This window comes from Paraburkholderia xenovorans, from assembly GCF_046030735.1.
GTDB lineage: Bacteria > Pseudomonadota > Gammaproteobacteria > Burkholderiales > Burkholderiaceae > Paraburkholderia > Paraburkholderia xenovorans_A.
In genome coordinates this window covers 226,448-282,012 of sequence record NZ_JAQQBV010000004.1, presented here as the reverse complement: position 1 = coordinate 282,012, position 55,565 = coordinate 226,448, and the positions used below count along the sequence as shown (strand labels likewise).

Annotated in this window: 58 protein-coding genes and 5 tRNA genes (1 of these 63 cut by a window edge); 25 read left to right on the top strand and 38 right to left on the bottom strand. The window is 62.6% G+C overall.

Annotated features, from left to right (window positions below; translation table 11 throughout):
- The 7 genes in view from PQQ51_RS06040 to PQQ51_RS06010 are tightly spaced (at most 8 nt apart) and all read left to right on the top strand, a layout consistent with a single transcriptional unit that may run on beyond the window.
- Window positions 1-1,101, top strand: the 3' portion of a protein-coding gene (locus PQQ51_RS06040; protein WP_408495619.1) for a ParB/RepB/Spo0J family partition protein. The gene continues 168 nt to the left of window position 1, outside the view; only the last 1,101 of its 1,269 coding nucleotides appear in the window; its start codon lies off the left edge, out of view; it ends in the stop codon at window positions 1,099-1,101.
- Complete coding sequence (locus PQQ51_RS06035) at window positions 1,098-1,553, top strand: hypothetical protein (RefSeq protein WP_408495617.1); 456 nt, start codon at window positions 1,098-1,100, stop codon at window positions 1,551-1,553. Before PQQ51_RS06040 ends, PQQ51_RS06035 begins: the two co-directional genes overlap by 4 nt.
- 8 nt (window positions 1,554-1,561) lie before the next feature.
- Window positions 1,562-2,056: a hypothetical protein gene (locus tag PQQ51_RS06030; protein ID WP_408495615.1), complete on the top strand. Its 495-nt coding sequence runs from the start codon at window positions 1,562-1,564 to the stop codon at window positions 2,054-2,056.
- Window positions 2,049-2,381, top strand: a complete 333-nt coding sequence (locus tag PQQ51_RS06025; RefSeq protein WP_408495613.1) for a Lar family restriction alleviation protein — start codon at window positions 2,049-2,051, stop codon at window positions 2,379-2,381. Before PQQ51_RS06030 ends, PQQ51_RS06025 begins: the two co-directional genes overlap by 8 nt.
- Window positions 2,378-2,830, top strand: coding sequence for a hypothetical protein (locus tag PQQ51_RS06020; protein WP_408495611.1), 453 nt, complete (start codon window positions 2,378-2,380; stop codon window positions 2,828-2,830). Before PQQ51_RS06025 ends, PQQ51_RS06020 begins: the two co-directional genes overlap by 4 nt.
- Window positions 2,827-3,201 carry a hypothetical protein gene (locus tag PQQ51_RS06015; RefSeq protein ID WP_408495609.1) on the top strand — a complete coding sequence of 125 codons (375 nt, stop codon included), beginning with the start codon at window positions 2,827-2,829 and terminating at the stop codon, window positions 3,199-3,201. The genes PQQ51_RS06020 and PQQ51_RS06015 overlap by 4 nt, the downstream gene beginning before the upstream one ends.
- The gene (locus tag PQQ51_RS06010; protein WP_408495607.1) at window positions 3,198-3,527 is read left to right on the top strand and encodes a helix-turn-helix domain-containing protein; all 330 of its coding nucleotides are present in this window, start codon (window positions 3,198-3,200) and stop codon (window positions 3,525-3,527) included. Before PQQ51_RS06015 ends, PQQ51_RS06010 begins: the two co-directional genes overlap by 4 nt.
- A 75-nt stretch (window positions 3,528-3,602) precedes the next feature.
- On the opposite strand, the gene PQQ51_RS06005 is transcribed toward PQQ51_RS06010, so the two are convergent.
- Complete coding sequence (locus PQQ51_RS06005; protein ID WP_408495605.1) at window positions 3,603-3,845, bottom strand: hypothetical protein; 243 nt, start codon at window positions 3,843-3,845, stop codon at window positions 3,603-3,605.
- A gap of 159 nt (window positions 3,846-4,004) precedes the next feature.
- Between PQQ51_RS06005 and PQQ51_RS06000 the strand changes: the two genes are divergently transcribed.
- Window positions 4,005-4,655 (top strand): GNAT family N-acetyltransferase, encoded by a 651-nt coding sequence (locus tag PQQ51_RS06000; RefSeq protein WP_408495603.1) that lies wholly within the window; start codon window positions 4,005-4,007, stop codon window positions 4,653-4,655.
- Between the two features lie 58 nt (window positions 4,656-4,713).
- Window positions 4,714-4,935, top strand: coding sequence for a hypothetical protein (locus tag PQQ51_RS05995; protein ID WP_408495601.1), 222 nt, complete (start codon window positions 4,714-4,716; stop codon window positions 4,933-4,935).
- A 34-nt stretch (window positions 4,936-4,969) separates the two neighbouring features.
- On the opposite strand, the gene PQQ51_RS05990 is transcribed toward PQQ51_RS05995, so the two are convergent.
- The 6 genes from PQQ51_RS05990 to uvrC form a co-directional block, all read right to left on the bottom strand.
- Window positions 4,970-6,130, bottom strand: a complete 1,161-nt coding sequence (locus tag PQQ51_RS05990) for a site-specific integrase (protein WP_408495599.1) — start codon at window positions 6,128-6,130, stop codon at window positions 4,970-4,972.
- A 189-nt stretch (window positions 6,131-6,319) separates the two neighbouring features.
- A tRNA-Cys gene (locus PQQ51_RS05985) sits at window positions 6,320-6,393 on the bottom strand.
- Window positions 6,394-6,498: 105 nt separating this feature from the next.
- Window positions 6,499-6,574, bottom strand: a tRNA-Gly gene (locus PQQ51_RS05980).
- 77 nt (window positions 6,575-6,651) lie between these two features.
- A tRNA-Gly gene (locus PQQ51_RS05975) sits at window positions 6,652-6,727 on the bottom strand.
- Between the two features lie 224 nt (window positions 6,728-6,951).
- Window positions 6,952-7,545, bottom strand: coding sequence for a CDP-diacylglycerol--glycerol-3-phosphate 3-phosphatidyltransferase (gene pgsA, locus PQQ51_RS05970; protein WP_408495597.1), 594 nt, complete (start codon window positions 7,543-7,545; stop codon window positions 6,952-6,954).
- 145 nt (window positions 7,546-7,690) lie between these two features.
- Window positions 7,691-9,943: an excinuclease ABC subunit UvrC gene (uvrC, locus tag PQQ51_RS05965; protein ID WP_408495595.1), complete on the bottom strand. Its 2,253-nt coding sequence runs from the start codon at window positions 9,941-9,943 to the stop codon at window positions 7,691-7,693.
- A 417-nt stretch (window positions 9,944-10,360) separates the two neighbouring features.
- On the opposite strand from uvrC, the gene earP reads away from it, so the two are divergent.
- From earP to PQQ51_RS05945, 4 genes are all read left to right on the top strand, one after another.
- On the top strand, window positions 10,361-11,554 hold the full coding sequence (gene earP / locus PQQ51_RS05960) for an elongation factor P maturation arginine rhamnosyltransferase EarP (protein WP_408495593.1): 1,194 nt from the start codon (window positions 10,361-10,363) through the stop codon (window positions 11,552-11,554).
- Between the two features lie 430 nt (window positions 11,555-11,984).
- On the top strand, window positions 11,985-12,542 hold the full coding sequence (gene efp / locus PQQ51_RS05955; protein WP_408443560.1) for an elongation factor P: 558 nt from the start codon (window positions 11,985-11,987) through the stop codon (window positions 12,540-12,542).
- 281 nt (window positions 12,543-12,823) lie between these two features.
- A complete protein-coding gene (locus tag PQQ51_RS05950) occupies window positions 12,824-13,030 on the top strand; it encodes a CsbD family protein (RefSeq protein ID WP_408495592.1) in 207 nt (68 codons plus the stop codon).
- Window positions 13,031-13,117: 87 nt separating this feature from the next.
- Window positions 13,118-14,500 (top strand): sigma-54-dependent transcriptional regulator, encoded by a 1,383-nt coding sequence (locus tag PQQ51_RS05945; RefSeq protein WP_408495591.1) that lies wholly within the window; start codon window positions 13,118-13,120, stop codon window positions 14,498-14,500.
- A gap of 133 nt (window positions 14,501-14,633) precedes the next feature.
- Here PQQ51_RS05945 and nagZ read toward each other — a convergent pair whose 3' ends face one another.
- The 22 genes from nagZ to PQQ51_RS05835 all read right to left on the bottom strand — a co-directional run bounded on the left by nagZ (window position 14,634) and on the right by PQQ51_RS05835 (window position 35,039).
- Window positions 14,634-15,662 (bottom strand): beta-N-acetylhexosaminidase, encoded by a 1,029-nt coding sequence (nagZ, locus tag PQQ51_RS05940; protein WP_408495589.1) that lies wholly within the window; start codon window positions 15,660-15,662, stop codon window positions 14,634-14,636.
- A 65-nt stretch (window positions 15,663-15,727) separates the two neighbouring features.
- Window positions 15,728-16,180, bottom strand: coding sequence for a holo-ACP synthase (gene acpS, locus PQQ51_RS05935; RefSeq protein WP_408495587.1), 453 nt, complete (start codon window positions 16,178-16,180; stop codon window positions 15,728-15,730).
- Window positions 16,181-16,196: 16 nt separating this feature from the next.
- Window positions 16,197-16,961 carry a pyridoxine 5'-phosphate synthase gene (gene pdxJ, locus PQQ51_RS05930; protein ID WP_408495586.1) on the bottom strand — a complete coding sequence of 255 codons (765 nt, stop codon included), beginning with the start codon at window positions 16,959-16,961 and terminating at the stop codon, window positions 16,197-16,199.
- The gene (gene recO, locus PQQ51_RS05925; RefSeq protein ID WP_408495585.1) at window positions 16,958-17,884 is read right to left on the bottom strand and encodes a DNA repair protein RecO; all 927 of its coding nucleotides are present in this window, start codon (window positions 17,882-17,884) and stop codon (window positions 16,958-16,960) included. The genes pdxJ and recO overlap by 4 nt, the downstream gene beginning before the upstream one ends.
- Entirely contained in the window at window positions 17,871-18,770 is a 900-nt protein-coding gene (era, locus tag PQQ51_RS05920) for a GTPase Era (RefSeq protein ID WP_408495584.1), read from the bottom strand. The genes recO and era overlap by 14 nt, the downstream gene beginning before the upstream one ends.
- A gap of 53 nt (window positions 18,771-18,823) precedes the next feature.
- Window positions 18,824-20,137: a ribonuclease III gene (gene rnc / locus PQQ51_RS05915; RefSeq protein WP_408495583.1), complete on the bottom strand. Its 1,314-nt coding sequence runs from the start codon at window positions 20,135-20,137 to the stop codon at window positions 18,824-18,826.
- A 173-nt stretch (window positions 20,138-20,310) separates the two neighbouring features.
- A complete protein-coding gene (gene lepB, locus PQQ51_RS05910; protein WP_408495582.1) occupies window positions 20,311-21,204 on the bottom strand; it encodes a signal peptidase I in 894 nt (297 codons plus the stop codon).
- An 18-nt stretch (window positions 21,205-21,222) separates the two neighbouring features.
- Complete coding sequence (lepA, locus tag PQQ51_RS05905; RefSeq protein WP_408495581.1) at window positions 21,223-23,016, bottom strand: translation elongation factor 4; 1,794 nt, start codon at window positions 23,014-23,016, stop codon at window positions 21,223-21,225.
- 194 nt (window positions 23,017-23,210) lie between these two features.
- Window positions 23,211-23,468: a glutaredoxin family protein gene (locus tag PQQ51_RS05900; protein ID WP_408495580.1), complete on the bottom strand. Its 258-nt coding sequence runs from the start codon at window positions 23,466-23,468 to the stop codon at window positions 23,211-23,213.
- Window position 23,469: 1 nt separating this feature from the next.
- A complete protein-coding gene (locus tag PQQ51_RS05895; RefSeq protein WP_408495579.1) occupies window positions 23,470-24,996 on the bottom strand; it encodes a DegQ family serine endoprotease in 1,527 nt (508 codons plus the stop codon).
- 35 nt (window positions 24,997-25,031) lie between these two features.
- Window positions 25,032-26,075, bottom strand: coding sequence for a MucB/RseB family sigma factor regulatory protein (locus tag PQQ51_RS05890; RefSeq protein WP_408495577.1), 1,044 nt, complete (start codon window positions 26,073-26,075; stop codon window positions 25,032-25,034).
- 4 nt (window positions 26,076-26,079) lie between these two features.
- The gene (locus PQQ51_RS05885) at window positions 26,080-26,697 is read right to left on the bottom strand and encodes a sigma-E factor negative regulatory protein (protein WP_408495576.1); all 618 of its coding nucleotides are present in this window, start codon (window positions 26,695-26,697) and stop codon (window positions 26,080-26,082) included.
- Between the two features lie 83 nt (window positions 26,698-26,780).
- Window positions 26,781-27,380, bottom strand: a complete 600-nt coding sequence (gene rpoE, locus PQQ51_RS05880; RefSeq protein ID WP_006051939.1) for an RNA polymerase sigma factor RpoE — start codon at window positions 27,378-27,380, stop codon at window positions 26,781-26,783.
- 101 nt (window positions 27,381-27,481) lie between these two features.
- Window positions 27,482-27,913, bottom strand: a complete 432-nt coding sequence (locus PQQ51_RS05875) for a hypothetical protein (RefSeq protein ID WP_408495575.1) — start codon at window positions 27,911-27,913, stop codon at window positions 27,482-27,484.
- Window positions 27,914-27,982: 69 nt separating this feature from the next.
- Window positions 27,983-29,221: a beta-ketoacyl-ACP synthase II gene (gene fabF, locus PQQ51_RS05870; RefSeq protein WP_408495574.1), complete on the bottom strand. Its 1,239-nt coding sequence runs from the start codon at window positions 29,219-29,221 to the stop codon at window positions 27,983-27,985.
- Window positions 29,222-29,534: 313 nt separating this feature from the next.
- Entirely contained in the window at window positions 29,535-29,774 is a 240-nt protein-coding gene (gene acpP / locus PQQ51_RS05865; protein WP_004197638.1) for an acyl carrier protein, read from the bottom strand.
- Between the two features lie 151 nt (window positions 29,775-29,925).
- On the bottom strand, window positions 29,926-30,675 hold the full coding sequence (fabG, locus tag PQQ51_RS05860; RefSeq protein WP_408495573.1) for a 3-oxoacyl-ACP reductase FabG: 750 nt from the start codon (window positions 30,673-30,675) through the stop codon (window positions 29,926-29,928).
- 84 nt (window positions 30,676-30,759) lie between these two features.
- Window positions 30,760-31,695, bottom strand: coding sequence for an ACP S-malonyltransferase (fabD, locus tag PQQ51_RS05855; protein WP_408495572.1), 936 nt, complete (start codon window positions 31,693-31,695; stop codon window positions 30,760-30,762).
- Between the two features lie 150 nt (window positions 31,696-31,845).
- Window positions 31,846-32,835 carry a beta-ketoacyl-ACP synthase III gene (locus PQQ51_RS05850; RefSeq protein ID WP_408495570.1) on the bottom strand — a complete coding sequence of 330 codons (990 nt, stop codon included), beginning with the start codon at window positions 32,833-32,835 and terminating at the stop codon, window positions 31,846-31,848.
- Window positions 32,835-33,941: a phosphate acyltransferase PlsX gene (gene plsX, locus PQQ51_RS05845; RefSeq protein ID WP_408495568.1), complete on the bottom strand. Its 1,107-nt coding sequence runs from the start codon at window positions 33,939-33,941 to the stop codon at window positions 32,835-32,837. The genes PQQ51_RS05850 and plsX overlap by 1 nt, the downstream gene beginning before the upstream one ends.
- 172 nt (window positions 33,942-34,113) lie before the next feature.
- Window positions 34,114-34,293, bottom strand: a complete 180-nt coding sequence (rpmF, locus tag PQQ51_RS05840; protein WP_006051932.1) for a 50S ribosomal protein L32 — start codon at window positions 34,291-34,293, stop codon at window positions 34,114-34,116.
- Between the two features lie 101 nt (window positions 34,294-34,394).
- Window positions 34,395-35,039, bottom strand: coding sequence for a DUF177 domain-containing protein (locus tag PQQ51_RS05835; protein ID WP_408495567.1), 645 nt, complete (start codon window positions 35,037-35,039; stop codon window positions 34,395-34,397).
- Window positions 35,040-35,272: 233 nt separating this feature from the next.
- On the opposite strand from PQQ51_RS05835, the gene PQQ51_RS05830 reads away from it, so the two are divergent.
- Window positions 35,273-35,890 (top strand): Maf-like protein, encoded by a 618-nt coding sequence (locus PQQ51_RS05830; protein WP_408495565.1) that lies wholly within the window; start codon window positions 35,273-35,275, stop codon window positions 35,888-35,890.
- Window positions 35,887-36,606 carry an SAM-dependent methyltransferase gene (locus PQQ51_RS05825; protein WP_408495563.1) on the top strand — a complete coding sequence of 240 codons (720 nt, stop codon included), beginning with the start codon at window positions 35,887-35,889 and terminating at the stop codon, window positions 36,604-36,606. Before PQQ51_RS05830 ends, PQQ51_RS05825 begins: the two co-directional genes overlap by 4 nt.
- Before the next feature lie 97 nt (window positions 36,607-36,703).
- Here PQQ51_RS05825 and PQQ51_RS05820 read toward each other — a convergent pair whose 3' ends face one another.
- Genes PQQ51_RS05820 through PQQ51_RS05805 form a run of 4 tightly spaced genes read right to left on the bottom strand, consistent with a single transcriptional unit; the run spans window position 36,704 to window position 39,820 of the window.
- Window positions 36,704-37,708: a S49 family peptidase gene (locus PQQ51_RS05820; protein WP_408495561.1), complete on the bottom strand. Its 1,005-nt coding sequence runs from the start codon at window positions 37,706-37,708 to the stop codon at window positions 36,704-36,706.
- 33 nt (window positions 37,709-37,741) lie between these two features.
- Window positions 37,742-38,146: a Rieske (2Fe-2S) protein gene (locus PQQ51_RS05815; RefSeq protein WP_408495559.1), complete on the bottom strand. Its 405-nt coding sequence runs from the start codon at window positions 38,144-38,146 to the stop codon at window positions 37,742-37,744.
- Window positions 38,143-38,802, bottom strand: coding sequence for an HAD-IA family hydrolase (locus PQQ51_RS05810; RefSeq protein WP_408495557.1), 660 nt, complete (start codon window positions 38,800-38,802; stop codon window positions 38,143-38,145). Before PQQ51_RS05810 ends, PQQ51_RS05815 begins: the two co-directional genes overlap by 4 nt.
- A complete protein-coding gene (locus tag PQQ51_RS05805; protein WP_408495556.1) occupies window positions 38,795-39,820 on the bottom strand; it encodes an RluA family pseudouridine synthase in 1,026 nt (341 codons plus the stop codon). The genes PQQ51_RS05810 and PQQ51_RS05805 overlap by 8 nt, the downstream gene beginning before the upstream one ends.
- A 733-nt stretch (window positions 39,821-40,553) precedes the next feature.
- On the opposite strand from PQQ51_RS05805, the gene PQQ51_RS05800 reads away from it, so the two are divergent.
- The 6 genes from PQQ51_RS05800 (at window position 40,554) to PQQ51_RS05775 (ending at window position 47,853) form a co-directional block, all read left to right on the top strand.
- Entirely contained in the window at window positions 40,554-43,892 is a 3,339-nt protein-coding gene (locus PQQ51_RS05800) for an Rne/Rng family ribonuclease (RefSeq protein WP_408495554.1), read from the top strand.
- A gap of 194 nt (window positions 43,893-44,086) precedes the next feature.
- Window positions 44,087-45,196, top strand: coding sequence for a GTP 3',8-cyclase MoaA (moaA, locus tag PQQ51_RS05795; protein ID WP_408495552.1), 1,110 nt, complete (start codon window positions 44,087-44,089; stop codon window positions 45,194-45,196).
- 10 nt (window positions 45,197-45,206) lie between these two features.
- Entirely contained in the window at window positions 45,207-45,821 is a 615-nt protein-coding gene (gene mobA, locus PQQ51_RS05790) for a molybdenum cofactor guanylyltransferase MobA (protein ID WP_408495550.1), read from the top strand.
- 93 nt (window positions 45,822-45,914) lie between these two features.
- Window positions 45,915-47,234, top strand: a complete 1,320-nt coding sequence (moeA, locus tag PQQ51_RS05785) for a molybdopterin molybdotransferase MoeA (RefSeq protein WP_408495548.1) — start codon at window positions 45,915-45,917, stop codon at window positions 47,232-47,234.
- Window positions 47,235-47,329: 95 nt separating this feature from the next.
- Complete coding sequence (locus PQQ51_RS05780) at window positions 47,330-47,605, top strand: hypothetical protein (protein WP_408495546.1); 276 nt, start codon at window positions 47,330-47,332, stop codon at window positions 47,603-47,605.
- Entirely contained in the window at window positions 47,605-47,853 is a 249-nt protein-coding gene (locus tag PQQ51_RS05775) for a hypothetical protein (protein ID WP_408495544.1), read from the top strand. The genes PQQ51_RS05780 and PQQ51_RS05775 overlap by 1 nt, the downstream gene beginning before the upstream one ends.
- Before the next feature lie 7 nt (window positions 47,854-47,860).
- On the opposite strand, the gene PQQ51_RS05770 is transcribed toward PQQ51_RS05775, so the two are convergent.
- The 5 genes from PQQ51_RS05770 to pncB all read right to left on the bottom strand — a co-directional run bounded on the left by PQQ51_RS05770 (window position 47,861) and on the right by pncB (window position 53,868).
- Window positions 47,861-49,309 carry a DNA recombination protein RmuC gene (locus PQQ51_RS05770; RefSeq protein WP_408495542.1) on the bottom strand — a complete coding sequence of 483 codons (1,449 nt, stop codon included), beginning with the start codon at window positions 49,307-49,309 and terminating at the stop codon, window positions 47,861-47,863.
- Window positions 49,306-50,295, bottom strand: a complete 990-nt coding sequence (locus PQQ51_RS05765) for a 2-hydroxyacid dehydrogenase (protein ID WP_408495540.1) — start codon at window positions 50,293-50,295, stop codon at window positions 49,306-49,308. The genes PQQ51_RS05770 and PQQ51_RS05765 overlap by 4 nt, the downstream gene beginning before the upstream one ends.
- Window positions 50,296-50,350: 55 nt before the next feature.
- A complete protein-coding gene (locus tag PQQ51_RS05760) occupies window positions 50,351-51,799 on the bottom strand; it encodes a sodium:proton antiporter (protein WP_408495539.1) in 1,449 nt (482 codons plus the stop codon).
- Between the two features lie 71 nt (window positions 51,800-51,870).
- The gene (locus tag PQQ51_RS05755; protein WP_408495538.1) at window positions 51,871-52,533 is read right to left on the bottom strand and encodes a LutC/YkgG family protein; all 663 of its coding nucleotides are present in this window, start codon (window positions 52,531-52,533) and stop codon (window positions 51,871-51,873) included.
- Between the two features lie 138 nt (window positions 52,534-52,671).
- Window positions 52,672-53,868: a nicotinate phosphoribosyltransferase gene (gene pncB, locus PQQ51_RS05750; RefSeq protein ID WP_408495536.1), complete on the bottom strand. Its 1,197-nt coding sequence runs from the start codon at window positions 53,866-53,868 to the stop codon at window positions 52,672-52,674.
- Window positions 53,869-54,160: 292 nt separating this feature from the next.
- Between pncB and fdxA the strand changes: the two genes are divergently transcribed.
- The 4 genes from fdxA to PQQ51_RS05730 all read left to right on the top strand — a co-directional run bounded on the left by fdxA (window position 54,161) and on the right by PQQ51_RS05730 (window position 55,522).
- Window positions 54,161-54,484, top strand: a complete 324-nt coding sequence (fdxA, locus tag PQQ51_RS05745; RefSeq protein ID WP_408495534.1) for a ferredoxin FdxA — start codon at window positions 54,161-54,163, stop codon at window positions 54,482-54,484.
- Between the two features lie 139 nt (window positions 54,485-54,623).
- Window positions 54,624-54,699: transfer RNA gene (locus tag PQQ51_RS05740), tRNA-Asn, on the top strand.
- 62 nt (window positions 54,700-54,761) lie between these two features.
- Window positions 54,762-54,837: transfer RNA gene (locus PQQ51_RS05735), tRNA-Asn, on the top strand.
- A gap of 205 nt (window positions 54,838-55,042) precedes the next feature.
- Window positions 55,043-55,522 carry a CreA family protein gene (locus tag PQQ51_RS05730; RefSeq protein ID WP_408495531.1) on the top strand — a complete coding sequence of 160 codons (480 nt, stop codon included), beginning with the start codon at window positions 55,043-55,045 and terminating at the stop codon, window positions 55,520-55,522.
- Window positions 55,523-55,565: the final 43 nt, after the last annotated feature.

The window sequence follows — 55,565 nt, the reverse complement described above, 5'->3', positions numbered from 1 at the left end:
CGACATATGGCGAACCTCATCAAGGTGAACGGTTACGACCGCAAGCAACCGCTCGGGTGCTTCGTGCGTAAAGTTGGTGGCGAAAACCGAATCTACGTCTATGCCGGGCAGCACCGCTTCCATGGCGCACTGCTCGCTATATCAGAAGGCGCGCAGATCGATCGCCTTCCGATCGTTATCGACGAAGCCAAGTCCGTCAACCGCGCAAACCTGATTTACGCCGGCATCACGACAAACGATGGCGAGAAGCTCACGCCGCTGCAACTCGCCGAGAAGGTTGTCGAACTCCAGGAGCTTGGCGAACCGAATACGACCATTTGCCAACGACTGAACATCACGGATCAGACGATCCGCGACGTGCTGCTGCTCGCGAAGGCGCCAGCGGCACTTCACAAGCTGGTTCGTGACAAGGTTGTTTCGTCAACGCTCGCTATCGACGAGATCCGCGCACACGGGGGCGAGAAGGCATTTGAGCGACTCCAAATCGCCGCTGCGCAAGTTAAGGCAGGTGGAAAGGCGAAGGTCACCAAGAAGGCGCTCGCAAAACCCGCGACCCACAAGGTCACCGACGCGCATGCAAAGCAACTTTTGCAGGCATTGCAGTCCGTCTTGCACGATCCGACTTTCGGCAAACTCTCGCCAGGCACGATCGCAGGCGTCCACGCGGCACTCACGCCTCATGCTGACCTGCTCGATGCGGTTCCAGCAAGGCGTGCGAAATATCGCATCCACAAGCCGAATGAACACGGCGTCTATACGGACTGCGAGACGCTCAAAGCCCCCTTGTTCAAGCTTACCAACAAGCACCCCGTCGAGATCGACCTTGCCCATGTCGATCTGGGCAAATGGATTTACTCGACGTCCTATGCAATCGGCACCGCTGCTGGATCGAGCCCCTGCAAACTACGCGGTGCTGACACGACTTACCAGACTCGCGGGCAGGCCGTCCGAGCCGCAGTCCAGTCGCTTCGAAAGCAGCTCGATCAGTGGAACACTCGCAACGCCAAGGAAATGCCTGGCGTGCATGCGTGGCTCGAACAGCTTTGGACAGCGCCCGATCCCGACTGGACTGAGGAAATGGCAGCGGAGGCAACCAAATGACGGTTCGCCCGGCCATTTCTACCCCACGTCAGCTGCCGCGTAAGCGGGAAGCGGCGGACAAGCGCCCACGGCTTTCCCTCGCTGGCGCCGTCCCGGCGCACGCATCGAACGACGACGTCGACAGCAGCGGGCTCGCGCCCGCCAAAACGATCCAGACGAACGAAGCGCCGCTCGCGCGGCGAAAAGCTATCCAGAAGAAGGGAAGCGAGTCGGATGCCCGACTCGCAAACCTCGCTCGGATCGACGCCATTCGCACCGAGATCCGCAAGCTGGTCGACGCCGTCGCGCTTGGAGCCGACATCGAACTGCTCGACCTTATGCGCGACGAGGTAGGCAGTTTCAGCCGGCACAAAGCGGCGCAGGAAGCGCGTACGTGGGCCAACGCCGCTGGCGTCCAGCTCGAAACAGGACTGATGATGCTCGACCGCGCGATGCGGCCGACGTCGACGTGAGAGGCACCATGAAACTGAACGAAAACGAATTGCGCGCTCTCCACGTCGAAGCGTGCACGGCCGTATTGAGCACCGACCGCAGCGTAACGCCGGCGGAAGATGCGTTCTGGCCGCTCTACATTCAATCCCTTCTTGACGCACACGGTGCGCATGCGATGCTAAGTGTGGCCGAGCGAGACGTCATCGCTGAACGGCGACGCCACGTCGACGTTGAGGGCTGGACACCGGAGCACGACGATGAGCATACACCTGGCACGCTCGCGCTGGCTGGATCTGCGTACGCGGTCGATGCGGGCTTCGCGCTCAACTCGTTTATGCCGGACGCTGAAGATCGTTTCAAGGTGCTGTTCTGGCCGTTTAGCTCGGACTGGTGGAAGCCGGTGACTCCACGGAGAGGCCTAGTCAAAGCCGCCTCGCTGATCCTCGCCGAGATCGAGCGCATCGACCGCGATCCAGGTGACGAGTCGATCCATCACCATGTCAACGGAGGCGACCATGCCTAAGCACTCGCCGATTCCCGGCTTGACTATCTACTGCGACGAACGCCACTTCAGCGGCTCATTCGAGGACGACGGCAAGCACGCTGGTCACACGCTCGATCACTGCCCGTTCTGCGGAAGCAACCGCCTCGAGCTCACGAACACCCACACGCCGAGCTACTGGGTCCGCTGCCTGAAATGCCGTGCGGAGGCCCATGGCGACCTTCCTGCCGGCGGCGGTGAGGCGACACCGGACGAGCGGCGCGCTTTAGTTCTCCATCTGCGCGCAATGAGCATGGCCGTGCGCAAGTGGAACAAGCGCATCGTCGACGGGGAGGCGCGATCGTGAGCACTATCTACCAACAGGCTTCTGCGATTATCGACTACGCCCGGGACCATCGGAGATCCGTGTGCACCTGCGGCAAGCAGGACGAAACCGCCGCACGCCATCATCAATCGGGTTGTCGCTATCGTAGCTTCGTGGAAGCCTCTGTAACACTCGACGAGTTGTCGTCAAGCAAGCCTGCCGTGCCTGAAGGGTGGAAGCTTGTGCCATTGGAACCGGCTAACGCGATGACGTATGTCGGCGAGAAACACCGATACGAACCCGTCTGGAGTATCGGGGCAATCTATGGCGAGATGCTCGCCGCATCCCCTGCCGTGCCTGCGCAATTGGGGAAGCCGGCGGCAAAGCGACGGATCTGCTGCAACATCCGCCGCACGACTCCGGATGAAGCCTGCGCAGATTGTCCGGTCGAGGCACCAGGAATACCGATGAGCACAGGAGGTCGTCCATGAACCGCATGCCGATTGATTCGGGCCGCTACGTACCGGTGATCGTCAACGGGCATCGCCAATGGGCGCGCGACCAAGTTGCTTTGCAGGACGAGGTTATGACGCTGCTAGAGGAGCAAAGCGCCCTACCGAAGAAGCGAATCATCATGGCGCTATCGACGGCACAGGCCGCTATCGAGACCGCGCTCAGCGGCCTGCTCGATGCGGGAAGAATCGAGCGCTACCGCGCTATGAGCATGCGTCGACGAATGGATGAACACTGGTGCATCGCGGGGCAAGCGCCGGCAGTAAGCCGGGCTAACTTTCGAGCAATGGAAATTTTGGCCGGGTTTCAACAGGCTGCCGCGCGGCAAGCTGGGAGCATGAACGTATGAGAACGTTTGATCTGATTGAGTGTGCGGAGTTTTTGAAGGTCGACCGCAACACGGCGATGAAACTCGCCGGCACCGGCGAGCTGCCCGGCGCCAAAATCGGGCGGGCTTGGGTGTTCCTAGAAGACGACGTCATTGCCTTCCTCAGGAAGAAAACGCAGGAGCAGTCGCTGGCTCGCCTGCAGGGCGCGCATGAGCCGGAGACTGATGATCGCGTCGCCCGCGCTATCGCACGGCAGATAGAAACGCCGGATCGACGTAGGCCCGGTCGCCGGGCACGTCCGCTGCCAACGCTGACCGTGAGCGGAGAGGTAGCTTTTACCGGATAGGCACGTTTTCCGCGCTTGGAGCACAATGGTTATCCGAAGATCCGAAAAACGATCCGTCTTGGGGTGCGAAAAAAGTTACTTTTTTTGCACCGCCAAAAAAACAAATTCACTTTTTGGGCTGATTTTTGCTCTCCGGCGTACGTAACCGTTAATAACGGTGTTGATTTTTCGTTGTCCAACCCTTAAATTTCGTCCATCGTTTCCGATATCGGAAATAGGTGTGCAAGATTCCGGCACCAAAATTGCAGCGTCACCGTAGATTTCATCTACCGAAAAGACCAAAATCATGTCCGCTAAGCCCGCCATCAAGTCGACCAAGCCCCTCTCTATGGCTGCCAGCCGTGAGCTGGTGCGTAGCGTCACGTCTGTGCGACTGACGCAGGAGCGGCGCGAAACTCTACGCAAGTATGGCGAAGCGGCGACCGCAGCGTTTGCTGCTCCGCTGCCCCACAGCGTGCGACGCTCGAAATAACGTCAGTGCCAGCGGGTGCCCAACTCGCGCTACGACGGATCTACGAACTCGACAAAGATATCCTAGCCGGCTTTGAATGCGGCCATGGCGACTTGGACGTATTTCTGGCGCAGAGCGCGCATGACTATTCCGACCACGGCCTCACAGAAACCATCGTCGCATTCGTTGGATCCGATGGTGCACCGGCCGCTTTCTTCAGTCTATCGGCCGACGGGCTCCCGCTGCGCAGCTCTGAGCTGCTTGAGCTGGGTTTGCCTTTCGAATGTCCGATCACCTACTTCCCGGCCGTCAAGATAACCAAGCTCGCAGTCCGCGAAGATATGCAATCGGCGGGACTCGGGGCTGAGCTATTGAAGATCATTGAAGGCCTTGCCTTCAACAACAGCGTCGCCGTACGACTCTTGACCGTCGATGCGATTAACGACCCTCGGGCGATCGCTTTCTACCAACGGCACGGCTTCAAGCCCAGTCTTCAAAACGAGATACGCCAGCAACGAGCTGACCGCAATCGACCCAATAGGCGTGTCGCCGAGCAAACGCCGCAAAGTGTCTTGATGTACCGAGATCTGTATTCGCCAGAGGATGAAGTGCCGCCGGCGTCTCTCTGGCCACGTGCGGCTGCAGCAAATCAAGTCCTGCCCAACGAGGGCGTTTAATCCTTGGCCATGCTCGCGCACGCGGCGGGCACAAACAGAGAATGCTATGGCGCAATACATGTTCGGCACCTTTCTAACGCACATAAACAATGTTGCGCTGAACACGTTGCACGCGCCTAGCGCGATTACGCCGTTCTCGGGCATCTATCGATGCGAAGTCTGCGGCACCGAAGCCGTCTCCGTCTACGGCCATCCGTTGCCGCCGCAAAACCATCACCAGCATCCCTTCGGCGCTGGCCCGATCCAGTGGCGGCCAATCGTGCTGTCGACGCACCGCTAGCCCTCATCGGGTCGCAGCAAGCGAAGCCGCCGCGTCACCATAGCTGGACGGCCAGATCACTGCCGCGCAGATTTGAGTAGCGCATGAGCACCTTCGTGTCGGAGTGGCCGGTGATCTTGGCAATCTGCACGTCGGAGAGCCTCGTCTTTTCGTAAAGACGTGACGTGGCCTCATGTCGCAGATCGTGGAACGTGAAGTCGCCGCACCCGGCAGCATCGAAGATTCGCCCGAACTGGCCCGACAGACGCACTGAAACCCCGGCCAGCACCTTCTTATCTCGCGACCCGTCCCACCAAGGGAAAAGCCGGCCAGCGGCGAAGCTGAACCCGTCCATCTCCGCGCTGCCCTGGTTTACCAACTCGACGTAATCCTCGAACGCCTGCAGCGCGACGGTCGTCAGCGGCACCTGCCGCTTGCTGCCATTCTTTGTCTTGTCCAGAAACACAGTCCTGCGGCCGATGTCGACCTGTGCGACATCGAGGGTGTACATTTCGCGCATCCGCATGGCGGACTCGATGCCCAGCTCGAAGAGAAAGATCATGGCCGGCCCGAAGTTCAGGTCTGGACCACGCTGACGGCTCTCGGGCTTTTCACCTGCGAGGATGCGCCTTACAGCCCGTTCCTCGTTCGCGAACAGACGGCGATCGCGGTACTCATCTTCCTTCGGCTCTTTATCTTGCGCACGCACAGCCGCGGAGTCTTCATCGGTGTATGTCGCATAGCGCTTAGGCAGCAGGCGCAGTGGATTGGTGGCGAGCGAAGGCGTCCCTGAACGCACAACCCAGTCGAAGCATCGAGCCAGTGCGCCGACGTAATGGCGGATCGTCGACGGGGCCATCACGTCCTTACGCTTCATGCTCTTGATCCAACCGTCTACCCATTGATAGTCGACACCGGTGAGGGCCTGCCCAGTCCATCGACCAATGAGTGCGTTAAGCAGCGCGATATCTGAATCGGGCAGCGACACCTTGATCATGTAAGAGCGGATCGCATCGTCGACGGTAACCAGCTCGCTGCGGCGAGCAACGAGATCTTCGGGAAGTATGCCGGCGTCGAGCATCTGCTCCAGACGCCTGACGTATGCGTCGCCCTCCTCCTCTGTATCGAAGGTAAGGGAAAGTGGCTTTGGCAGAATGCCTTTGCGCCGGATGATGTATTCCCACGTCCCGGACGGACGCATTCTTTTAGTGGCCATAGCCCCGCCGCAAAACTCACGCAAACGGCCAATGAGCCGATATGCGAGTGGTTTCGCGTTTTTTTCGAGTGGTTAGAGAGGGCTTTGTACCACTTTAGACAGCACATTTCCATACATGGAAAGATGCAAAATCATGAGCCAGAAAAGCGAAAAGCCCCGACTGGCGGGGCTTTTCAGAGCATCAACTACTGGAGGCGCGAGCCGGAGTCGAACCGGCCTAAACGGCTTTGCAGGCCGCTGCATAACCGCTTTGCTATCGCGCCGCAAGCGGACTGGAACCTAGTTGCAGATTCTCAGGTTTTGTCTGGCGACCAATCTGTTCGATCAGCCCACCAAACAAAAAGGGAAGCGTTGCTTCCCCTCATGTATGGAGCGGGAGACGAGGCTCGAACTCGCGACCTCAACCTTGGCAAGGTTGCGCTCTACCAACTGAGCTACTCCCGCATTGCACTGCTTCACAACGCGTTGCCGTTTTATTGCGCCAAACTTTACGTCACCAAACAACACGCTGCTTCGAAAACTGGAGCGGGAGACGAGGCTCGAACTCGCGACCTCAACCTTGGCAAGGTTGCGCTCTACCAACTGAGCTACTCCCGCGTATTACTGCTTAACTGCTGCCAATTTACTGCTACTACTGCTTTACTGCGTTCCGCGCTTCGTACTGCGTGCATCGGAGAAACGAGATTATGGAGAAACGGCTGAAACGTGTCAACCCCTTTTGCGAATGTCTTTTGCTGAACAGATTTCACTCAAGGTGAGCGCGCCGCGTTCGCACAAAATTTTCTCCGCGCATCAATACGTTAGGTCCGTTCATCGGCAGATCACGCGACGCCACCGCGTTCACGGATCTGTGGCCACGCGAGCTTCATGTAATAAAGCATCGACCAGATCGTCAGGAAGGCGGCCAGATAAATCAGCCACAGCCCCCACACGCGCGTATCCACCGACACCCCGCCACCGAACGGCAGCGTTCCATAAAACAGCAGCATTGGAATCGCGACCATCTGGCAGACGGTCTTGAACTTGCCGAGCGAGTTCACGGCGACACTCTTCGAAGCGCCGATCTGCGCCATCCATTCGCGCAGCGCCGAGATCGCGATTTCGCGACCCACAATCACCAGCGCGATCGCCGAATCGATTCGCGCGAGTTGCACCAGCACCAGTAATGCGGCGGTCACCATCAGCTTGTCGGCGACTGGATCGAGAAACGCGCCGAACGCCGAAGTCTGATTCCACTTGCGGGCGAGGAAACCGTCGAACCAGTCGGTCAGCGCCGCCAGAATGAAGATCGTTGCGGCCGCCAGGTTGCGGTGCGCGGGGCTCATCATCATGTCCGGCAAATAAAACACACCGACGACGAGCGGAATCAGCACGATCCGCAGCCAGGTCAGGAAAATCGGGAAATTAAACGGCATGGGCAGGCGCAGCGTCTGGCAAGGGAGATGCAATTGTGCCGTGTCACAAGTCCTGCCACAAGCAAAGCGGCGCGCGCGGCCTTGGGCGTAGCGTCTGCGGTGGAGTTTGTCGGCGGGACTGTCGCGAGAGCCAGGCCCGCCGCGCTCAATGCAACTGGCGATAGATCTGTTCGGCCAGCGCTTGCGAAATACCTTCGACGCTCGCCAGATCTTCCACGCTCGCCGCGACCACGCCGCGCAATCCGCCGAAGCGCGCGAGCAATCGTTGACGCCGCTTCGCGCCCACGCCTTCGAGTTCTTCGAGCCGCGAGGTCTGGCGCGTCCTGGCGCGCTTCGCACGCATGCCGGTAATCGCGAAGCGGTGCGCCTCGTCGCGGATCTGCGCGACCAGCATCAGCGCCGCGCTTTCCTTGCCGAGTTCGAGCGGCGCGCGGCCATCCGCGAAAATCAGCGTTTCGAGGCCGACCTTGCGCCCTTCGCCCTTCGCGACGCCGACCAGCATGCCCGTATCCAAACCCAGCTCCGTGAATACCTGGCGCGCCATTTCGACCTGGCCCTTGCCGCCGTCGATCAACACGATGGTCGGCAGGATGCCGCCCGCCGCCGCGGGCTCTGCGGCATCGACGGCGAGCGATGGATCGGCGGCCGCATCCGGTTGCAGTTCGGCCGCCTGGTCGACCGCGTTCGCGGCGGCTTGCGCGACCATCTTCTCGTAGCGGCGCATGAGCACCTGGCGCATCGCCGCGTAATCGTCGCCGGGCGTGATGCCGGTGATGTTGTAGCGGCGGTATTCCGACGACTGCATCTTGTGATGGTGATAGACCACGCACGACGCCTGCGTTGCCTCGCCCATCGTGTGGCTGATGTCGAAGCATTCGATCCGTAGATGCGCGAGGTCGTCGCACTCCATTCCGAGCGTATCGGTGAGCGCGCGCGTGCGCGACTGCTGCGAGCCCTGTTCGGAGAGCAGGCGAGCGAGCGCGAGCCGCGCGTTCTGCTCGGCCATCGCGAGCCACGCGCGCCGCTGACCTTGCGGTTGACGCAGCACGGTCACCTTGTGGCCGGCCTGCTCGATCAGCACGTCGACGAGTTCGCGCGTGGCCGGCGCATGGCTGACCACCAGCACGGGCGGCACGCGGTTGCCGAGGTAATGCTGCGCGATGAACGCTTCGAGGACTTCCGATTCGATGCCGCCGGTTGTGCGGTTCTTGCGGCGTCTGGATGGTTCGGCGCGTTCGCCTGCTTCGCTTGCATCGCCTGCTTCAGTTTCAGCGTCGACGTCGGCCTCCTCGCCTTCCGTGGGATCGACGGTGTCGTTCAAAACCTCGTCGCCCGCGTCGCATTCGTCTCCCGCGTCATCTTCGTCCTCCGAACGCAGGTCCGCGGCGATAGCGAGCGCATCGGCCGTGTCCGTCAACCCAGCCATTGCATGCGCTGCGCTTGCCGCTCCCAAGCCCGCGCCGCCGACGACATCGTCGCGACCGTCCTCGAGCCCGCCTTCGTCGACGGTCAACGCGCTTTCCACATGCGCCGGGAAATAAGCCTTGTCGCCGAGATGCCGGCCGCCGCGCACCATCGCGAGGTTCACGCACACACGACCGCCGAGCGCGACCACCGCGAGAATGTCGACGTCGCTATCGCTGCCGACTTCGATCGCCTGCTGATGCAGCACCGTCGACAGCGAACTCATCTGGTTGCGCACCGCGGCGGCCTGCTCGAACTTCAGCTCGCCCGCGAATGCGTGCATCTTCTGCTCGAGTTCTTTCATCACTTCGCCCTGACGGCCGAGCAGAAATCGCGAGGCGTTCGCGACATCGCGCGCGTAATCTTCCTCGCTGATCGCCGCGACGCACGGCGCGGTGCAACGGCCGATCTGATGCAGCAGACACGGCCGCGTACGGTTGTTGAACACGGAATCTTCGCAGGTGCGCAACTGGAACACGCGCTGCAGGATCTGGATGCTTTCGCGCACGGCCCACGCGCTCGGAAACGGCCCGAAGTACTGGTTCATGCGATCCACCGCGCCACGGTAGTACGCCATGCGCGGAAACTTGTGGCCGGTGAGCTTGAGGTACGGATACGACTTGTCGTCGCGGAACAGGATGTTGTAGCGCGGCGCCAGTGCCTTGATCAGGTTGTTTTCGAGCAGCAGCGCTTCAGCCTCGGAGCGCGTGACGGTCGTCTCGATGCGCGCGATGCGCGTCACCATCATCGCGATGCGCGGCGACAGTTGCGTCTTCGTGAAGTAGCTCGACACGCGTTTCTTGAGGTCGCGCGCCTTGCCCACGTACAGCACGGCGCCCTGCGTATCGTAATAGCGATAGACGCCGGGCAGATGCGGCAGTTGGGCGAGCACTTTTTTCGGCTCGAAAGCGTCGGTTGCTTCGGGTTCGGTCATGCAGAATCGGTTGGATGTGGGACGGTGTCTCGACGGTTTTGTGCATTCTCGCGGCACACTGCGGCGTGCGTTGCGCGCACGGGGCGGCCGGTGTGCGCCGAAGGTGAATGCCACGCCCGGCTAACGCGTTTGCCCGGTTCGTCCGGTTCGTCCGGTTTGTCCGGTTTGTCTGGCTTTTCCGCCGCGTTCTGCGCGCCGCCTGTCAGTTGTCGCGTGCGACGCAGTTCCGCCGCGGGTACTTTAGAATCGCCAGTTTAGAACATTCCACGCGCGTTCGAAGCGCGCGGATCGAATCGCCCGCGCCGTGGGCCGCTTTCGGTCGAGTGAACGACTCCGGCAGCCGAATGCGCAGCGGCCGCGCCGCCGGGCCGATCTTCTCGCCCGCTCCACACGTTCCAACCCGCGACCCAGGCCATCATGTCCTCCGCTACGCCCTCTTCCGACACCGCCGCCGCGACCGCGTCCGACACCATCGCCTGCGATATCTTCTGCGCGGTGATCGACAATTTCGGCGACATCGGCGTGTGCTGGCGACTCGCCCGCCAGTTGGCGAACGAACACGGCTGGCAGGTGCGCGTGTTCGTCGACGATCTGCACGCGTTCCAGAAGCTCTGTCCGGCGTTGCAACTGGAGCGCGCGCGCCAGACGATCGACGGCATCGTCGTCGAACACTGGCACGAGCCGGTGCATGCCGGCGACACGCTGGAAGTCGCCGACGTGGTGATCGAGGCGTTCGCGTGCGAACTGCCGCCGGTGTACGTCGCGGCGATGGCGCAGCGCGAACGCGCGCCGGTGTGGTTCAACCTCGAGTATCTGAGCGCCGAGGATTGGGTCGCCGATTTCCATTTGCGGCCGTCGCCTCATCCGCGTTATCCGCTTACCAAGACGTTCTTTTTCCCGGGACTCGGCCCCGGCACCGGCGGCGTGCTGAAAGAGCGCCACCTGGACGCCGCGCGCGACGCATTCGACGCGTCGCAACCGGCGCGCGACGCCTGGTGGCTGAACACCACGGGCCGCGCAGCACCTTCGGGCGCCACCGTGATCTCGCTGTTCGCCTATGAAAACCCCGCCGTGGACAGTTTGCTGGATCAATGGCGCGACAGCGCTACACCGATCGTCCTGCTGGTCCCGGAAGGCCGCATCTCGGGCGCGCTCGCGCGCTTTTTCGGCTTGCCGGATTTCGCCGCCGGCGCCCACGCCGAGCGCGGCAGCCTGAGCGCGCATGCGCTCGCGTTCACCGAGCAAACCGGCTACGACGCGCTGCTCTGGGCGAGCGACGTCAACTTCGTCCGCGGCGAAGATTCTTTCGTGCGCGCCCAATGGGCCGCCAAACCCTTCGTCTGGCAGATCTATCCGCAAGCCGACGACGCCCATCTGCCCAAGCTCGACGCCGCGCTCGCCCACTATGCGCGCACCCTGCCCGCCGACGCCCGCCATGCGCTGGCGCGCTTCTGGCACGCGTGGAACGGCGCCGGCCAGCCGGATTGGGCCGCATTCCAGCACCACCGCGCCGCCCTGAAAAACCGCGCGGCGCAATGGGCGGACGAACTCGCGCAAGTCGGCGACCTCGCCGGAAATCTGGCCTTGTTCACAAAAAGTCAGTTAAAATAAGCGGTTATCCAACGGCCGACGACGCAAGCGCAGCCCGAACGCAGCAATCAACCCCGGAAAATCTCGCGTCATCCGATGTGCGATTCAGACGCATCGGCGGTCCTCGTGAAACCCGCGAGCGGCCGGCGAGCTGGCAGAAATGTCAAAAAGGGGGCGCATGCTGCGAATCGGCGCCACTCGTGTACACGCCCGCACAGGGTAAAAAAGCAGGTAACGGATTGCAGGACATTGCAGAGGTTGCAACGGCTGTATCGGCCGCCGCAGCTTCGCAAACCTTGCCGCGGGTCACCGCGGCATGCCGGCCTCGCCTTTCGCACTATCCCGGCCGAACCGCTTCGCGCGGCGCCGCAGTGCGAGAAGCGCCGAAGCCGCTTGCGCCGTATGCCGTTGAGCAAAAGTTGAAGCTACTTATTTCGTACAGGACAGTTTTATGAAGACCGCACAGGAACTCCGCACCGGTAACGTCGTGATGATCGGCAGCGACGCGATGGTCGTGCAAAAGGCCGAATACAACAAGTCGGGCCGCAACTCCGCCGTCGTGAAAATGAAGTTCAAGAACCTGCTGACCGGCGCAGGCATGGAAAACGTGTACAAGGCTGACGACAAGTTCGACGTCGTCGTGCTGGAACGCAAGGAAGTGACGTACTCGTACTTCGCCGACCCGATGTACGTGTTCATGGACGCCGACTACAACCAGTTCGAAGTCGAAGGCGAAATGATGGGCGACGCCCTTCATTACCTCGAAGACGGCATGGCTTGCGAAGTCGTGTTCTACAACGAAAAAGCGATCTCGGTCGAACTGCCGACCACGCTGGTTCGCGAAATCATCTACACGGAACCGGCTGTCAAGGGCGATACGTCGTCGGGCAAGGTGTTGAAGAACGCCAAGCTGACCACCGGTTTCGAACTGCAGGTGCCGCTGTTCTGCAACATCGGCGACAAGATCGAAATCGACACGCGTACGCACGAATACCGCAGTCGCGCCTAAGCGTCTGACGAACGTCGCACCGGAACCCTTCCCGGTACGGCGTAAAAAAATTCGTAAAAAAAGCGCCCCTCTGCGGGGCGCTTTTTCTTTTTTGCGCCGCCCTGTATGGTTGAGGCAATCTTTACCGGTAGCCGTAACAAAATTGCCAGGCCAGCGGCCTTAACTCCCATTGTTGCGCCCGTCAAACCATTGATAAGCTTATGCAAATAACTGTGGCACGGTCCATGCTTCTTTGCTGATACAGCCATATGGCTTTATTTTTTCACCTCCGGAGAAGCGACATGAATAACGACATCGCTGAAGGCAAGTGGAAGCAATTGCTCGGCAAAGCCAGGACGGCATGGGGCGAACTGACCGACGACGAACTGACCAAGGCCGAAGGCCGCGCGGACAAACTCGCCGGGATGATCCAGGAACGTTACGGCAAGACCCGCGAACAGGCTGAACTCGAAGTCCGGCGTTTTTTCGATAGCAACCGTCATTTCTGAGCGGCCAGCCATCGCGCCCCCCCGTGCGCGCCGAAGTAACGGCAGCGCGCGGCGGGTCTCCCCTCAATCCAAAAAACTGCGACCGCTATGCCACATGCGCTAATTGTTGAAGACGATCCCAATAGCCTGTCAGGCCTGTCCGCCATCCTCGCCGCCGACGGCTTCTCCGTCGACACCGCGACCACCATCGCCGAGGCCCGGTCGGCGCTGACCCGTTTCATCCCCGACGTCGTCCTGGTCGATCTGAACCTGCCGGACGGCAGCGGCCTCGACGTGCTGCAACACCTGCCCGCGCATCCGCCCGGCGGCGCGCTGCCCGTGATCGTGATGACCGGCAATGCGACGGTCGAGAGCGCGATCGAGGGTTTGCGTCATGGCATCTGGGATTACCTGTTGAAGCCGGTCAATATCCCGCGTCTGCGCAGTCTGCTCGCGCGCATCCCGCGTCCGTACGAATTGACCGAAGAAGTCCAGACGCTGCGTGCGTCGCTGCGTCAGCTCGGCCGTTTCGGTGCGATGCTCGGCCGCAGCGGCGCGATCCAGCACGTGTACGACACGATCGAACACATTGCACCGACCGAAGCCGCCGTGCTGATTTCAGGCGAAGCCGGCACGGGCAAGCAGGTTGCCGCGCGCACGCTGCACGACATGAGCCGGCGCCGCAAAGGGCCGTTCATCACGTTCGACTGCCGCACGGCAAATAGCCTCGCCGCGCAACGCTCGCTCGACAGCCTGCTGTTCGGCCACGAACGCGGCGCGTTCAGCGGCGCCGAGCATCGCGAGCAAGGGTTGTTCGAACAGGCGAGCGGCGGCACGCTCTTCATCGACGAAATCGCCGAACTGCCGCGCGCGCAACAGGAAGCCCTGCTGCAGGCGCTCGACTCGCAGACTTTCATGCGCGTCGGCGGCACGCATCAGGTCGTCACCGACTTCCGCCTGATCGCGTCGACGCGCAAGGTGCCGCGCGCCGCCGTCGCGGACGGCAGCCTGCATGAAGACCTGACGTTGCGGCTCGAAGCGGCCGCCGTCACGCTGCCGCCGCTGCGCGAACGCGGCGACGACGCTGCGTTGATCGCGCAGGCCGTGGTCGACGATCTGAATCATGACGCGACCTCGCGCGGCACGGCTGAAGCCGCCAAGCAGATCGGACCGAATTTCCTGCGTGAGTGCCTCGCGTACGAATGGCCGGGCAACGTGCGTGAATTGCAGGAGCGGGTGCGGCGCGCGTATCACGCGTCGGGCGACGTGCTGGAGTCGTTGCGCGCCGACGAAGCCGGCTCGGCGAACGGCCGCGATCTGAACGGCAGCCGCGTGCAGGTGACGGTGGGCACACCGCTCGCGGACGTCGAAGAAATGCTGATTCGCGCGACACTCGACGCGGTCGGCGGCACGCGGCATCGTGCGGCGTCGTTGCTCGGCATCAGTCCGAAGACGCTGTACAACAAACTGCAACGGATGCGTTTGAACTGAATCTGGCCGGCAGGCTTCGCGGCAAGCGCGAGCCTGGCCGCAATAAAAAACGGCGTCTCTTTCCGGGACGCCGTTTTTTTATCCAATCCGCTGGCTAGAGCTATTTGCCCCGCGACCACTGACCTACGCAAACCTACGCAAACGCGCTACGCAACAAGCTCTGCGCTTGCAGATACTGCGGATCGGCTACCAGCTTGCTCCACGTCAGCGCCTTGCTACGCGGGCGCATCCGTTTGAGACGCCGTTGCGATTCCTTCGACGGCGTGAAGCGCAGCGTGTCGAGCACCTTTTCAGCTTCGTCCGGCTGATTGCAGATCAGCACCATGTCGCAACCGGCTTGCAATGCGGCGCTCGCGCCTTCGGTCAGCGTGCCGCCCTGACGCGCCGCTTCCATCGACAGATCGTCGCTGAAAATCGCGCCGTTAAAACGCAACTTGCCGCGCAGAATCTCCTGCAACCAGACGCGCGAAAAACCCGCCGGCTTCGAATCGACTTGCGGGTAGACCACATGCGCGGGCAGCACGGCGCCGAGCGACAAACCGAGCCAATCGTATGGCGCAACGTCGTCGCGCAGGATGTCTTCGAGCGAGCGCTCGTCGACCGGCATCGCCACATGCGAGTCCGCCTGCGCGAAACCGTGTCCTGGGAAATGCTTGCCGCAATTGCTCATGCCGGCCAGCATCAAACCATGATTGAGACTCTTCGCGAGCAGCGTCACCACGCGCGGATCGCGGTGGAACGCGCGGTCGCCGATCACTTGCGACTGCCCGTAGTTCAGATCGAGCACCGGCGTGAAACTCATATCGATACCGCACGCGCGCAATTCGGCGGCGAGGATATAGCCGACCGCCGTGGTCACCTTGGTGGCGTGCAGCACGTCGCTGTCCCACAGCGCGCCGAGCTTGCCCATCGCCGGCAACACGGTGAAACCGTCGGTACGGAAACGCTGCACGCGGCCGCCTTCGTGATCGACCGCGATCAGCAGATCGTCGCGGACCGCGCGGATCGCATCGGTCAGCGCGATCAACTGCGCGCGGCTCTCGTAGTGGCGCGCGAACAGGATCACGCCGCCGGTCATCGGATGGGCAAGGCGGCGCTTGTCGTCGTCGTTCAGCGTTTTGCCGACCACGTCGAACATCACCGGTCCGGGTTTGGTTTTCATCGAATTCCGCCAGAAGAAAGCTGGACAAAGACAGACGCGGCCGACGTGCGCCGCGCTCAGATTGTTTAATCGTGCGATGCCGGGGCTTGCGAGGAATCGGCCTCCGGCGCGGTTTGCCCGGCGTCCGCCGTCTCGGCGATCACGAACGACACCGCGTAATCGCGTTCGTCGCTGATCGTCACGCGCGCTGTGATGCCGCGCGCGTCGAGCCACTCGGCCAACTCGCCGGACGCGACCACCATCGGTTCGCCGCTCGGCCGGTTCAGCGTTTGCAGCGCGCGCCAGGTCATCGGCCAACGCATGCCGAGACCAATCGCTTTGGAAAACGCTTCTTTCGCCGAGAAACGCGTGGCGAGAAACGCGAGGCCGCGCGCCGCGGAACGCGCGTGACGCGCGTGATAGACGCGCAATTCGTCCGGGCCGAGCACCTTCTCCGCGAAGCGGCCGTTGGTGCGGGTCATCACCGCGGCTACGCGGCTGACCTGGACGATATCGGTGCCGATGCCGTAAATGGACATACGCGGCGCGGCGGCGTTACGCGCGCGCGCCGAGACGCGCGGCGACCATGATCGCCTTCATCTCGCGCACCGCGTTGTCCCAGCCGGCGAAGATCGCGTGCGCGACGATCGCATGGCCGATGTTCAGCTCGACGATGCCGTCGATCGCGGCGATCTGCTGGACGTTGGTGTAGTGCAGGCCGTGACCCGCGTTCACCTTGATGCCGAGCGTCGCGCCGAATTCGACGGCCCGCACGACGCGCTCGAACTCACGCTGTTGCTCAGCGGGATCGTGCGCTTCCGCATAACGGCCAGTGTGCAGCTCGATCACCGGCGCGCCCGCTTCGTGCGCGGCGCGGATCTGCGTTTCGTCCGGGTCGATGAAGAGCGACACGCGCGAGTTCGCTTCGGCGAGTTGCTTGCAGGCCGCGCGCACCGCGTCGAACTGACCGGCGACGTCGAGGCCGCCTTCGGTCGTCAGTTCCTGGCGCTTTTCCGGCACGAGGCACACGTCGTGCGGCTGCACCTCGCAGGCGATGTCGAGCATTTCCTGCGTGACCGCGCATTCGAGGTTCATCCGCGTTTTCAGCAACGGGCGCAACTTGCGCACGTCGGCGTCGACGATATGCCGGCGGTCTTCGCGCAGATGCAGCGTGATCACATCGGCGCCGGCCTCTTCGGCCATCAACGCGGCGCGGATCGGATCGGGGTAGGACGTGCCGCGCGCGTTGCGCAGCGTGGCGACGTGATCGATATTCACGCCCAGGTCAATCACATTCGGCGACGTAAGAAAGAAGCTCATAGGTTCTGCAAGTCGATCAGGATCTGGCGCGTCGCGAGCGGCGTGCCACCCAGATAAGTGTTGAGCAGAAAGCGCATCAGCGTTTTGCTTTGCGCGACGGTCTGCGCTCGATGGTAATCGTCCTTTTCCATATCGAGCAAGGTTTGCCCCGAAATCACCGGCCATTGTGCGGGCAATTCGTCCGATGCTTCGCGCACGCCGCGCTCCGGATCGAACACGTAGCGGCCTTCGGCATGCACCGCCTTGCGCGCGACCGTGCGATCCAGCGCCATCGCGTAGCCGGTTTCGCGCAGCAGCACGCGTTCGAACGAGCGCAGCACCTGGACGGGCGGCTCGTCGTGCGCGAGACGCGTCATCGTGACGACGTAGTGATGGAAGAGTTGCGGATGCGGATCTTCGCGCGCGCAGAATTTGACCAGCAGCTCGTTCACGTAGAAGCCGCACAGCAGCGCGTCGCCCGCCAGCGGCAACATGCCGCCGACCCATTCCGCGCCGGTCAGCGTGCGCACCTCGGACTTGCCGCTCCACGACAGCGCGAGCGGCTGGAATGTCTGCAGCACGCCGCGCAACGCGGAGTGCGGACGCTTCGCGCCTTTCGCGACGAGTGCGAGACGGCCGTGATCGCGCGACAGTACGTCGATGATCAAACTGGTTTCGCGGTACGGATAGCTATGCAGAACGAACGCGGGCTGTTCCGCGATCCGGTAGTCGGAGGCGGACGTGCGGGGCGCGCGACGGGTAGGCGCGCGCGGGGGCTTCTGCGGTTCGCCTCCGGCGCTCTGGCTGCTCTGCGCACTTTTAGCCGATGAGGATTTTCTGGTACTGCGCGCCGGCCTGGACGGCTCGCGTGCCGGCGCAGCCGGCTCCGGATCGTCCGGGTCGGCGTCGGAATTCAGCGTCATCCACGCGTCATTCGTACCCATACGCGCGAAGTCCGGCTTCGTTGTCGGCCCAACCGCTCTTCACCTTGATGAAGGTTTCCAGATACACGGGGCCGTCGAACAGCTTTTCCATGTCGAGGCGCGCTTCCGTGCTGATCTGCTTCAGCTTCGCGCCCTTCTGGCCGATGATCATCGCCTTGTGCATGTCGCGCTCCACCATGATGGTCGCGAAAATGCGGCGCAGGCGCCCTTCCGTTTCGAACTTGTCGATCAGTACGGTGCTTGTGTACGGCAGTTCGTCGCCGGTCCAGCGGAACACTTTTTCACGCAGGATTTCGGCGGCGAGGAAGCGTTCGCTGCGATCGGTCAGGTCGTCTTCGCCGTAGATCGGCGCGCCTTCCGGCAGGAACGGCTTGACGGTCGCCATCAGACGCTTGATGTCGTCCAGATTTTTGGCCGACAACGGCACGATCTCGTTGAACTGGCGCAGCGTGCTCACTTGCTGCATGAACGGATACAGCGAGTCCTTATCCGACACGCGATCGAGCTTGTTGGCGATCAGCAGCGTAGGCACCGACGGTGGAATCAGGTCGAGCACCTTCTGGTCGTCCGGACCGAAGCGGCCGGCTTCGATCACGAACAGGATCGCGTCGACCGCGGTCAGCGTGGACGTGACCGCGCGATTGAGCGAGCGGTTCAGCGCGCTGCTGTGCTTGGTCTGGAAGCCGGGGGTGTCGACGAAAATGTATTGCGCGTCTTCGAGCGTGTGAATGCCGGTGATGCGATGGCGCGTGGTCTGCGCCTTGCGCGACGTGATACTGACTTTCTGGCCGACCAGCGCGTTCATCAGCGTGGATTTGCCGACATTCGGGCGGCCGACGATCGCGACCATGCCGCAGCGGAAACCAGTGGGTGTGGGAGCGTTCATATTCGGGCTACGGCAGGTTCAGATCGACGCACGAGGACGCGCGCCGAGGGCAATCAATGGCCCGCGTCGGCGACGCGCGTTTGCACCGCGTCGGCTACGCCGGGTTCGAGTTCGGGTTGCGCCACGGCGCCGGGGGTGGCGACGGCTGCGCCAGCGGTGGCTTCGCGGCTGCGGTGTTTGTCGACGCTGCGTGCGGCGGCGGGGTCGGGTCTGGAATCTGCGGGTTTTGTTTCGGCCGCTTTTGTTTCGACGGGTTTCGCTTCGGGCGGTTTCACTTCAGCCGGCTTCGCTTCGGGCGGTTTGGCGTCTGCGGCTTTGGCGTCGGGCTTGTCTGCGGCAGGCTTATCGGCCACAGCTTTCTCCGCGGAATGAGCCGCCGACTTCTCCGGCTTTTCAGCCTTGTCGCCGCGATCGGTTCGTTCCTGCCCGCTGTACTCGACATGCGCGGCGCGAATCACGGCTAAAGGCGCAACGGCTGGCGCCGACGCCGGCCGTTCAGTCACCGGGGATTCCACGTGATTGAGATTGGCGGCGTTACGCGCGTCGCCCCTTCCAGCGCCACGTTCCTTGCGATCCGGACTGCGCAAATCGAGCGCGGCCTGCACGCCGGTCACCCCGGGCACGATCTCAGCTTCGGCATTCTTCTTGGCCGCGCGGGCACCCTTCGAGCGTTTCGGCTTGGCGACCACCGCGGGCGCCGCCGCCATGACTTCGTCGAGCGCTTTCTTGGCCGCCGCCTGTTCGGCCGCGCGACGGCTCGCGCCGGAGCCGGACACCTTCACGTCCAGCTTCGGCACCGTGCACTCGACTTCGAACTGCTGATTGTGCGCCGCACCATGCGTCGCCACCACGGTGTAAGTCGGCAAAGCGATCTTGTGACCTTGCAGATACTCCTGCAACAAGGTCTTGGCGTCCTTGCCGAGTGTGCGCGGGTCGATGTGATCGAGAATCGGCACATACAGGCGCTTGATGACCGTCTGGGCCGCGTCGAAGCCGCCGTCGAGGAACACCGCGCCCAGCACCGCTTCCAGCGTATCCGCAAGAATCGACGGCCGGCGGAAACCGCCGCTGCGCAACTCGCCTTCGCCAAGCCGCAGCCCTTCCGAGATATTCAGGGCCTGAGCGATTTCATAAAGCGACTGCTGTTTGACCAGATTGGCGCGGACGCGCGATAAATCGCCTTCGTCCAATTTGCCGAAACGTTGGAACAAAAGCGCAGCCACCGCGCAATTGAGAACAGAATCGCCGAGAAACTCGAGCCGTTCGTTATGCGTGGCGCTGTGACTGCGGTGTGTTAAAGCCTGGCGCAACAATTCCGCATTGCGAAATTCATAGCGCAGACGGCTTTCCAACGGAGATAGGGGCATGGGCAGAGTATAACGCGGGCGCCAGCCCCGGCGGAAACGCGGGACGGCTTGCGGAAAAAGCGTGGCGAAGCGACGTTACCGCGTGTTCTTAAAGTAGCGTGATAACACGCCGCGATGGAGGTGACCTACGTTGGGCCACCGACGCGGCGTGTCGTGAAAGCGCTGCAGCGTGCTCAGTGGAACGGCCCGATGCGTTTCAGATCGCTGAAGTTCATCCAGATGAAAAACGCGCGGCCGACGAGATTCTTATCCGGCACAAAGCCCCAATAACGGCTGTCCGCGCTGTTGTCGCGGTTATCGCCCATCATGAAGTAATTGCCGGGCGGCACTTTGCAGATCACGCCGCGTGCGTTGTACGTGCAATTGTCGCGATACGGATAGTCTTCGGCGCCGACGATAAACGGCGGCACGGCAGGATTATTCAGAATGGCGTTCTTGCGGCCGCCGATATCTTCTTCGAACTGCTTCGCGTAACCGAGGCGCTCTTCGTCGAGGTAATCGGACAGCGGCGTTTCCGGCACCGGCTTGCCATTGACCGTCAGTTGCTTGTCCTGATAGGCCACGGTGTCGCCCGGCAAGCCGATCACGCGCTTGATGTAGTCGACCGATTCGTCTTTCGGATAGCGGAACACCACCACGTCGCCGCGTTCGAGCGGACGGCCCGACGTGATCTTCGTATTCGTGATCGGCAGACGGATGCCGTAGTCGAATTTATTGACGAGGATGAAGTCGCCCACCAGCAGCGTCGGCACCATCGAACCCGACGGAATCTTGAACGGCTCGACCACGAACGAACGCACGACGAACACGACCAGAATCACCGGAAAAAAGCTTGCCGAATACTCGAGCCACCACGGCTGACGCAGCTTGTCGTCACGCAGACGCGCACGCGTTTGCGCCGCGTTTTCGTCGGCGAAACGCTCGCCGACACGCGCCTGCTGGCGGTCGAACTCGGCGACCACGGCGTCTGCCGCGCGACGCCGTTGCGGCATGAAAACCAGTTTATCTGCGACCCACGCGACGCCCGTCAAAATGACGAGCACAAAAAGAATCAGCGCAAAATTCATAAGGTTCCGTTGTTCGTCTTATTTGTCTTCGACACGCAGAATCGCGAGGAAAGCCTCTTGCGGAATCTCAACGGACCCGACCTGCTTCATTCGCTTCTTACCTGCCTTTTGCTTTTCCAGCAGTTTCTTTTTACGGCTGATATCGCCGCCGTAGCATTTTGCCAGCACGTTCTTACGCAACGCTTTAATGTTTTCGCGCGCGATAATGTTCGAACCGATGGTGGCCTGAATCGCTACGTCGTACATCTGACGCGGGATCAGCTCGCGCATCTTCGCGGCGACTTCGCGGCCGCGATACTGGCTCTGCGAACGGTGCACGATCACCGACAACGCATCGACCTTGTCGCCGTTGATCAGCATGTCGACCTTCACGACATCGGCCGCGCGATACTCCTTGAACTCGTAATCCATCGACGCATAGCCGCGCGAAATCGACTTCAGACGATCGAAGAAATCGAGCACGACTTCGCCCATCGGGATTTCGTAAGTCAACTGCACCTGACGGCCGTGATACTGCATGTTGATCTGCGCGCCGCGCTTTTGCGTACACAGCGTGATCACCGCGCCGACGTAGTCTTGCGGCATGTACAGATTCACGGTGACGATCGGCTCGCGCACTTCTTCGATCTTCGACGGTTCCGGCATCTTGGCCGGGTTCTCGACCATGATGGTCGTGCCGTCGCGCTGCAGGACTTCGTACACCACGGTCGGCGCCGTGGTGATCAGGTCCATGTCGAACTCGCGTTCGAGACGCTCCTGCACGATTTCCATGTGCAACAGACCGAGGAAGCCGCAACGGAAACCGAAGCCGAGCGCCTGCGACACTTCAGGCTCGTACATCAGCGATGCGTCGTTCAGCTTGAGCTTTTCCAGCGAGTCGCGCAGCGCGTCGTACTGGTTCGCTTCGACCGGATAGAGACCGGCGAACACCTGCGGCTTCACTTCCTTGAAACCCGGCAGCGGCTCCGCGGCCGGACGATTCACCAGCGTGACGGTGTCGCCCACTTTTGCCGCGGCCAACTCCTTGATGCCGGCGATGATGAAGCCCACCTGCCCCGCCGACAGCGATTCGAGATTCTTCGACTTCGGCGTGAACACGCCGATATGTTCGACCGGATACTGCGCGTCGGTCGCCATCATGCGGATCTTGTCTTTCGGACGCAGCGTGCCGTTGACGATACGCACCAGCATCACGACGCCGACGTAGTTGTCGAACCACGAGTCGATGATCAGCGCCTGCAGCGGCGCGGCCGGATCGCCCTTCGGCGGCGGCACCTTGGCGATCAGCGCTTCGAGCACGTCTTCGACGCCGAGGCCCGTTTTCGCGCTGCAATGCGTGGCGTCCGTTGCGTCGATGCCGATCACGTCTTCGATTTCCGCGATCGCGTTCTCGGGATTCGCAGCCGGCAAATCGATTTTGTTCAGCACCGGAATCACGTCGACACCGAGTTCGATCGCCGTGTAGCAGTTCGCCACGGTTTGCGCTTCCACGCCCTGGCTCGCGTCGACGACCAGCAAAGCGCCTTCGCATGCGGACAGCGAGCGGCTGACTTCGTACGAGAAGTCGACGTGGCCCGGCGTGTCGATCATGTTCAGGTTATAGATTTGCCCGTCACGGGCCTTGTACGTCAGTGCGGCGGTTTGTGCCTTGATGGTGATGCCGCGCTCGCGCTCGAGGTCCATCGAGTCGAGCACTTGGGCTTCCATCTCGCGGTCGGACAGGCCGCCGCAAATCTGGATGATGCGATCGGCGAGCGTCGACTTGCCATGGTCGATGTGCGCAATGATCGAGAAGTTACGAATATGATCCATTCAGTGCCGATCAAGCGAAAAAGGCGCGCTCGGACAATAGCGGAGCACGCCTTGTAAGTAGGTGAAAAACCTATCTATTTTAGCCGAAAAGGCTATCCCCCGGCGCATCTTGCAAGGTCCGGGCGGAAAAGACGGCTCAGGAGAAGCATGAAAACGGCTTGTGAACAGCGTGGGCCCGCGCTTCGTTCGGGCCCTCAGGACGCCCCGATGACACGGGCTGCGAGCGCGGCGCGAACTCGCGCCGCGTCGAGGTGATAGTGGCACAGTTCGACGCCGTCGCAGACCAGAACCGGCACCAGCTCGTTGTAACGCGCTTCCAGCACCGGATCGGCGTCGACGTCGATCACGTCGACTCGTACGCCGAACTCGGCCAGCAAGGGCTCGAGTGCGGCGCGCATCTCTTCACACAGGTGGCACCACGCGCGCCCGTAAAGCGTGAGCGGCGCCGCCATGTTATTTCTGTGCGCTGCGCGGGCGAATCGGCACGAACTGCGTGTTCTCGCCGCGACGAACCAGCAGCGCGACCATCTTCTGCGGATCGAGACGCGAGATCACGTCGTCGAATTGCTTCGCGCTCGTGATGTCCGTATCGCCGACGCGCAACACGATATCGCCCTTCTGCAGCCCGACACGCACCGCCGGCCCGTCGACGGCATCGACCTGCACGCCGTTACGCAGCTTCAGCGTTTTCAACTGGTCGGCAGGAATATCGCTGACAGCGAGGCCCAGCATGTTGGTCGCGCGCTGCTTCGGCACTACCGGCTTCTTCTGATCTGCCTTCGCGGCCTTGTCCGGCTGCATTTCGGCGATCGTGACCGGCAGGTCGCGCGTCTGGCCTTTACGCCAGATCGTGATCGTGGATTTGGTGCCCGGCTTCGTATCGCCGACCATGCGCGGCAGATCCGTGGCCGTGTCGACCGAATGACCGTTGAACTTCAGAATGATGTCGCCCGGCTGCACACCCGCTTTGTCGGCGGGGCCGCCCGGCTCGACGCTGCTCACCAGCGCGCCTTGTGCCTTCGGCAAACCGAGCGAATCGGCGACGTCCTTCGTCACTTCACCAATCGCCACCGCGATCCGGCCGCGCACGACCTTGCCCGACGTTTTCAACTGGTCGGCCACGCGCATTGCTTCGTCGATCGGAATCGCGAACGAAATGCCCATGAACCCGCCGGTGCGGCTGTAAATTTGCGAGTTGATGCCGATTACTTCGCCCTGCATATTGATCAGCGGACCGCCCGAGTTGCCCGGATTGACGGCCACGTCGGTCTGGATGAACGGCAGGTAGTCGCCTGTGTCACGTCCCTTCGCACTGACGATACCGGCGGTCACCGTGTTTTCGAGGCCGAACGGCGAACCGATCGCGACGACCCATTCGCCCACGCGTACCTTGTTCGAATCGCCGATCGTGATGGTCGGCAAATTGGCTGCGCTGATCTTCACGACGGCCACGTCGGTGCGATCGTCGACACCGATCAGCTTCGCCTTGAATTCGCGTTTGTCGGTGAGCGTGACGTAGATGGTGTCCGCGTCGTCGACAACGTGCGCGTTGGTCATCACGTAACCGTCGGCCGACAGGATGAAGCCGGAGCCCACGCCGCTGTTCTGTTCGGGATCGCTGTTGTCCGGGGAATCCTGGCTGCCGCCGCTGCCACCGTTATCGCCGCCGCGCGGCGAGCCGGGCGATTGCGGATTTTGCGGACTTTGTGGCCCTTGCGGCAAAGGAATGCCGAAGAAGCGGCGGAAGAACTCCGACATGTCGCCGTCGTCCATGCCCGGCGGCAGACCGCCGCGCGCGCCGCTGTTCGACACACGCGTGGTCGTGCGAATGTTGACGACCGCCGGTCCGACTTTGTCGACGAGGTCAGTGAAATCGGGCAGGTTGGCAGCGGAGGCCGCCGACGCCGTATGCGGTACCAGCGGCAAACATGCCGCCACCACCGCGGCCGCGAGGAATTTGCGCACCGAGAAAGTCGTCATATCGTAGCGAGCCGAGGGATTCAGGATTCGGAGGATTACTTCGGAGCTTTATATTCTATGGCAGACGCGAACTGCTGCAATGTGGTCTGGGGCACTTCACCCAGCAGAGTAATCCAGAAGTCGCCGCGCCGCTTGACCAGCACATGCGTGGCGCCGCTGCTGCCCGCGCCTTCCTTGCGCGTGTTGTTTTCGACCGGCTCGACGAATACGGAAATCGCCGCGAGGCCGTCGGAGAACACCGCCTGGTCGACCGGAATTGTCGGCTGGCCTGCGTCGCGCGCGGCCATCGGCCGACGCAACTCACGAATCTTGCGGAAGCCCGGCACGCTCGGCGTGATCTGCCAGCCTTGCGCCGCCATATCCACCGGCTCGACCGGCGGACGCACGACCGTCCACCCCGCCGTATTGCGAATCCCACTGACGATGCCGGCCTTATCGACCGGCACGCCGATACGAATCTGCGAAAACGACAATTGTTCGAGCACCTGGCCCGTCGGATCGAGCGTCTGCGCGCGCAGCAACAGACCCGTTTTCTTGTCGGCCCACAGCTTGTACGCGAAACGATACGCGTCTTTCGGATCGAGCTCGATCACCTGGCTGTCGACACCCGCCACGCGGTCGTCGCCGAGCAATTTGGGCTCGTACACAGAAAGCACCTGCTCGCCGCTGACGGCCAGCAGAGCCGGGAACGAATCCTTGTTCTGGCGTTTTTCGACCACGCACAGATGCCGTTCGGGTACGAACGTGTACAGGTCTTCGTTATGACGCAGCATTTTGCGCGGCTTGCCGTCGAGGCTTTCGAGTTGCTCGAATTCGCCGTCCGTGCGGGTCGCGTAGTGCGAGATCCGCGACGTCTGAACGAAATTGCCGCGCTGATAGACGAATGCGCCTTCGTAGTTCTGCTGCTGTGCGGCCTGATGGATGCGATCGAGCAGATCCGCGGCCGTGCGACGGGCGACGAGCGGGTCGTCGGTTTGTGCAAAGACCCGCGGTGTAGCGGACATCAACACGGCTGCGCAGAACAGAAATGCCGGCAGCCGCCCCCAGATAGTCGTTATATTCAACCGCGGAGTCTGCATCAAACTATTGGCCTTGCGTAGAGACAGCGGCAGCGCGAATCAACGGCATCGAACCCGCCATGACCGGTTGTTGCGCGAATTGCTGGTGAGCTTCCAGATACTGATCGAGACTGGCGTCGCGAATGATATTCGCGTCTTGTGACACGGGCTGGAGCGCCGCTGCCGGCGCCATCGCCACGCGTTGCAGCGAATCGCCATGCGATTGCACCGATGCGATTTGCGAAGCGCCCGGCACGCCCTGCAACTGCGGCACGACGATCCAGGTGAGCGTGGCAGCCGCGGCGGCGACCGCGAATGCCGGCACGACTCGGCGACGCAGCGCCAGCAGACGACGAGCAACCGGCATCGCAGCCGGCGCGAGCACGTGCGGCTCATTGTCGAAGCGAGCGGCAAAACCGCTCAGGAACACGCTGCTTGCCGCCGGGCTGACCGCCAGATCGTCGGAACGCAGCGCGTCGCCGATCAGGTGATAGCTCGACCAGGCGGCGCGATCATCGCCGTCCAGCTCGGAAAGAAACTTGTCCAGATTCAGATGCTCTTCGCCGAACACCTCACCGTCGACAACGGCGGACAGACGCTCGCCACGCGAGCTGACTTGCGATTGCATCGAGACCGACCCCATGATGCTCCCCATCTTACAAATACCCCGTAGTGACACCACTAATCCAGATATTGCATCCGTGCCCCGCCCGGCCGGCCGGTGCTTTACCAGCGCTTGCCTTCGGGTGTGTCAAGCAACGGACGCAATTTTGCCGCAATGGCTTCGCGAGCGCGAAAAATTCGTGATCTGACGGTGCCGATCGGGCACCCCATCATCTCAGCGATTTCCTCGTAACTCAAACCTTCAATTTCACGAAGAGTAATGGCGGTGCGCAACTCTTCCGGTAAAACCGCCATCGCAGCATTGACCGTCTCGGCGATCTGCTTGCTCATCAACATCGACTCGGGCGTGTTGATATCCCTTAGTTGGTCGGCGTCCGAGAAAGTTTCAGCTTCTTCAGCATCTGCTTCGGTCGACGTCGGTGCGCGCCGCCCCTGGGTCGCAAGGTAGTTCTTCGCCGTGTTGACCGCAATCCGGTACAACCACGTATAAAAAGCCGATTCGCCGCGAAACTGCGGCAGTGCCCGGTACGCCTTGATAAACGCGTCCTGAGCGACGTCTTCCACTTCGGCGGGGTCGCGCACGAGGCGGGAGATCAGCCGGAGAATCTTGCGGTGGTATTTGGAGACCAGAAGCTCGAACGCGGCCTTGTCGCCCTTCTGGACGCGCTCGACCAGCACCTGATCAATTTCTTTTTCGCTCACCTGATAAATCCGTTAACTATAGGGCGCATGGCGGAGGACCATTGTAGCGTCCCCTTCATCGCGGCACGTTACTCCGGTAACAGCGGTTACAGTCGTTACAGTCACGCGCCGGCGGCATGCCGGCCTCGCACGGCGAGTTCACGGAATACCGGGCGAGGCAGCGCGTCGGCGGCGACCAGCAGCGTGTGCGGGCGACCCTGCTCGGGCGCAAGCGCCAGAACCAGCAAGCGGCTGCTCCATTGCGAGCAGCCGGCAATACGCCCCTGCGCTACCAGCCGGCCTGCCCGATCCCACGCGGACAACCCTTGCGGCCCGATTCTGAGAGCGACGGGCCGTGCAGCTTCGTGTTTCACCGCGAGGAACGTCAGCAGCGCCGCCGCGGCGAACGCTAACGGAACAGCTTGCCGGGCGCCCAGATGCGACGCGAGGCAGGAATGCACAGCTAATGAGGCGATCAGCACGAAAACCGTCAACGCAGCGCGCACCGCGACGGAGTGCCGCAACTCGATATGTTGCGGCACTCCGTCGGACAAGGCCGATCCGACGGAAACCGCCGGCCAGGCCGGCGTATTCGACTGACGTGTCACCAAACGATCGACTGATCAGGCGCGCTTGAAGACCAGCGTGCCGTTCGTGCCGCCGAACCCGAACGAGTTCTTCAGCGCGACGTCGATCTTCATCTCCCGCGCCGTGTTCGCGCAGTAATCGAGATCGCAGGCCGGATCCTGATTGAAGATGTTGATCGTCGGCGGCGACACCTGGTGATGCACGGCCAACACCGTGAACACCGATTCCAGACCGCCGGCGCCGCCCAACAGGTGGCCCGTCATCGATTTCGTCGAATTCACGACGATATCTTTCGCGTGGTCGCCGAAAGCGCGCTTGATACCGGTGGTTTCAGCCAGGTCGCCCAGTGGCGTGGAGGTGCCGTGCGCGTTCAGGTAATTCACCTGATCGACGTTCACGCCCGCGTTCTTCAACGCGGCCAGCATACAGCGACGCGCGCCGTCGCCGTCTTCCAGCGGCGCGGTCATGTGATAGGCGTCGCCGCTCATCCCATAGCCGCTCACTTCGGCGTAAATCTTCGCGCCGCGCGCCTTCGCGTGTTCGTACTCTTCGAGCACCATCACGCCGGCACCCTCGCCCAGCACGAAACCGTCGCGATCCTTGTCCCACGGACGGCTCGCGGTTGCCGGATCGTCATTGCGTTGCGACAGTGCGCGCGCCGCCGCAAAGCCGCCGATACCCAGCGGCGACACGGTGGATTCCGCGCCGCCCGCGATCATCACGTCTGCGTCGCCGTATTCGATCAGGCGCGAAGCCTCGCCGATACAGTGCAGACCGGTGGTGCACGCGGTCACGATCGCCAGATTCGGACCCTTGATGCCGAACTTGATCGACAGATGGCCCGAGATCATGTTGATGATCGACGCCGGCACGAAGAACGGCGAAATACGGCGTGGGCCGCGGTTCAGCAGTTCGGTTTGCGTCACTTCGATCATCGGCAGACCGCCGATGCCCGAACCGACCACCACGCCGATGCGCTCCGAATTCTCGTCGGTGACTTCGAGGCCGCTGTCCTGCATCGCCTGGATGCCCGCAGCGACGCCGTAATGGATGAACGTATCCATGTGGCGCGCTTCCTTACCGGGGATGTAGTCCTCGATATTGAAGCCCTTCACCTCGCCGGCGAAACGAGTCGAAAAGTTCGACGCATCGAACTTCGTGATATTGGCAATACCCGACTTGCCGGCGACCAGATTGGCCCAGCCGTCGGCAACATTATTGCCAACAGGCGAAATCAGCCCCAGGCCTGTAACAACAACACGACGGCGGCTCACGGTAACCCCTTTTTCATAGATGACAAAAGCAAAAAGCCACAGCGGTCACAGGAACCTGCCCTGTGAGCCCTGTGGCTGTTAAGCGCCCCCATGCCCGGTGCTCGCACCAGGCTCCCCCGACGGGGGACAAGAAAACTTGGGGCGGCCCGGCGTTTTCTTGAAACTCGGCAATCGCGCGGAAATTTGCGCTGTCAACATCGCTTGCTCCTGCATGGCAAACGGCGCGGCAAAAAGCGCCAGCCCTGCTGGCGTCGGAAACCGACACGGCAGGGCGTCATACGCCGCCAACGCAGAAACGCAGGCGCGAATGACCTTAGGCCTTGACGTTCGCGCGAGCGTAGTCGATCGCTTGCTGAACGGTGGTGATCTTCTCGGCTTCTTCATCCGGAATTTCCATGCCGAATTCGTCTTCGAGGGCCATCACGAGTTCAACGGTGTCGAGCGAGTCGGCGCCGAGGTCGTTCACGAACGAAGCTTCGTTCTTGATCTCAGCTTCTGCAACGCCCAGTTGTTCTGCGACGATCTTCTTGACGCGCTGTTCGATATTGTCCATTACCCCTCCAAGGGAAAAGAAGTTCAAAAATACAGGTGCGCGCATTTTATCAGGTTTGACCCGGCAAAAAAGCGGCGCATCGGGTTGCTGTCAAGGCATGCGCCTTACGCTTTTGCAAACGCATCAAGGCGCGGATAGTACCCGAAATTGGTTACGACATGTACATCCCACCGTTCACATGCAGCGTCGTGCCGGTGATATAGCCTGCTTGCGGCGATGCGAGGAACACCACGGCATGCGCAATGTCGTCCGGGCTGCCGAGACGACCGAGCGGAATCTGCGTCTTCAGCGCGGTCTGCTGCTCTTCGGGCAGGCCCCTGGTCATGTCGGTATCGATGAAGCCAGGCGCGACGCAATTCACCGTGATGCCACGGCTGCCGATCTCGCGAGCAAGCGCGCGCGTCATGCCGGCGACGCCCGCTTTCGCGGCCGCATAGTTGACCTGCCCCGGGTTGCCGGCGGAGCCGACCACCGACGTGATGTTGATGATGCGGCCGCCCTTCGCCTTCATCATCGGACGCAGCACCGCGCGCGACAGACGGAACACCGACTTGAGATTGGTGTCGATCACCGCGTCCCAATCGTCGTCCTTCATGCGCATGGCCAGTTGATCTTGCGTGATGCCGGCGTTGTTCACCAGCACGTGCAGCGCGCCGAATTCTTTAACGGTGCCTTCGATCAGCGCTTCCACTGCGGTTGCGTCGTTCACGTTCAACACCGCGCCGCGACCGCTTACGCCGGCTGCGTTAAGGGCTTCGCTGATTGCAGCCGCGCCGCTTTCGCTGGTCGCCGTGCCGATCACCGTCGCGCCCTGGCGCGCCAGTTCCATTGCAATCGCCCGGCCGATGCCACGCGAGGCGCCAGTCACGATCGCGATCTGCTTGTCGAGAGTCTTTTCCATCTTTCTTGTCAGTCCGAATGCCCTTCGGAGGGCTGATTGATTCGTGATGCTGCGCTGGGAGCCCGGATTCTGCTTAAACGGCGTTTAGCCTGCAGTCACGAGCTTGAGCGCTTCTTCGAGCGAGGCCGGATCGAACACCGAAGCGCCGATCAGATTGCCGTCGATACGCTTGGTCAAACCCGCAAGGACCTTGCCCGGCCCGCACTCGATCACATGCGTGACGCCCTGAGCCGCCATCGCCTGCACGCTCTCGACCCAGCGCACCGCGCCGGCCGCCTGGCGCACCAGCGCGTCCTTGATCTTCGCAGGTTCATTGACGATCGAGACGTCGACGTTGTTCAGCACCGGAATCGACGGCACCTGCACACTCACGCTCGCCAGATACTCGCGCAACTGATCCGACGCCGGCTTGAGCAGCGACGAGTGGAACGGCGCAGACACCGGTAGCGGCAACGCACGCTTCGCGCCCTTCGCCTTCGCGACTTCGCAAGCCTTCTCGACCGCGGCCTTGTGGCCGGCGATCACGACCTGCGAAGGCGCGTTGAAATTCACTGCTTCGACGACACCCGCGACCGATGCTTCAGCGCACACCGCGCGCACCGTGTCGTCGTCGAGACCGAGAATCGCGGCCATGCCGCCTTCGCCGACCGGCACCGCGGTTTGCATGGCCTGCGCGCGAAACCGCACGAGCGGCACGGCATCGCGAAACGCGAGCGCGCCAGCCGCGACCAGCGCGGTGTATTCGCCGAGGCTATGGCCGGCGACGATCGCCGGCTGCGGGCCGCCGGCCTGTTGCCATGCGCGATAGATCGCGTAGGCGGCAGTCAGCATGACCGGCTGGGTGTTGGTGGTGAGATTCAGATCTTCGACGGGACCTTCGGCGATCAGCTTGCCGAGATCCTGATTGAGCGCATCGGACGCTTCCTGAACCGTCTCGCGGACCACCGCGTGGTCGGCGAACGCGTTGAGCATGCCGACCGACTGCGAACCCTGGCCGGGAAAAACGAACGCAAATTTCATAACGTCCCCAAAATCGAATGTGTCAGATGCGGGTGGCGTGCGCCTGATAACGATCAAACTGCGCAGCCAAATCGCGCAGTCAACGCGTGATCAAGCGCGCGATCAAACGCTCGGGCGCCGCGAAGAGCGCCCTGCCGTTCGTCGCCGCTATCAGTAGCGGATAACCGACGCGCCCCACGTGAAGCCGCCGCCGACGCCTTCGATCAGCACGTTCTGGCCGCGCTTGATGCGGCCGTCGCGCACTGCGACGTCGAATGCGAGCGGAATGGACGCAGCCGACGTATTGCCGTGCTCGCCCACCGTGACGACCATGCGCTCCTGCGGCAAGCCGAGCTTGCGGCAAGTGCTTTGCATGATGCGGATATTGGCCTGATGCGGAATCAGCCAGTCGATCTGCTCCGCCGACAGATTTGCCTTGGCGAGCGCCTCGATCGCAACTTTTTCCAGCACGTTGACGGCAAGCTTGAACACCGCCTGGCCGTCCATGTGTAGAAACGCGCTGCCCGCGACGACGCCGCCGTTCACATTGCCCGGCGTGCACAGAATGTTGGAGTGGCTGCCGTCGGCGTGCAGCGCGCTAGCCAGCACGCCAGGTTCTTCGGACGCCTGCAGGATCACGGCTCCCGCGCCGTCACCGAACAGCACGCAGGTGGTGCGGTCGTTGAAGTCGAGAATGCGCGAGAAGGTTTCAGCGCCGATCACGAGCGCCGTACGATGCTGGCCGCTGCGGATGAAACTGTCCGCCGTCGCCACCGCATAAGCAAAGCCGGAACAGACTGCCTGCACGTCGAATGCCGCGCCGTGGTTCTTGATGCCGAGCTTGTTCTGCAACAGGCACGCCGTGCTCGGAAACACGAAGTCGGGCGTGGAAGTTGCCACGATGATCAGATCGATGGATTGCGGATCGATATCCGCCGCTTCGATCGCGCGCTGCGATGCGATCAGCGCGAGATCGCTGGTGGTGACATCAGGCTCGGCGAAATGGCGTGCGTGGATGCCGGTGCGGGCGACGATCCATTCGTCGCTGGTCTCGACGCCTTGCTTCGCGAGACGCTCAGCCAGATCCTGATTGGTGACGCGCGCGGGAGGCAGATAACTGCCGGTGCCGAGCACGCGGGAATAAATTGTCGATTGAGCCATTATGCCTTCGAGGATTGCGCAGCGTAGGGCTCGGCCGGCTGGCCTGCGATCGGGCTTGCGTGACCCGCACCGCTTGCGTCGCGCGCGACCTGCTCGAGAGAACCGGCGTTCTCTTCCATTGCACGCGCAAGGCGTTCCAGCACGCCGTTTTTGACGGCATCATACCCGCGTTTGATAGCCCACTCAAACCCGTACGCATCCGCCGAGCCGTGGCTTTTGATCACGAGGCCACGCAGCCCGAGCAGCGCGGCGCCATTGTATTGCCGATGATCGACGCGCTTCTTGAAGCGCATCAATACCGGCAGCGCGAGTACCGCCATCACCTTGGTGAGCCACGAGCGGCCGAACTCTTCCTTGATGATGTTGGAGAGCATCTGCGCGAGGCCTTCAGACGTCTTCAGCGCGACATTACCGACAAAACCGTCGCAGACGATCACGTCGACCGTGCCCTTGAAGATGTCGTTGCCTTCGACGTTGCCGTGAAAGTTGAGTGTACTCGCGCGCAGCAATTCGCCGGCGCGTTTGATGGTGTCATTACCCTTGATGACTTCTTCGCCGATGTTGAGCAGGCCGATGGTGGGCCGCTCGCGGCCTTCGAGCGCGGACACGAGCGCGTGCCCCATCTCCGCGAACTGCAGCAGATGCTGGGGTTCGCAATCGACGTTGGCGCCCAGATCGAGCATCATCGTGTAGCCATTCGGATTGGGCAGTGCGGACGCGATGGCCGGGCGCTCGATGCCCGACAGCGTTTTCAGCACATAGCGCGAGACCGCCATCAGCGCGCCGGTGTTGCCGGCTGAAATGCAGGCTTGCGCCTCGCCTTCCTTGACGCGGTTCAGCGCCACACGCATGGACGAATCTTTCTTCTTGCGCAGCGCGACTTCGACCGGATCGTCCATTGCGACGATCTCAGAAGCAGGTACGACGGTCAGCGCCGGCAGGTCTTGAGCCTTCAACTTCTTCAGTTGCGCGCGAATCGCACTTTCGATGCCGACGAGCAGCAGCTCAGCATCGGGATGCGAACGAGCGAAGTTGACGGCAGCGGGAACGGTCACGGACGGGCCGTGGTCGCCTCCCATGCAATCTATCGTGAGCTTTACTGTCATGGAGTGCGACGAATTTCAGGCGCCCTGCATGGAACCACAATAGGCGCCAAAGCGCCAATTGCGATCGACACAAAAAAGCGGCAGTTGAATGCCGCCTTTTTGCCGAGCCGGGAAAATGTCAAGCGAGCCGATCGCCACGCGAAACGCCGAGAGGCGCAACGCAGTGAAACGATTAGTCGTTCTTCGTCTTGACGACTTTCTTGCCGCGATAGTAGCCGTTCGGGCTAACGTGGTGACGCAGATGCACTTCGCCCGTGCTCGGTTCCACGGCCAGCGGCGCTGCCGTCAGGAAATCGTGCGAACGGTGCATGCCGCGCTTCGACGGCGACTTCTTATTTTGTTGAACTGCCATGACTAACTCCTAAAAATTTTCCGAATTCTAACACAGCCCGATCCGGTGTCCGCCATTAGCCGAATGGCCAATGCGCCCGCATCGCGCTCCCATGCAACTGTTCAGTGCTTCTTGTCGTCCGGCTCGCCGCGCTTGAGACTTTCGAGCGCCGCGAACGGATTGGGCCGCTCGGGCTCGCCGCCCTCATCAGCTTCGTCCAGCGCGGCTTCGTCGCCCTCGCCCTCTGCACCGGCCACACCAGAGACGAGGCTCTCGTGCACTTCGGGACACACCTCGTGCTTGGGCACGAGCGGCAAGGAAAGCAGCAACTCTTCTTCGATCAAGTCGACGAGATCGAACTGGCGCGAGCCCACGATCACTTCGACTTCATCCTCGTCGAGCGGAAACTCTTCGGCTTCCGCCTCAGTGTTGACGATCCGGTAAGTTGCATCGACGTTGAATGCCTGCAAATACGGTGTCATGCACCGCTGACATTCGAGCCATGCAGCGCCGTGAATCGCGAGCCTCAGATAAGGCTGCGGACCCTCGGTGCCGTCGTCCTGCAATTCCGGCTGCGTCGCCCCTTCGGCTTGCCAGGTGAACGCGGTATCGCGGTCTGGCGCTTCTGCCGGGACTTCGTTTAACATGCGCGGCAGTTGCGACACGCGCACGACACCCGCGGCCTGACGCCCACTCCGCGCAAATTCGAACAGATCGATGTCGTGCGGGTCGGCCAGACCAGCAGGTTTGCCAGGATGTTGAGTCATGTGCGCTCCTGCGTCGGCAAGGATTTCGCCGAAGGTGAATCGGTTTGCACCGCACTTGCCCACTTGCCGTTACCTCAGACGTTGTTCACGCCGAGGCCCGTTTGCGCAATAGCATACCGATGAAAAGCCCAAAATCATATCCGTTTTGTCTTTTCGAGTCAAACACTTAAGCCCGTACCAGCGCGCACTCCGCGCGAGCCCGTACGCCCCGCCTCTCTAGCCGTTGATTGACCATGCCAGATTCCCCCAATCGCCCGCCCCGCCTGATTCTGGCGTCGAGCTCGCCCTATCGTCGCGAGCTGCTCGAGCGCCTGCGCGTTCCGTTCGAGGTCGTCGTGCCGGCGATCGACGAGACGCCATTCGAAGGCGAAACCCCCGAGGCCACCGCGCTGCGCCTCGCTGAAGCGAAAGCCCGCGCGGTCGCCGGCGGGCTCGACAGCAGCGAACCCGCGCTCGTGATCGGTTCCGATCAGGTCGCAACCTACGACGGCCTGCAGATCGGCAAGCCCGGCACGCACGAGAAAGCGCTCGCTCAATTGCAGGCGATGCGCGGCCGCGAAGTGCTGTTTCATAGCGCGCTCTGCCTGTTCGACAGCCGCTCGGGTACCGCGCAGTCCATCGACGTGATCACGCGCGTGCGTCTGCGCAACCTGCCGGACGCCGCGCTAGACGCGTACCTGCGCGCCGAAACGCCGTACGACGTCGCGGGCAGCGCCAAATCCGAAGGCCTCGGCATCACGTTGCTCGAAGCGATCCATTCGGACGACCCGACGGCGCTCGTCGGTCTACCGCTGATCGCGCTGTCGAGCATGCTGCTCGCCGCGGGTTATCCATTACTGGAGACGAAATGAGCGGCACCTTGTATCTGATTCCGAACACACTGGGCGACGGCGACGCCGCAGCGCTCGATGCCGTGCTGCCCGCGCCGGTGCGCGCTCGCGCGGCCGCGCTGCAGTACTACATTGGCGAAAACGCAAAAACCACGCGGGCCTTCCTGAAGAAGGTCGGCACGGAGCGTCCGATCCAGGAAATCGAGATCCGCGAACTGAACGTGAATACGCCGGCCGGCGAGATCGATAAACTGTTGGCGCCGTTGCTGGCGGGCACCGATGCCGGCCTCGTTTCGGAAGCTGGCTGCCCCGCGGTCGCCGATCCGGGCGCGCTGCTGGTGCGCCGGGCGCATGAGCGCGGCGTGAAGGTGGTGCCTTTTGTCGGACCGAGTTCGATTTTGCTGGCGTTGATGGCGTCTGGCCTGAACGGTCAAAGCTTTGCGTTCCACGGCTATTTGCCGGTCGACGCCACCGAACGCGCCAAGCGCCTGCGCGATCTGGAGCAGCAGTCGCGCAAGGCCCGGCAGACGCAGATTTTTATCGAAACGCCCTATCGGAACAAGCCGTTGCTCGACACGTTACTGGCGACTTGCGCGCCTTCCACGTTCGTTTGCGTCGCTGTCGACCTGACGCTGGAGACGGAAACCATCGCGAGCCGCACCGTGGCCGACTGGAAAAAGAAGCCAGCAATCGATTTGCACAAGCGTCCCGCCATTTTTCTGATTCTGGCCGTTTGACCTTTGTCCGGCGCTGACGCTGACGCTGACGCGCCAAACAAAAAGCCCCGCTAGAAATCCCGCGGGGCTTTTTACTGTTAGCCAGAGCGCGGCGGGCTCAACGCAAATTGAACTTTCCGCCAAGCGCCATCGCATGCACGGCACCGCTGCCGACCGCCGCGCCGAACTTGCGCGCCACGCGATCGGTGATGCTTTCCTTCACCGTGTAGTCGACGATATCCGGCGCCTTGAAAAGCTCACGCGCGACGTAATCGGCGTCGCCGAAACCGTCGGCGAGACCTAGATCCACGCTTTTCTGGCCCGTCCAGAAGAGGCCGGAGAACATATCCGGCGTTTCGTGCAGACGCTTGCCACGCCCTTGACGCACCGCGTCGATGAACTGCGCGTGGATCTGGTCGAGCATGTCTTGAGCATGTTCGTCCATCTTCGGCGTTTCCGGCGAGAACGGGTCGAAAAAGCCCTTGTTCTCACCTGAAGTGTGCAAGCGACGCTGGACCCCGAGCTTATCCATCAGGCCGGTGAAACCAAAGCTATCCATCAGCACGCCAATCGAGCCGACGATGCTCGCCTTGTCGACATAAATCTTGTCCGCCGCAGCGGCCGCATAGTAACCACCCGACGCACACATGTCGCCAACTACGACGTACAGCGGAATAGACGGATACTTAGCGCGCAATCGACGAATTTCGTTGTAAATGATGCCGGCCTGCACCGGACTGCCGCCCGGGCTGTTACAGCGCAGGATCACGCCGGCGGTGCCGGCATCATCGAATGCGCTTGCTAGCGCCGCGTTGATATCTTCAGCGTTCGCGCTTGTATCGGCAGAGATTTCTCCGTCAAGTGCGATCATCGCCGTGTGCCTGCCCGTTGTCGCGACCTTGTCTCCGGAGAACTGCAAAGCTGCCCAGATAGCGAGCAGCGCCACGATCAGAAAGACGAACCGGAAAAATATCTTCCATCGGCGCGCCGAGCGCTGCTCGTTGATAGCCGCGAGCGCGATGCGCTCGAGCGCGGCGCGCTCCCAGCCCGGCTCTTCGGCAGGCGTGCGGGGGCGGCCTGTCAGGGACGGTTCTTTCGGTTCGGGCGTCAAATTGTCGGACATGCGATGCAGTGGGAAAGTCGAGGAAGTGAAAAATCAGGAGGTGGCCGGACGCAATTCGCCGTCCGGCAGCCAGAACACCGCACGGCCTTCGGGCGTATCCCGCTCGTCGACCTGAACGGCACGCAAGCGGCCGCCGCGGCACGGTCCGCCGACGCATTTACCGGTATCCGGCGCGTAAATCGCGCCATGGGTAGCGCACATCAAGTATAAACCGGAGGATTCGAAGAACTGCCCTTCGGACCAGTCGAGTTCCATCGGCACATGGGCGCAGCGGTTCAGATAACCGTACGCCCGGCCATCGTAGCGGACGAAAAACACCACCGCCTCGCCGCCGCCGAGCGTCGCCGCACGACGCACGCCGGCGCCACGGTCGACCAGTTCATCCGACGCACAGATTCGTACCGCCTCCTGCGCCGCCTCGGTCGCACCTGCGTTCATGCGTTCTCCCGCAACCATCCGGACAGCGCGCCGACGCTCGATGCGACGAATTTCGGCGACAAAGCGCTCAGCGACGCCGCCGGATGCGCGCCGTAAGTCACGCCGATACCCGCGACGCCGGCATTGATCGCCATCTGTAGATCATGCGTGGTATCGCCGACCATCACCGTACGCACCGGATCCTGCCCGAGTTCCCGAGTGAGTTCGTGAAGCATGGCCGGATGCGGCTTGGAGAAGGTCTCGTCCGCGCAACGGGTGCCGTCGAACAGGCTCGTCAAGCGCGTCTGATCGAGCGCGCGGTTCAGACCGACGCGGCTCTTGCCGGTCGCCACGGCGAGCAGATAACCCTGATCGCGCAGTTCCTGCAGCATCTCGCGCACGCCGACGAACAACTCGGTGGTCTGATCCTTCACCAGATAGTGAAAGCGATAACGCTCGGCGAGACGCGGATATTCCGACGGATCGAGCGTAGGCGCGGCGATCGCCAGCGCTTCGCGCAAACCGAGTCCGATCACATAGCTCGCGGCTTCGTCCGCGGGAACTGGCAGACCGAGATCGCGGCACGCCGACTGGATACTGCGCGTGATATGCGCAGTGGAATCCATCAGCGTCCCATCCCAGTCGAAGACGATCAGATCAAATTGCTCTCTAGCCATGCAGTGTCGTCTCCGGGTTCGACCCATTTCGTAATTCGTTGAGCTGCGCAATGAAACCGCGGCATTCGGCCGGCAGCGGCGCCTCGAACTGCAGCGGCGCGCCGCTTGCCGGATGCGCGAGCTTGAGGCGGTATGCATGCAGGAACATGCGCTTTAGGCCCGGCTTCGCGTTGGCGCGCGCGAGCGCCTTGTTCAGTGCGAAGTCGCCGTATTTGGCATCGCCGACGATCGGCAGTTCCAGATGCTGCAAATGGACGCGAATCTGATGCGTACGCCCCGTCTTCAGTTCGGCTTCGAGCAGCGCGTAGTCCGGCCAGCGGTCGATCAGATTGAACACCGTGTGCGACGCGAGGCCGTCAGGTTGCACCCGCACGCGCCGCTCGCCGTCCGCGGTCAGATATTTGTGCAGCGGCTCCTTGACCACGCGGCGACGGCCCCAATCGCTCGCCCATTCGCCGTGGACGCACGCATAGTAGCGCTTATCCATCTTGTTCTCGCGAATCTGTTCGTGCAGATTGACGAGCGCCGAACGCTTCTTGGCGAGCATCAGGATACCGGAGGTCTCCCGGTCGAGCCGATGCACCAGTTCGAGGAATTTGGCCTGTGGCCGCGCCTCGCGCATCTGTTCGATCACGCCGAAGGCGACGCCGCTGCCGCCATGCACCGCCACACCGGCCGGTTTGTCGATCACGAGCATGTGCTCGTCTTCGAAAACGATCTTGAATTCGGCGCTCGGCACCGGCGCGTGAGCGGCCGTTTCGTTGGGTTGAGCCACGCGGATCGGCGGCACACGCACCAGATCGCCCAGCTCGAGCCGGTACTGCGCATCGATCCGGCCCTTGTTCACGCGTACTTCGCCGCTGCGCAGGATCCGATAAATATGGCTTTTGGGCACCCCTTTGCAGACGCGCAAAAGGAAGTTATCAATGCGCTGACCGGCCGCACTGTCGTCGATCTCGATCATCGAGACCTGGTCACTTGCGACCGATTTCTGGGATATTTTGCCTAACTCTTTCATTCTGAATATAATTTGCCCAGCAGTCTGCGGCGGCCGGCGCAGTGTCCGGAATCCGGGCGGATTGCGCAGGTGCAAGCGATAAACCGTTATTTTACTTGCGCCGGGGTCTGGTTGCTCACCCTGAAAATGAGATGCAACAAGTTGCACGCACGAGGTCAGTGCCCGGCAGGGGCGGCGCCCACAGGCGCGTTCGGTCAAGGTCGGCCTCGACGGTAACGGAATTTTGGTAAAAAAGAATTTAACTTTCAGCTTCGGTATCGGGCGGTTGACGCCCAGTTGTTCGAAGCTGCAGGTTGCGAAAATACGGCGTGCGCCCGAGGCGTCTTGTAGAAAGTACAAGACATGGCGACGTCAAAATGAGGCGAGACACCCCCAGCGAGAAAAGACGCGCCGACTGCGCGAACTTCCCGTTGCGGCACGACCGCAGCCTTCGACCCTCCGGTCACGCGCCCAGTTGGCGCACCGGCGAGAGTGGACGCAAGGCTTATGAAGGTCTGCCGGCAGAACCCGCGGCGTGTCGGGTCGTTATTTGAAGCCGTGTTCGCATGTGCCCTGCGGCACCGCGCCCTCCAGTCAGTGGGGCCGGGCCCTCTCAGGCAATTCTCCCGCCATTTTTCCCGCTCCAGCGTGCTTGTGAAAACACAATAAGGCGCGGCATGCCGCTGCCCGTCTGGCTCTCGCGACTGACAACCGCGCAGCCAGCGGCGAGGCGAAGCCGCTCTGGAGTCGTTCAATGAAACGAATGTTGTTCAACGCGACGCAGCAGGAAGAACTGCGCGTCGCCATCGTCGATGGGCAAAAACTCATCGATATCGACATCGAAACCGCCGGCCGCGAACAGCGCAAAGGCAATATTTACAAGGGCATCATTACCCGTATCGAGCCGTCGCTCGAAGCCTGTTTCGTCAACTACGGCGAAGACCGCCACGGTTTTCTGCCGTTCAAGGAAGTCGCCCGTCAGTATTTCCGCGACGGCGTCGACATGCGCTCCGCGCGTATCCAGGATGCGCTGCGTGAAGGCCAGGAACTGATCGTTCAGGTCGAAAAGGAAGAGCGCGGCAACAAGGGCGCAGCCCTCACCACTTTTATCTCGCTCGCCGGCCGGTATCTGGTTCTGATGCCGAACAACCCGCGCGGCGGCGGCGTGTCGCGCCGGATCGAAGGCGACGACCGTCAGGAACTGCGTGAAACCATGGCGCAGCTGCAATTGCCGGAAGGCATGAGCATCATCGCGCGCACGGCCGGTATCGGCCGTTCCGCCGAAGAGCTGCAGTGGGACCTGAACTACCTGATGCAACTGTGGCGCGCGATCGAAGCCGCGTCGCAAAGCGGTTCGAGCGGTCAGCCGATGCTGATTTATCTCGAATCCAGCCTCGTGATCCGCGCGATTCGCGACTATTTCCAGCCGGATATCGGCGAAATCCTGATCGACACCACCGAAATCCATGACCAGGCCCGCGCCTTCATGGACATCGTGATGCCGGACAACGTCAGCAAGGTGAAGCGCTACCACGACGACGTGCCGCTGTTCTCGCGCTTCCAGATCGAACACCAGATCGAAACCGCGTATTCGCGCACGGTGCCGCTGCCTTCGGGCGGCGCGATCGTGATCGACCACACGGAAGCGCTGGTCGCGATCGACGTGAACTCGGCGCGCGCCACCAAGGGCGCCGACATCGAGGAAACCGCCGCTCGCACCAACCTCGAAGCCGCCGACGAAGTCGCCCGCCAGTTGCGTCTGCGCGATCTGGGCGGCCTGATCGTGATCGACTTCATCGACATGGAATCGGCCAAGAGCCAGCGCGAAGTCGAGCAACGCCTGAAAGATGCACTGAAGCACGACCGTGCGCGCGTCCAGATGGGCAAGATCTCGCGCTTCGGCCTGATGGAACTGTCGCGTCAGCGTCTGCGTCCGGCGCTGTCGGAAGGCAGCCACGTGACCTGCCCGCGCTGTAACGGCACGGGTCATATTCGCGACACCGAGTCGTCCGCGCTGCAAGTGCTGCGGATCATTCAGGAAGAAGCAATGAAGGAAAACACCGCGGCGATCCATTGCCAGGTGCCGGTCGAAGTAACGGCCTTCCTGCTGAACGAGAAGCGCGCTGAAATCAACAAGATCGAGTCGCGTTTCAAGGTCAATGTCGTCCTGATCCCGAACAAGCACCTCGACACGCCGCATTACAAGCTCGAGCGTCTGCGTCACGACGATGCGCGCCTCGACGAGCCGCGCGCGTCGTGGAAGATGGCCGAAGAAGCAGCCCGCGAACTGGAATCGGAAACCGGTTACAGCAAGCGTGCAGAAGAAGTGAAGCCGAAGCAGGAAGCAGCGGTCAAGGGCATCACGCCGGAGAAGCCGGCGCCGAGCGCGCCGGTTCGTCCGGCCGCGGCCACCCCGGCTCCGGTCGCGGTGACGCCGGCTGGCGGCGGTTTCATCGGCTGGTTGAAGAATCTGTTCGGCATGCAGCCGGCCGCTCCGGCGCCTGTCGCGCCGGCTACGACCGACAAGCAAACGCGTCCGCAACGCGGCGAACGCACGGAGCGCGGTGAGCGCACCGGCGAACGCGGCGGCGATCGCAACCGCAACCGTCGTGGCGGCGCAACTGGCCGCGACGCGGCAGGTCGCGGTGAAGGCGCGAACGGCGGCCGTCAGGCTCAAGGTCAACCGGCGTCGCAACGTCGCGAGGAACGCGAACCGCGTGAAGGCCGTGAGCCGCGTGAAGGTCGCGAAGCACGCGAGGGTCGTGAGCCGCGTGAAGCACGTGAATCGCGCGAGCCGCGCGGTACTCGTGAAGCACGTGAGCCGCGCGAGGCCCGTGAAGGCCGCGAACCGCGCGAGGCTCGTGAGCCGCGTGAAGGTCGCGAAAACCGTGACCGCGACAATCGCGGCGAACGCACGGAAACCGTCGACAGCGCAGCGCGCGGCGAGCGTCAGGAACGCGGTGAGCGCCGTGAACGGGGCGAACGTGTTGAGCGCGGCGAGCGTCGCAAGCAGCAGCCGGAAGCAGCGGACGCGCTGACGCAGAATGAAGCGCAAACCGCGGAAGAACTGGCGCAAAACCAGGCAGCTTTGGGCGAAAACGGTCTGCCGGGCGATCAGGAAGCGGTGGCGCGTGAAGGTGAAGAGCGTCGTCGTCGTCGTCGCGGCCGTCGCGGTGGTCGTCGTGAGCGTGAAGAGGACGTGAACGGCAACCTGGCGGCGGACGTCGCGGAAGCCGAAGGCGATAACGCCACCGGTAACGACGAAGCACCGGTGCGCGTGGCGCATCAGCCAGTCGAGCGCAAGGCTGAAGCCGACGAAGCGAAGGAAGTGACGCCGGTGGAAGTGGTGGTCGCGGCCGTCGCAACGGAAACCGCGGTAGTCACCGAACTGCACGCTGCTACCGAAACGCCGGCACTGGCCGTCGAGAAAGCCGCAAAGGCGGAAGCCATCGTGCCGGTCGAGCAGGCTCCGGCGGCAGCAGCCGTTGAGCCGGTTTCGCAAACGCCGGTGGCTCAAGCGGTCGCACCGGTCGAAGCAGCGCAGGCTGTGCCGGCTGCAAGCGAAACGGTTTCGCTGGTTGAGCCGGTCGCCCGTGCGGAAGCACCGGTCGAAGTGGCACCTGAAGTGGCAACTGAAGCGACGGTTGAAACACCGATCGCCGCACCGTCCGCAGTTGAAACCCAAGCCGCACCGGCTCCGGTGGAAACCGTCGCTCCGGCGGCAGCCGTCGAAGCACCGGCAGTTCAGCCGGCGCCGCAAGCCGAAATCGTCGAACCGCAGCCGGTTGTAGCGGCTGTTGCTCCGGCGGTGGAACCGGTGGCAGTCGAACCGGCGCCCGTCGCCGCTGCCCCGCAGCAGGCCACGCAGGCTCCGCGCGGCAACCCGGCGGCGTCGAACGATGAAGCGCTGAAACCAGTGCTGGAACAAGCCGGTCTCGTCTGGGTGAATACGGACGCCGACAAGTTCCGTGCCGCACAGGAAGCGGCAGCGCAGGCGGTCAAGCCGGTTCGCGTGGGTCGCGAGCGTAAGGTGTTGCCGCCGGTCGAAACGGCGCCGATGCAAATGGTGGAAACCGGCAAGCATTCGCAGTAAGCGAGCCGGCACAGTGCAAAAAGCCCGCCCTCACCGGCGGGCTTTTTGTTTTTCGGGCCCGCACCAACCCGGCGGCGCCGTCCGTCATGCGCGTCCCCGTATACCCCGACAACGCCTGAGGTGCCGGGGCTGCCCCTTCCATTTCCGCTAGAATGAAAGTCTGTATTCCCAACAAGCATTAAACGAAGCATTTCATGTCCCGACGCATCATTCCAGTTGCCGATTTCAGCGCGTTGCCGGTCGTCTCCGGTCCCGTGCAGGCGCCTAGCGGCGTACTGCACGACGCGCTGGCGCGTCCGCTGCGCGACTTGCGCATCTCGGTGACGGATCGCTGCAATTTCCGCTGCGTCTACTGCATGCCGCGCGCGGTTTTCGACAAGGACTATGCATTTCTTCCCCATAGCTCGCTGCTGAGCTTCGAGGAAATCGAACGGCTCGCGCGGCTCTTCGTCGCACACGGAGTCGAAAAGATTCGTCTGACCGGCGGCGAGCCGCTGCTGCGCAAGAACCTCGAATTCCTGATCGAACGGCTCGCGCAACTCGTTACGCCGGAAGGCCGTCCGCTCGATCTGACGCTTACCACCAACGGTTCGCTGCTGAAGCGCAAAGCTCGCAGTCTGCGGGACGCCGGCCTGACTCGCGTCACGGTCAGCCTCGACGCGCTCGACGACACGCTGTTCCGCCGCATGAACGATGCCGATTTCGCGGTGGGCGACGTGCTCGACGGCATCGCGGCGGCCCAGGCCGAGGGCCTTGCGCCGGTCAAGGTGAACATGGTCGTCAAACGCGGCACCAACGACAGCGAAATCGTGCCGATGGCGCGCCATTTCAAAGGCTCAGGTGCGGTACTGCGGTTTATCGAATACATGGATGTCGGTACGTCGAACGGCTGGAACATGACCGAAGTGCTGCCGTCAGCCGACGTGATCACGCGCATCGCCGAACATTTCCCGCTCGTTCCGCTCGAAGCGCACAGCGCCGGTGAGACCGCGCAGCGCTGGGGTTACGTCGACGGCGGCGGCGAAATCGGCGTGATTTCGAGCGTGACCCGCGCGTTCTGCGGCAGTTGCACGCGCGCGCGTCTGTCGACCGAGGGCAAGCTGTATCTGTGCCTGTTCGCGTCGTCCGGCCATGATTTGCGCGCATTGCTGCGCAACGGCGCGAGCGATGCCGGGATCGCAACTGCCGTCGCCGAAATCTGGCAACACCGCAGCGACCGCTATTCGCAATTGCGCGGCCGCAATACGGCCGAAGCGCCCGCACGGGAAGGCCGTCGGGTGGAAATGTCGTACATCGGCGGCTGAGCGGCTGCCCATGACGCCGTCACGCGAACAGATCACAGGCCTCGTTCTGGCCGGCGGCCGCGGCCTGCGCATGGGCGGCGTCGACAAAGGGCTCCAGACGCTGCATGGCGAACCGCTCGCATCCCATGTCCTTCAACGCCTCGCGCCGCAAACCGGCGCGCTGGTGATCAGCGCCAACCGGCATCCCGATGTGTACGCGGCGCTTGGCGCGCCGTTCGGTGCCACAGTGGTCGCGGATTCCATGCCCGGTTTTCCGGGACCGCTGGCCGGTTTGCTCGCCGGCCTGCGCGTTGCCGGCACGGACTTCGTGCTGAGCGCGCCGTGCGACACGCCGAACTTCCCTGCCGACCTCGCGGAACGCCTTGCTCAAGCGCTGGACGCGCAGCAAGCCGACATTGCCACCGTCACGACGGTCGGCGCCGACGGCAAGCCCTCCCTTCACCCGGTCTTTGCGCTGCTGCGCACAAGCCTCGCCGACGATCTCGCGGCCTGGCTCGCGGCTGGCGAGCGCAAAGTGCGCGCGTGGTACGAATGCCACAAGACGGTTGAAGTCGTCTTTACCGACGAGCGCGCGTTTTACAATATCAATTCGTTACAAGAACTCACCGACCTCGAGCGTTCCTGAGGCCCCGGTTGAAATCCTGCTCCGACCGCACGCGAGCGCACTCGACCACACGAAAGCGCCGCCCGCGCCACCGGTCGCGACGCCCAGCCCTTCATGACCACGCATAACCAATTTTCCCGCTGTGTCGCGCAGTACGATCCTCACGCGTTGCCTGTTTCGGCGGCCCAGGCGATTGTCCGCCAGTGGGCTACACCGGTCACGGCAATTGAGCGTGTGGCGTTGCGCGACGCGCTCGATCGCGTGCTGGCCGCCGACATCGTCTCGCCAATCGACGTCCCGGCGCACGACAATTCGGCGATGGACGGCTACGCGTTCAACGGTGCGGCACTGGCATTGAACGGCAACGCGGCGGCAGGCGTGAACGCGGTCGAATTGACGATCGCCGGCAAGGCGCTGGCGGGCCATCCGTTCGCGGGCCGCGTCGATTTGACCCAATGCGTGCGCGTAATGACCGGCGCCTGCATGCCCGCCGACTGCGACACCGTGGTGCCGCAAGAACTCGTTGAGCGCGCTGCCGACGCCACTTTGATTCGCTTTCCCGCTCATACCGTCAAAGCCGGCGCCAACCGGCGTCTCGCTGGCGAAGACCTCGCCCGCGGCCATGCGGCGTTGCGCGCCGGCCGCGTGATGCGCGCGTCGGATCTCGGTTTGCTGGCGTCGCTCGGCATCGGCGAAGTCAATGTGCGGCGGCGCCTGCGCGTCGCCTTCTTTTCGACCGGCGACGAATTGCGCTCGCTCGGCGAACCGCTCGAGCCGGGTTGCGTGTACGACAGCAACCGCTACACGCTATTCGCGATGCTGCGGCGTCTGAACGTGGACACGCTCGATCTCGGCGTGGTCCGCGACGAACCGGCCGCGCTCGAAGCCGCGCTGCGCAACGCCGCCGCGAGCGCCGACGTGGTGCTGACCTCGGGCGGCGTCTCGGTCGGCGAGGCGGACTTCACCCGGCAACTGCTGCACACATTCGGCGACGTCGCCTTCTGGAGCCTCGCGATGCGTCCGGGGCGCCCGCTCGCTTTCGGCCGCGTGTGGTCCGGCGAGCGGCCGGGAGCCGGCTCGCCTGCGTTATTCTTCGGCCTGCCGGGCAATCCGGTCGCGGTCATGGTGACGTTCTATCAGATCGTGCGCGACGTGCTGCTGCTGATGGCCGGCACCACGCCGCTGCCGTTGCCGGTGATTCATGCCACCAGCCGCCAGGCCATCCGCAAGCGCGCCGGGCGCACCGAATTCCAGCGCGGCGTGGCCGAACGGGACGCGCAAGGCCAATGGCACGTCACGCCGACCGGCTCGCAAAGCTCCGGCGTGCTGAGTTCGATGAGCGAAGCGAATTGTTTCCTCATGCTCGGGCACGATCAGGCCGATATCGCTGAAGGTGAGCGTGTCGACATCATGTTGTTCGACGGTCTCATCTGACGCTTCGCCGGTCGCACGCACAGGCGGCGTCAGGCCCGGCAACAAATCAGGTTCAAAATTACCCATCACCACTACGACACACGGGTTTGACTTACATGAAAAAACAGATCTCGTTCATTGCACCAGGACAGACGGCCAAGGCGCTTATCCTCGTGTATCTGACGTTCTCGGTGCCGATCGTGCTGCTCGGCGTGCTGGTCGCGTTCATTCGCTACGGCTCGGTGGAGCTGAGCACCGTGTTCAGCGCACTGCTGCTGAATGCGATTCTCGGCTTCGTGCTGCTGTGGATCGCTTGCCACGCATACAACTGGGTGGCGTCGCGCTTCGGCGGAATTGAAATCCAGCTCACCGACGTGCCGGAAGAAGCGTAATGACCGCGGCGGTCCGCCCGGCCACGCGCGCCGATAGCGCCGCGATCTTCGCGCTGACGTACGAGCTGGCCGGGTTCGAAAGCCTGACCCACGTGTTCACCGCGACCGAAGCGGGCTTGCGCGACGCGCTATTCGCTCACAGCCCGCGATCGACGCGCTGGTGGCGGAAGACGGCGGGCCGTGCGCCTGAACGGCTGGCGGGCGCCGCTTCAGCCAGCGACGCCGGCGCCAACGCCGCTTCGAATTAAAACCACGTTACGACTCGTCGGGATCCACGCCCGACAGCACATCGCCGAGCAGCCCGCTCGCTTCTTCGCCGGGCAACGCCTCGACATCGCGCAGCTTGCGGTTCATCACCCGCGTGCGCGTTTCCGCCGCTTCGATTGAACGCGTGACGGTTTCCAACTGTGCTTTGGTCTTCGCCAGCACGTCGCCGAATTTGCCGAACTCCGTTTTCACCGCGCCGAGCACTTGCCACACTTCGCTCGAACGCTTTTCGATCGCCAGCGTGCGGAAACCCATCTGCAAACTGTTGAGCAATGCGGTGAGCGTTGTGGGGCCGGCGATCGTCACGCGATAGTCGCGTTGCAGCATGTCGGTGAGGCCCGGACGGCGCAGGATCTCCGCGTACAGGCCTTCGGTGGGCAGGAACAGCAGCGCGAAATCGGTGGTGTGCGGCGGCGCTACGTATTTCTCAGCGATCGTGCGCGCTTCCGCGCGAATCCGTGCTTCCAGCGCGCGCGACGCGTCTTCTACCGCGACCGGGTCGGCGCGTTCCTGAGCGTCGATCAAACGCTCGTAGTCTTCACGCGGGAACTTGGCGTCGATCGGCAACCAGACCGGCGTGTTCGCGCTGCCCGGTTCGGCACGCCCCGGCAGCCTGATCGCGAACTCGACCCGATCCGCGCTCTTCGGCACGGTCGCGACATTCTTCGCGTACTGATCCGGCGTGAGCAGTTGTTCGAGCAGCGCTTCGAGCTGCACTTCGCCCCACGTGCCGCGCGTCTTGACGTTGGTCAGCACTTTCTTCAGATCGCCGACGCCCGCAGCAAGTGTCTGCATTTCGCCCAGGCCGCGATGCACCTGTTCGAGACGGTCGGACACCAGCTTGAACGATTCGCCGAGCCGCTGTTCGAGCGTGGCATGCAGTTTTTCGTCGACGGTGCGGCGCATCTCTTCGAGCCTGGTCGAGTTGTTCGCCTCGATGTCCTTCAGACGCTGTTCGATCGTCGCGCGCACTTCGGCAAAGCGCCGGTCGTTCGCCTCGGTGAGCTGCACGAGTTGCAACGTGAGCGTGTCGCCGAACTGCTTGAGCGTGCGGCCCTGCTCGTCGCGCGCCTGCTGCGCCTGCTGCTGCAGGCTGTGACGCACCGCGTCGAGTTGCTGCGCGAAACCGTCGATCTTGCCGGCCTGCACTGTCGTCATGCTGCTGAACTGCGACGCCAGTGTCTGCTGAAAGTGCGCAAAGCCGCTGCTCTGCTCGGTGCGCGACACGCGCGCCGTCTCGGTAATGTCATTGCGCAACTGCCGCTCGAGCCGTTCGTACGCATGCGACTGCGCATCGGCCGCCGCGTCGATCCGCTCGGCGAGAACTTCGAACGGCTCGTTGTCGTCAGCGCGGCCGTGGCCGCGAATCAGCAAAGCCAACGCGATGACCACAGCGACCGCCAGCACCGCGACGGCCGCCACCAGAATCATGGTCATGAACGCGCCCGGCCGATCACTTCAGCGTTGATCGGATTCGGCGGACGGCCGGCACGCGGCCCCTCGCCCAATGCCGCGATCAGATTGTCGGCGGCCAGGTTTGCCATCGCGCGGCGCGTGGCCTCGGTGGCGCTCGCGATATGCGGCGTCAGCACGACGTTGGGCACCGTCAGCAGGTCCGGATTCAGATTCGGCTCGCCTTCGTAGACATCGAGACCCGCCGCGGCAATCTGCTTCGAACGCAGCGCGTGAACCAGCGCCGCATCGTCGACGATGCCGCCGCGCGCGATGTTCGTGAGCGTGGCCGCCGGCTTCATCGATGCGAGTTCGGCCGCGCCGATCGTGTGATGATTTTCCTTCGTGTACGGCAAGACCAGCACCACGTGATCCGCGCGACGCAACAGGTCCTGCTTCGACACGTATTCGGCGTTCAGATCGGCCTCGATCTCCGGCGAAACACGCGAGCGGTTGTGGTAGATCACCTGCATGTTGAAGCCCTTCGCGCGACGTGCGAGCGCCTGGCCGATCCGGCCCATGCCGATCACGCCGAGCGTCGAGCCGTGCAGATCGGTGCCGAGAAAACCGTCGTAGGCCCACTTCTGCCACTTGCCCGCGCGCAGCCAGTGTTCCGACTCGGCGATGCGGCGCGCGGCCGCCATCATCAACGCCCAGCCGAAGTCGGCGGTCGATTCGTTGAGCACGTCCGGCGTGTTGGTGCCGAGCACATTGGCGGCGTTGAACGCGGCCATGTCGAAATTGTTGTAGCCCACCGCCATGTTCGACACCACACGCAAGCGCGGCGCCGCGGCGAGTTGCGCGGCGCCGATCGGGTCGCCTGCGGTCAGTGCGCCGTCCTTGTCGGCGAGACGGCGTGTCAATTCGTCGCCGGGCAGCACGTCGCCTTCGTTCCAGTCGACGTCGAAATACTGTTTGAGCCGTTCGATCACATCGGGAAAGATCGGACGGGCAACGAGGATCTTCTGCATTGCAATTCTCCGGATAGCGCGTCGAGTTCGGTTGCCTCGACGTCAACAAGCTTTGTCAAAAAAACAGCCAGGCAGTGACGAGAAAGAGCGGTATCAACACCGCGCCCGACCAGCCCAGATAAGCGAAAAACCCCGGCATGCGAACGCCGCGCGATTCCGCGATCGCTTTGACCATGAAGTTCGGCGCATTGCCGATATAGCTGTTCGCGCCCATGAACACCGCGCCCGCTGAAATCGCCGCGAGCGTCGTGGCGCCGGTGGTCATCAGGGTGTGCGCGTCGCCGCCCGCGAGGTTGAAGAACACGAGATACGTCGGTGCATTGTCCAGAAAGGACGACAGCAGGCCGGTCGCCCAGAAGTACATCGCGTCGTGCGGTTGACCGGACGCGTCGTTCACCAGATGCACGATGCCCGCGAACGCGCCCGCCTCGCCCGCGCGCAGGATCGTGATGACCGGCGCGATCGTCACGAAGATACCGGCGAACAGTTTGGCGACTTCTTCGATCGGCGCCCAGTTGAAGTCGTTGCCGGCACGTGCGGCGCGCGGCGTGATCGCAAGCGACAGCAGCGTCACGCCGATCAGCGCAATGTCGCGCACGGCATTCTGCAATGCCACGTGAGTGCCGAATACGTCGAACTGCACGCCCGGCTTCCACAGACCGCTCATCAGCACCAGCGCGATCACCGCGGCGAGCAGCAGGAAATTGACCTTGCCGTCGATACCGAGCGGCGGCGAATCGGGCGTGCGATCGAGAAAGCGTGAGCGCTCCTCTTCACGACGATGGAAGTAGTACGAATCGAGTGCGTAGAAACCCACCAGCAGCACGCCGCAGACGAACAGCATCGGCAGCGCCAGGTGTGTCGTGGTCCAGAAGAAACTGACGCCTTGCAGGAAACCGAGGAAAAGCGGCGGGTCGCCGAGCGGCGAGAGCGAACCGCCCGCGTTCGCCACCAGAAAGATGAAGAACACCACGACGTGCACGACGTGCTTGCGGTTGTCGTTCGCGCGCAGCAGCGGGCGGATCAGCAGCATCGCCGCGCCGGTCGTGCCCATGATGCTCGCGAGCAACGTGCCGAGCGCAAGAATCGCTGTGTTCAACCGCGGCGTGCCGTGCAGATTGCCGCGCACGCAGATGCCGCCCGCCACGGTGTAGAGCGCGCTCAGCAGCACGATGAACGGAACGTACTCTTCCAGGACCGCGTGCACCAGCGTACCGAACGCGACGCCGGCCCCGAACGTCAGTCCGAACGGCACCAGAAACAGCAGCGACCACGCGGCGGCGATCTTGCCGAAATGGTGATGCCAGAAGGTCGGCGCGACCAACGGAAACACCGCGATCGACAGCAGCACGCCCGCGAACGGCAGACCCCAAAATGCGGATAGCGTCGCACCGTCGAGTGTCGCGGCAGACGCCAGTTGCGGCCACGCCGCCAACGCCAGCGCCAGCGCCAGAGTCAGCGCAGCGGCGCACACCATGCTCGTCGACCCGGCATGTCGTTTCATGAAGTTGATTTTCCTTGTTGCAGCACACTGCGAACGCTAGCGCGGCCGAACCAGGCCGCGCGCCACGCCGCTCAGGCGCCACGCACGACGATCACGTGAACCCGATAAGGCCCATGCGCGCCGAGCACGATGGTTTGTTCGATATCGCCGGTGCGCGAAGGTCCGGAGACGAAATTGACCGCACGCGGCAGCTCGCCGCGTTCGCTGCGAATCAGGCTGAATGCATCTTCATGTCCGGCGACGATTCGCGAAGCCGGCACGATCGCGATGTGCGTTTCCGGTAGCAGCCCCGCCGATGCGTACGTTTGCGGGCCGGACAACAACACCAGCGTGCCGGTCTCGGCCGTCGCGCAAAAACAGCCAGTGAGACCGACCACGTCGCCCTCTTCCGGCTTGCGAAATTCGACTTCAAGACCGGCTTCGGACCATCGCAGATCTTGCAGCGTTTGCCACGCGATGGCTTGCAGCGGCAACGCGTGTTCAGTGAGGTAGCGATGCGCGGCGGCGGGCACGTCGCTCAATGACTCGACCGTCGCGACCGTGGTCGACATTTTCTGCGCTTCCTCGACGAAGCGCGTGGTCAGATCGGCGGGCATCGGCGGACGCGGGCCCGCTGGATGACGCGCCAGATAATCCGCGGCGGTCTCACGCTCGGCGGCGGAAGGCTCGGGCTCACGCCCTTGCGCCGCGCGGATGCGCGCCAGAATGTTGCGGCGGGCATTCGATGTGTCCATAGGCGAGATCCTCGTGTCGGCAGCCGTGCGATATGGCGAGAATTATACCGGCGGCCCCGCGCGCGAACACCCTGGCCGAACGGCCGATTGCGAAGCACGCACGTCGCATGCAAACTTCGCGTGCCGGCTGCGTGCTGACTATTGGCCGACCTCTTCCGCAGGCTGCGCGATGCCGAACACCTGGCGCAGATACGCGAGATACGCCTTGTCGTCGCACATGTTCTTACCGGGCGAATCCGACAGCTTCGCCACCGGCTGGCCATTGCAACGAACCATCTTGATGACGATCTGCAACGGGTTGTAGCCCAGGTCGTTGGTCAGATTGGTGCCGACGCCGAACGCCAGTTTGCAGCGGCCGCGGAAGCGCTCGTACAGTTGCAGCACCTTCGGGATGTCGAGCGCGTCGGAGAACACCAGTATCTTGGTGCGTGAGTCGCAGCGGTTTGCTTCGTAGTGCTTGAGCAGGCGTTCGCCCCACTCGAATGGATCGCCCGAATCGTGGCGCGCGCCGTCGAACAGCTTGCAGAAGTACATGTCGAAGTCGCGCAGGAATGCTTCCATCCCGTACACGTCGGAGAGCGCTATACCGAGGTCGCCGCGATATTCCTTCGCCCACATCTCGAAGCCGAAGATCTGCGAATCGCGCAGCCGCGGACCGAGCGCCTGACAGGCCTGCAGGTATTCGTGCGCCATCGTGCCGAGCGGCGTGAGGCTGTGCTTCATCGCGTAGAACACGTTGCTGGTGCCGGCGAACTGCTCGCCCAAGCCGTCTTTCAGCGTGAGGATCACTTCCTCGTGCCATTGCTTCGAAAAGCGGCGGCGCGTGCCGTAGTCGGCGATCTTGCAGTCCGCGAATTCCGGGCGCGCGCCGAGCAGCTTGATCTTGTCGACGAGGCGCCCGCGCCCTTCGCTGTAGTCCGGCGTTTGCTGGGTATTGCGGAAATAGACTTCGTTGACGATCGCGAGCATCGGGATCTCGAACAGGATCGTATGCAGCCACGGCCCTTTGATCTCGATGTCGATTTCGCCATTGCCCTTCGGCGACGGCTGGATCGAAATGTACTTCGCGTTCAGATGGAACAGCGCGAGGAACTCGATGAAGTCGCCCTTGATGAAACGCATGCGGCGCAGGTAATCGAGCTCGTCGTCGGTGAAGCGCAGCTCGCACAGCTTGCGGACTTCGTCGCGAATCTCGCCGATATACGGCACGAGATCGACGTTCGGTGTGCGGCAACGAAACCGGTATTCGACATTCGCGGCGGGAAAGTGATGCAACACCACTTGCATCATCGTGAACTTGTACAGATCGGTGTCGAGCAGCGAAGTAATAATCATGATGGCGCGAACTGGACTGCAGGAAAAACGAAAAGCGCCTGGTTCGACCAACACGTCAATCCATGCGCGTGCGGCGCGCCCCGTGCGCGTCGGCTTGATGCATGTTACCCGAATGCGTCCGGAACCAGCGCGGAGCCGGCCTCGTGCGAAACCGCCTGTGGCGGGCGCCATAAACTAATCACGAAAACATATAAAAGGCGCCAGCCGATGCTGCATACGCCTCTTGACGTTACGATACAATAGCGCTTTTGGCTTTGCGCCACCCCAGATACCGCATGCAGGAGCTGCCTGAATGACTCACGTTGTGACCGAAAGCTGCATCAAGTGCCGCTATACCGACTGTGTCGATGTGTGCCCGGTGGACTGCTTTCGCGAAGGTCCCAACTTCCTCGCGATCGACCCCGACGAATGCATCGACTGCGCCGTGTGCGTCGCCGAGTGCCCGGTGAATGCCATCTATGCCGAAGAAGACGTGCCGGGCGACCAGCAGAACTTCATCGAGCTGAATGCCGATCTCGCAAAGAATTGGCCGAGCATCACCAAGACCAAGGCACCGCTGCCGGAAGCCGACGAGTTCAAGGACATCAAGGACAAGCTCGAACTGCTGGCTCGCTAAGGGTCTGCGAAAGGCCCGCTAAGGCCTGCACGCTACCCTGCCTGTCGCGGCAATCGAATCCAATCGAATTGAACGCAAGGTATTGACAGGCACCAGAGCTGCTTCTACAATTTCGCTTCTCTGCTGTTTGTTGTTCTGTTCCTCGATAGCTCAGTCGGTAGAGCGCCGGACTGTTAATCCGTAGGTCCCTGGTTCGAGCCCAGGTCGAGGAGCCAAGAATTGCAAAAGCCCGTTAACCACTACGGGCTTTTTTATGTAGATCAAGTTGTACTGTTGTTCCTCGATAGCTCAGTCGGTAGAGCGCCGGACTGTTAATCCGTAGGTCCCTGGTTCGAGCCCAGGTCGAGGAGCCAAAAATTTGAAAGGCCCGCATTCGTGCGGGCCTTTTTGTTTTTGGCGACGTCAGGCAGAGAGTCATCCGCACAGATGAGCGGCCCCTGCGCGCCGGTCCACGCGAGGAACGCGCGAAAAAGTAGGTCACACGCGCTATCGCACGAGAATTGCCACGAGCGCCGTTATACGATGGTGCTTTCCCCTCGCGACCATTCCGGCATTCCGATGAAATCCACCTTGTTGCGCGTCACCCTCGCCCTCGCTGCCACGACCGCGCTCAGTCAACTCGCGCACAGCGAGGAAGTCGCGAGCGTCAATACCAATTTCCGCGTCACCGGTTCGGACCGGGTGGTCGTCGAGGCTTATGACGATCCTGTCGTGCAGGGCGTCACCTGTTATGTGTCGCGGGCGCGTACCGGCGGGGTCAAAGGGACGCTCGGCATCGCCGAAGATCCGACCGAAGCGTCGATCGCCTGCCGGCAGGTCGGCACGATCAACTTCACCGGACCGGTCAAGAAGCAAGCCGACGTGTTCTCGGTCAGCATGTCGCTGATATTCAAGTCGTTGCACGTGGTGCGTGTCGTCGATGCGAAGCGCAATACGCTCGTGTACATGACCTACAGCGACCGCGTGGTCAGCGGCAGCGCGAAAAATAGCGTCACCGCCGTACCGATGCCGGCCGGCACGACGATCCCGGTAAAATGAGCACTACGGCAAATCGTCTCCGGCGAACGCCTGGCAAGAACGC

Bases quoted from the DNA above. Each gene is read 5' to 3' on its own strand.
- PQQ51_RS05850 (WP_408495570.1), bottom strand. From the start codon at position 32,835: ATGGCTCAATCGACAATTTATTCCCGCGTGCTCGGCACCGGCAGTTAT.
- PQQ51_RS06035 (WP_408495617.1), top strand. From the start codon at position 1,098: ATGACGGTTCGCCCGGCCATTTCTACCCCACGTCAGCTGCCGCGTAAG.
- PQQ51_RS05835 (WP_408495567.1), bottom strand. From the start codon at position 35,039: ATGACTCAACATCCTGGCAAACCTGCTGGTCTGGCCGACCCGCACGAC.
- PQQ51_RS05995 (WP_408495601.1), top strand. From the start codon at position 4,714: ATGTTCGGCACCTTTCTAACGCACATAAACAATGTTGCGCTGAACACG.
- plsX (WP_408495568.1), bottom strand. From the start codon at position 33,941: ATGACAGTAAAGCTCACGATAGATTGCATGGGAGGCGACCACGGCCCG.
- PQQ51_RS05990 (WP_408495599.1), bottom strand. From the start codon at position 6,130: ATGGCCACTAAAAGAATGCGTCCGTCCGGGACGTGGGAATACATCATC.
- moaA (WP_408495552.1), top strand. From the start codon at position 44,087: ATGTCCCGACGCATCATTCCAGTTGCCGATTTCAGCGCGTTGCCGGTC.
- PQQ51_RS05815 (WP_408495559.1), bottom strand. From the start codon at position 38,146: ATGAACGCAGGTGCGACCGAGGCGGCGCAGGAGGCGGTACGAATCTGT.
- PQQ51_RS06030 (WP_408495615.1), top strand. From the start codon at position 1,562: ATGAAACTGAACGAAAACGAATTGCGCGCTCTCCACGTCGAAGCGTGC.
- lepB (WP_408495582.1), bottom strand. From the start codon at position 21,204: ATGAATTTTGCGCTGATTCTTTTTGTGCTCGTCATTTTGACGGGCGTC.
- PQQ51_RS05775 (WP_408495544.1), top strand. From the start codon at position 47,605: ATGACCGCGGCGGTCCGCCCGGCCACGCGCGCCGATAGCGCCGCGATC.
- PQQ51_RS05885 (WP_408495576.1), bottom strand. From the start codon at position 26,697: ATGGGGTCGGTCTCGATGCAATCGCAAGTCAGCTCGCGTGGCGAGCGT.
- PQQ51_RS05770 (WP_408495542.1), bottom strand. From the start codon at position 49,309: ATGACCATGATTCTGGTGGCGGCCGTCGCGGTGCTGGCGGTCGCTGTG.
- fdxA (WP_408495534.1), top strand. From the start codon at position 54,161: ATGACTCACGTTGTGACCGAAAGCTGCATCAAGTGCCGCTATACCGAC.
- PQQ51_RS05755 (WP_408495538.1), bottom strand. From the start codon at position 52,533: ATGGACACATCGAATGCCCGCCGCAACATTCTGGCGCGCATCCGCGCG.
- rnc (WP_408495583.1), bottom strand. From the start codon at position 20,137: ATGCCCCTATCTCCGTTGGAAAGCCGTCTGCGCTATGAATTTCGCAAT.
- PQQ51_RS05800 (WP_408495554.1), top strand. From the start codon at position 40,554: ATGAAACGAATGTTGTTCAACGCGACGCAGCAGGAAGAACTGCGCGTC.
- recO (WP_408495585.1), bottom strand. From the start codon at position 17,884: ATGGGTACGAATGACGCGTGGATGACGCTGAATTCCGACGCCGACCCG.
- era (WP_408495584.1), bottom strand. From the start codon at position 18,770: ATGAACGCTCCCACACCCACTGGTTTCCGCTGCGGCATGGTCGCGATC.
- pgsA (WP_408495597.1), bottom strand. From the start codon at position 7,545: ATGCCGTTTAATTTCCCGATTTTCCTGACCTGGCTGCGGATCGTGCTG.
- lepA (WP_408495581.1), bottom strand. From the start codon at position 23,016: ATGGATCATATTCGTAACTTCTCGATCATTGCGCACATCGACCATGGC.
- uvrC (WP_408495595.1), bottom strand. From the start codon at position 9,943: ATGACCGAACCCGAAGCAACCGACGCTTTCGAGCCGAAAAAAGTGCTC.
- PQQ51_RS05895 (WP_408495579.1), bottom strand. From the start codon at position 24,996: ATGACGACTTTCTCGGTGCGCAAATTCCTCGCGGCCGCGGTGGTGGCG.
- PQQ51_RS05780 (WP_408495546.1), top strand. From the start codon at position 47,330: ATGAAAAAACAGATCTCGTTCATTGCACCAGGACAGACGGCCAAGGCG.
- nagZ (WP_408495589.1), bottom strand. From the start codon at position 15,662: ATGAAAACCAAACCCGGACCGGTGATGTTCGACGTGGTCGGCAAAACG.
- moeA (WP_408495548.1), top strand. From the start codon at position 45,915: ATGACCACGCATAACCAATTTTCCCGCTGTGTCGCGCAGTACGATCCT.
- PQQ51_RS05950 (WP_408495592.1), top strand. From the start codon at position 12,824: ATGAATAACGACATCGCTGAAGGCAAGTGGAAGCAATTGCTCGGCAAA.
- rpmF (WP_006051932.1), bottom strand. From the start codon at position 34,293: ATGGCAGTTCAACAAAATAAGAAGTCGCCGTCGAAGCGCGGCATGCAC.
- PQQ51_RS06015 (WP_408495609.1), top strand. From the start codon at position 2,827: ATGAACCGCATGCCGATTGATTCGGGCCGCTACGTACCGGTGATCGTC.
- pncB (WP_408495536.1), bottom strand. From the start codon at position 53,868: ATGATTATTACTTCGCTGCTCGACACCGATCTGTACAAGTTCACGATG.
- mobA (WP_408495550.1), top strand. From the start codon at position 45,207: ATGACGCCGTCACGCGAACAGATCACAGGCCTCGTTCTGGCCGGCGGC.
- fabD (WP_408495572.1), bottom strand. From the start codon at position 31,695: ATGAAATTTGCGTTCGTTTTTCCCGGCCAGGGTTCGCAGTCGGTCGGC.
- PQQ51_RS05820 (WP_408495561.1), bottom strand. From the start codon at position 37,708: ATGTCCGACAATTTGACGCCCGAACCGAAAGAACCGTCCCTGACAGGC.
- PQQ51_RS06010 (WP_408495607.1), top strand. From the start codon at position 3,198: ATGAGAACGTTTGATCTGATTGAGTGTGCGGAGTTTTTGAAGGTCGAC.
- PQQ51_RS05890 (WP_408495577.1), bottom strand. From the start codon at position 26,075: ATGCAGACTCCGCGGTTGAATATAACGACTATCTGGGGGCGGCTGCCG.
- PQQ51_RS05825 (WP_408495563.1), top strand. From the start codon at position 35,887: ATGAGCGGCACCTTGTATCTGATTCCGAACACACTGGGCGACGGCGAC.
- PQQ51_RS05805 (WP_408495556.1), bottom strand. From the start codon at position 39,820: ATGAAAGAGTTAGGCAAAATATCCCAGAAATCGGTCGCAAGTGACCAG.
- PQQ51_RS05730 (WP_408495531.1), top strand. From the start codon at position 55,043: ATGAAATCCACCTTGTTGCGCGTCACCCTCGCCCTCGCTGCCACGACC.
- earP (WP_408495593.1), top strand. From the start codon at position 10,361: ATGTCCTCCGCTACGCCCTCTTCCGACACCGCCGCCGCGACCGCGTCC.
- fabG (WP_408495573.1), bottom strand. From the start codon at position 30,675: ATGGAAAAGACTCTCGACAAGCAGATCGCGATCGTGACTGGCGCCTCG.
- PQQ51_RS06025 (WP_408495613.1), top strand. From the start codon at position 2,049: ATGCCTAAGCACTCGCCGATTCCCGGCTTGACTATCTACTGCGACGAA.
- efp (WP_408443560.1), top strand. From the start codon at position 11,985: ATGAAGACCGCACAGGAACTCCGCACCGGTAACGTCGTGATGATCGGC.
- PQQ51_RS05945 (WP_408495591.1), top strand. From the start codon at position 13,118: ATGCCACATGCGCTAATTGTTGAAGACGATCCCAATAGCCTGTCAGGC.
- acpS (WP_408495587.1), bottom strand. From the start codon at position 16,180: ATGTCCATTTACGGCATCGGCACCGATATCGTCCAGGTCAGCCGCGTA.
- PQQ51_RS05760 (WP_408495539.1), bottom strand. From the start codon at position 51,799: ATGAAACGACATGCCGGGTCGACGAGCATGGTGTGCGCCGCTGCGCTG.
- PQQ51_RS05765 (WP_408495540.1), bottom strand. From the start codon at position 50,295: ATGCAGAAGATCCTCGTTGCCCGTCCGATCTTTCCCGATGTGATCGAA.
- pdxJ (WP_408495586.1), bottom strand. From the start codon at position 16,961: ATGAGCTTCTTTCTTACGTCGCCGAATGTGATTGACCTGGGCGTGAAT.
- acpP (WP_004197638.1), bottom strand. From the start codon at position 29,774: ATGGACAATATCGAACAGCGCGTCAAGAAGATCGTCGCAGAACAACTG.
- PQQ51_RS05810 (WP_408495557.1), bottom strand. From the start codon at position 38,802: ATGGCTAGAGAGCAATTTGATCTGATCGTCTTCGACTGGGATGGGACG.
- PQQ51_RS05900 (WP_408495580.1), bottom strand. From the start codon at position 23,468: ATGGCGGCGCCGCTCACGCTTTACGGGCGCGCGTGGTGCCACCTGTGT.
- PQQ51_RS05830 (WP_408495565.1), top strand. From the start codon at position 35,273: ATGCCAGATTCCCCCAATCGCCCGCCCCGCCTGATTCTGGCGTCGAGC.